General features: G+C 63.4%; 52 protein-coding genes and 1 other RNA gene (1 of these 53 only partly in view). 15 read left to right on the top strand and 38 right to left on the bottom strand.

What is annotated here, in order from left to right; all coding sequences use genetic code 11:
* A protein-coding gene (gene dnaE, locus F7R19_RS03730; RefSeq protein WP_150979405.1) for a DNA polymerase III subunit alpha crosses the window boundary here: on the bottom strand, positions 1 to 1,143 show its 5' portion. It extends 2,361 nt beyond the left edge of the window; only the first 1,143 of its 3,504 coding nucleotides appear in the window; it begins with the start codon at positions 1,141 to 1,143; its stop codon lies off the left edge, out of view.
* A gap of 185 nt (positions 1,144 to 1,328) precedes the next feature.
* Between dnaE and F7R19_RS03735 the strand changes: the two genes are divergently transcribed.
* On the top strand, positions 1,329 to 2,198 hold the full coding sequence (locus tag F7R19_RS03735; protein WP_150979406.1) for a sulfurtransferase: 870 nt from the start codon (positions 1,329 to 1,331) through the stop codon (positions 2,196 to 2,198).
* Positions 2,199 to 2,248: 50 nt separating this feature from the next.
* Here F7R19_RS03735 and F7R19_RS03740 read toward each other — a convergent pair whose 3' ends face one another.
* The 5 genes from F7R19_RS03740 to rpsP form a co-directional block, all read right to left on the bottom strand.
* Entirely contained in the window at positions 2,249 to 2,929 is a 681-nt protein-coding gene (locus tag F7R19_RS03740) for a CoA pyrophosphatase (protein WP_061958785.1), read from the bottom strand.
* Between the two features lie 154 nt (positions 2,930 to 3,083).
* Positions 3,084 to 3,473 (bottom strand): 50S ribosomal protein L19, encoded by a 390-nt coding sequence (gene rplS, locus F7R19_RS03745; RefSeq protein ID WP_061958786.1) that lies wholly within the window; start codon positions 3,471 to 3,473, stop codon positions 3,084 to 3,086.
* A 74-nt stretch (positions 3,474 to 3,547) separates the two neighbouring features.
* Entirely contained in the window at positions 3,548 to 4,330 is a 783-nt protein-coding gene (trmD, locus tag F7R19_RS03750; protein ID WP_061958787.1) for a tRNA (guanosine(37)-N1)-methyltransferase TrmD, read from the bottom strand.
* Positions 4,331 to 4,352: 22 nt separating this feature from the next.
* Positions 4,353 to 5,021, bottom strand: coding sequence for a ribosome maturation factor RimM (rimM, locus tag F7R19_RS03755; RefSeq protein ID WP_150979407.1), 669 nt, complete (start codon positions 5,019 to 5,021; stop codon positions 4,353 to 4,355).
* A 58-nt stretch (positions 5,022 to 5,079) separates the two neighbouring features.
* On the bottom strand, positions 5,080 to 5,331 hold the full coding sequence (gene rpsP / locus F7R19_RS03760; RefSeq protein ID WP_061958789.1) for a 30S ribosomal protein S16: 252 nt from the start codon (positions 5,329 to 5,331) through the stop codon (positions 5,080 to 5,082).
* Between the two features lie 415 nt (positions 5,332 to 5,746).
* Here rpsP and F7R19_RS03765 point away from each other — a divergent pair, with 415 nt between their 5' ends.
* From F7R19_RS03765 to F7R19_RS03775, 3 genes are all read left to right on the top strand, one after another.
* Positions 5,747 to 6,157 (top strand): hypothetical protein, encoded by a 411-nt coding sequence (locus F7R19_RS03765; RefSeq protein ID WP_061958790.1) that lies wholly within the window; start codon positions 5,747 to 5,749, stop codon positions 6,155 to 6,157.
* Positions 6,158 to 6,377: 220 nt separating this feature from the next.
* Positions 6,378 to 6,872 (top strand): NINE protein, encoded by a 495-nt coding sequence (locus F7R19_RS03770; RefSeq protein ID WP_150979408.1) that lies wholly within the window; start codon positions 6,378 to 6,380, stop codon positions 6,870 to 6,872.
* A gap of 16 nt (positions 6,873 to 6,888) precedes the next feature.
* Complete coding sequence (locus F7R19_RS03775) at positions 6,889 to 7,827, top strand: LysR family transcriptional regulator (RefSeq protein WP_150979409.1); 939 nt, start codon at positions 6,889 to 6,891, stop codon at positions 7,825 to 7,827.
* Between the two features lie 259 nt (positions 7,828 to 8,086).
* On the opposite strand, the gene F7R19_RS03780 is transcribed toward F7R19_RS03775, so the two are convergent.
* Both F7R19_RS03780 and F7R19_RS03785 read right to left on the bottom strand, forming a co-directional pair.
* On the bottom strand, positions 8,087 to 9,262 hold the full coding sequence (locus tag F7R19_RS03780) for a PA0069 family radical SAM protein (RefSeq protein WP_150979410.1): 1,176 nt from the start codon (positions 9,260 to 9,262) through the stop codon (positions 8,087 to 8,089).
* A gap of 65 nt (positions 9,263 to 9,327) precedes the next feature.
* On the bottom strand, positions 9,328 to 9,843 hold the full coding sequence (locus F7R19_RS03785; RefSeq protein ID WP_150979411.1) for an Lrp/AsnC ligand binding domain-containing protein: 516 nt from the start codon (positions 9,841 to 9,843) through the stop codon (positions 9,328 to 9,330).
* Between the two features lie 108 nt (positions 9,844 to 9,951).
* Here F7R19_RS03785 and F7R19_RS03790 point away from each other — a divergent pair, with 108 nt between their 5' ends.
* Positions 9,952 to 11,256 carry a D-amino acid dehydrogenase gene (locus tag F7R19_RS03790; protein WP_150979412.1) on the top strand — a complete coding sequence of 435 codons (1,305 nt, stop codon included), beginning with the start codon at positions 9,952 to 9,954 and terminating at the stop codon, positions 11,254 to 11,256.
* A 94-nt stretch (positions 11,257 to 11,350) separates the two neighbouring features.
* Here the strand turns inward: F7R19_RS03790 and F7R19_RS03795 are convergent, their stop codons facing one another.
* From F7R19_RS03795 to F7R19_RS03825, 7 genes are all read right to left on the bottom strand, one after another.
* Entirely contained in the window at positions 11,351 to 13,135 is a 1,785-nt protein-coding gene (locus tag F7R19_RS03795; protein ID WP_150979413.1) for an acyl-CoA dehydrogenase, read from the bottom strand.
* A 110-nt stretch (positions 13,136 to 13,245) separates the two neighbouring features.
* On the bottom strand, positions 13,246 to 14,181 hold the full coding sequence (locus F7R19_RS03800) for an electron transfer flavoprotein subunit alpha/FixB family protein (protein ID WP_061957597.1): 936 nt from the start codon (positions 14,179 to 14,181) through the stop codon (positions 13,246 to 13,248).
* A 17-nt stretch (positions 14,182 to 14,198) separates the two neighbouring features.
* Positions 14,199 to 14,948: an electron transfer flavoprotein subunit beta/FixA family protein gene (locus F7R19_RS03805; RefSeq protein WP_061957596.1), complete on the bottom strand. Its 750-nt coding sequence runs from the start codon at positions 14,946 to 14,948 to the stop codon at positions 14,199 to 14,201.
* 207 nt (positions 14,949 to 15,155) lie between these two features.
* Positions 15,156 to 15,950, bottom strand: coding sequence for a MetQ/NlpA family ABC transporter substrate-binding protein (locus F7R19_RS03810; RefSeq protein WP_150979414.1), 795 nt, complete (start codon positions 15,948 to 15,950; stop codon positions 15,156 to 15,158).
* A 55-nt stretch (positions 15,951 to 16,005) separates the two neighbouring features.
* Positions 16,006 to 16,659: a methionine ABC transporter permease gene (locus F7R19_RS03815; RefSeq protein ID WP_061957594.1), complete on the bottom strand. Its 654-nt coding sequence runs from the start codon at positions 16,657 to 16,659 to the stop codon at positions 16,006 to 16,008.
* Positions 16,649 to 17,683, bottom strand: coding sequence for a methionine ABC transporter ATP-binding protein (locus F7R19_RS03820; RefSeq protein ID WP_061957593.1), 1,035 nt, complete (start codon positions 17,681 to 17,683; stop codon positions 16,649 to 16,651). The genes F7R19_RS03815 and F7R19_RS03820 overlap by 11 nt, the downstream gene beginning before the upstream one ends.
* Before the next feature lie 172 nt (positions 17,684 to 17,855).
* Positions 17,856 to 18,779, bottom strand: a complete 924-nt coding sequence (locus F7R19_RS03825; protein ID WP_150979415.1) for a histone deacetylase family protein — start codon at positions 18,777 to 18,779, stop codon at positions 17,856 to 17,858.
* Positions 18,780 to 18,928: 149 nt separating this feature from the next.
* Between F7R19_RS03825 and mltB the strand changes: the two genes are divergently transcribed.
* On the top strand, positions 18,929 to 20,035 hold the full coding sequence (mltB, locus tag F7R19_RS03830; protein WP_150979416.1) for a lytic murein transglycosylase B: 1,107 nt from the start codon (positions 18,929 to 18,931) through the stop codon (positions 20,033 to 20,035).
* A gap of 71 nt (positions 20,036 to 20,106) precedes the next feature.
* Here the strand turns inward: mltB and cysM are convergent, their stop codons facing one another.
* The 11 genes from cysM to cmk all read right to left on the bottom strand — a co-directional run bounded on the left by cysM (position 20,107) and on the right by cmk (position 31,390).
* Positions 20,107 to 21,009 (bottom strand): cysteine synthase CysM, encoded by a 903-nt coding sequence (gene cysM / locus F7R19_RS03835; protein WP_061957591.1) that lies wholly within the window; start codon positions 21,007 to 21,009, stop codon positions 20,107 to 20,109.
* Positions 21,010 to 21,118: 109 nt separating this feature from the next.
* Positions 21,119 to 22,444, bottom strand: coding sequence for a solute carrier family 23 protein (locus F7R19_RS03840; RefSeq protein ID WP_061957590.1), 1,326 nt, complete (start codon positions 22,442 to 22,444; stop codon positions 21,119 to 21,121).
* A gap of 198 nt (positions 22,445 to 22,642) precedes the next feature.
* A complete protein-coding gene (locus F7R19_RS03845; RefSeq protein ID WP_061957589.1) occupies positions 22,643 to 23,035 on the bottom strand; it encodes a ComEA family DNA-binding protein in 393 nt (130 codons plus the stop codon).
* Between the two features lie 212 nt (positions 23,036 to 23,247).
* Positions 23,248 to 24,240 carry an ADP-glyceromanno-heptose 6-epimerase gene (gene rfaD / locus F7R19_RS03850; protein WP_061957588.1) on the bottom strand — a complete coding sequence of 331 codons (993 nt, stop codon included), beginning with the start codon at positions 24,238 to 24,240 and terminating at the stop codon, positions 23,248 to 23,250.
* Between the two features lie 26 nt (positions 24,241 to 24,266).
* Positions 24,267 to 25,211: a D-glycero-beta-D-manno-heptose-7-phosphate kinase gene (gene rfaE1 / locus F7R19_RS03855; protein WP_150979417.1), complete on the bottom strand. Its 945-nt coding sequence runs from the start codon at positions 25,209 to 25,211 to the stop codon at positions 24,267 to 24,269.
* A 69-nt stretch (positions 25,212 to 25,280) separates the two neighbouring features.
* Positions 25,281 to 26,654: a UDP-glucose dehydrogenase family protein gene (locus F7R19_RS03860; RefSeq protein WP_150979418.1), complete on the bottom strand. Its 1,374-nt coding sequence runs from the start codon at positions 26,652 to 26,654 to the stop codon at positions 25,281 to 25,283.
* A gap of 39 nt (positions 26,655 to 26,693) precedes the next feature.
* Positions 26,694 to 27,890, bottom strand: coding sequence for a lipopolysaccharide assembly protein LapB (gene lapB / locus F7R19_RS03865; RefSeq protein WP_150979419.1), 1,197 nt, complete (start codon positions 27,888 to 27,890; stop codon positions 26,694 to 26,696).
* Positions 27,891 to 27,893: 3 nt separating this feature from the next.
* Positions 27,894 to 28,217 carry a LapA family protein gene (locus F7R19_RS03870; RefSeq protein ID WP_061957584.1) on the bottom strand — a complete coding sequence of 108 codons (324 nt, stop codon included), beginning with the start codon at positions 28,215 to 28,217 and terminating at the stop codon, positions 27,894 to 27,896.
* Positions 28,218 to 28,443: 226 nt separating this feature from the next.
* Positions 28,444 to 28,854: an integration host factor subunit beta gene (locus F7R19_RS03875; protein ID WP_061957583.1), complete on the bottom strand. Its 411-nt coding sequence runs from the start codon at positions 28,852 to 28,854 to the stop codon at positions 28,444 to 28,446.
* Positions 28,855 to 28,891: 37 nt separating this feature from the next.
* A complete protein-coding gene (rpsA, locus tag F7R19_RS03880; protein ID WP_061957582.1) occupies positions 28,892 to 30,586 on the bottom strand; it encodes a 30S ribosomal protein S1 in 1,695 nt (564 codons plus the stop codon).
* Positions 30,587 to 30,730: 144 nt separating this feature from the next.
* Entirely contained in the window at positions 30,731 to 31,390 is a 660-nt protein-coding gene (gene cmk / locus F7R19_RS03885) for a (d)CMP kinase (protein ID WP_061957581.1), read from the bottom strand.
* Between the two features lie 145 nt (positions 31,391 to 31,535).
* On the opposite strand from cmk, the gene F7R19_RS03890 reads away from it, so the two are divergent.
* Entirely contained in the window at positions 31,536 to 31,778 is a 243-nt protein-coding gene (locus tag F7R19_RS03890; RefSeq protein ID WP_150979495.1) for a DUF2061 domain-containing protein, read from the top strand.
* 34 nt (positions 31,779 to 31,812) lie between these two features.
* Here the strand turns inward: F7R19_RS03890 and aroA are convergent, their stop codons facing one another.
* The 7 genes from aroA to gyrA all read right to left on the bottom strand — a co-directional run bounded on the left by aroA (position 31,813) and on the right by gyrA (position 41,120).
* On the bottom strand, positions 31,813 to 33,126 hold the full coding sequence (aroA, locus tag F7R19_RS03895; protein WP_150979420.1) for a 3-phosphoshikimate 1-carboxyvinyltransferase: 1,314 nt from the start codon (positions 33,124 to 33,126) through the stop codon (positions 31,813 to 31,815).
* Positions 33,127 to 33,169: 43 nt separating this feature from the next.
* Positions 33,170 to 34,093, bottom strand: coding sequence for a prephenate dehydrogenase (locus F7R19_RS03900; protein ID WP_061957580.1), 924 nt, complete (start codon positions 34,091 to 34,093; stop codon positions 33,170 to 33,172).
* The gene (hisC, locus tag F7R19_RS03905; protein WP_150979421.1) at positions 34,090 to 35,214 is read right to left on the bottom strand and encodes a histidinol-phosphate transaminase; all 1,125 of its coding nucleotides are present in this window, start codon (positions 35,212 to 35,214) and stop codon (positions 34,090 to 34,092) included. Before hisC ends, F7R19_RS03900 begins: the two co-directional genes overlap by 4 nt.
* A gap of 15 nt (positions 35,215 to 35,229) precedes the next feature.
* Positions 35,230 to 36,381, bottom strand: coding sequence for a prephenate dehydratase (gene pheA, locus F7R19_RS03910; RefSeq protein ID WP_061957578.1), 1,152 nt, complete (start codon positions 36,379 to 36,381; stop codon positions 35,230 to 35,232).
* Positions 36,382 to 36,478: 97 nt separating this feature from the next.
* The gene (serC, locus tag F7R19_RS03915; RefSeq protein ID WP_061957577.1) at positions 36,479 to 37,642 is read right to left on the bottom strand and encodes a 3-phosphoserine/phosphohydroxythreonine transaminase; all 1,164 of its coding nucleotides are present in this window, start codon (positions 37,640 to 37,642) and stop codon (positions 36,479 to 36,481) included.
* 145 nt (positions 37,643 to 37,787) lie between these two features.
* Positions 37,788 to 38,354 carry a DUF2059 domain-containing protein gene (locus F7R19_RS03920; protein WP_061957576.1) on the bottom strand — a complete coding sequence of 189 codons (567 nt, stop codon included), beginning with the start codon at positions 38,352 to 38,354 and terminating at the stop codon, positions 37,788 to 37,790.
* Between the two features lie 81 nt (positions 38,355 to 38,435).
* Entirely contained in the window at positions 38,436 to 41,120 is a 2,685-nt protein-coding gene (gyrA, locus tag F7R19_RS03925; protein WP_061957575.1) for a DNA gyrase subunit A, read from the bottom strand.
* Between the two features lie 446 nt (positions 41,121 to 41,566).
* Here gyrA and ompA point away from each other — a divergent pair, with 446 nt between their 5' ends.
* From ompA to ssrA, 4 genes are all read left to right on the top strand, one after another.
* Positions 41,567 to 42,223, top strand: coding sequence for an outer membrane protein OmpA (gene ompA / locus F7R19_RS03930; RefSeq protein ID WP_061957574.1), 657 nt, complete (start codon positions 41,567 to 41,569; stop codon positions 42,221 to 42,223).
* A gap of 163 nt (positions 42,224 to 42,386) precedes the next feature.
* Entirely contained in the window at positions 42,387 to 43,136 is a 750-nt protein-coding gene (ubiG, locus tag F7R19_RS03935) for a bifunctional 2-polyprenyl-6-hydroxyphenol methylase/3-demethylubiquinol 3-O-methyltransferase UbiG (protein WP_061957573.1), read from the top strand.
* Positions 43,136 to 43,795, top strand: a complete 660-nt coding sequence (gene gph / locus F7R19_RS03940) for a phosphoglycolate phosphatase (RefSeq protein WP_061957572.1) — start codon at positions 43,136 to 43,138, stop codon at positions 43,793 to 43,795. Before ubiG ends, gph begins: the two co-directional genes overlap by 1 nt.
* An 89-nt stretch (positions 43,796 to 43,884) precedes the next feature.
* Positions 43,885 to 44,244: a transfer-messenger RNA gene (gene ssrA, locus F7R19_RS03945) on the top strand.
* Positions 44,245 to 44,308: 64 nt separating this feature from the next.
* Here the strand turns inward: ssrA and F7R19_RS03950 are convergent.
* Complete coding sequence (locus F7R19_RS03950) at positions 44,309 to 44,680, bottom strand: hypothetical protein (protein WP_061957571.1); 372 nt, start codon at positions 44,678 to 44,680, stop codon at positions 44,309 to 44,311.
* 338 nt (positions 44,681 to 45,018) lie between these two features.
* On the opposite strand from F7R19_RS03950, the gene F7R19_RS03955 reads away from it, so the two are divergent.
* Complete coding sequence (locus tag F7R19_RS03955; RefSeq protein ID WP_061957570.1) at positions 45,019 to 45,426, top strand: hypothetical protein; 408 nt, start codon at positions 45,019 to 45,021, stop codon at positions 45,424 to 45,426.
* A gap of 144 nt (positions 45,427 to 45,570) precedes the next feature.
* Here the strand turns inward: F7R19_RS03955 and F7R19_RS03960 are convergent, their stop codons facing one another.
* Positions 45,571 to 46,041, bottom strand: a complete 471-nt coding sequence (locus tag F7R19_RS03960; protein WP_150979422.1) for a cyanophycin metabolism-associated DUF1854 family protein — start codon at positions 46,039 to 46,041, stop codon at positions 45,571 to 45,573.
* A 22-nt stretch (positions 46,042 to 46,063) separates the two neighbouring features.
* A complete protein-coding gene (locus F7R19_RS03965) occupies positions 46,064 to 48,370 on the bottom strand; it encodes a cyanophycin metabolism-associated ABC transporter (protein WP_150979423.1) in 2,307 nt (768 codons plus the stop codon).
* Positions 48,371 to 48,643: 273 nt separating this feature from the next.
* Between F7R19_RS03965 and cphA (F7R19_RS03970) the strand changes: the two genes are divergently transcribed.
* The 3 genes from cphA (F7R19_RS03970) to F7R19_RS03980 all read left to right on the top strand — a co-directional run bounded on the left by cphA (F7R19_RS03970) (position 48,644) and on the right by F7R19_RS03980 (position 54,595).
* Positions 48,644 to 51,295 carry a cyanophycin synthetase gene (gene cphA / locus F7R19_RS03970; protein WP_150979424.1) on the top strand — a complete coding sequence of 884 codons (2,652 nt, stop codon included), beginning with the start codon at positions 48,644 to 48,646 and terminating at the stop codon, positions 51,293 to 51,295.
* Positions 51,296 to 51,337: 42 nt separating this feature from the next.
* On the top strand, positions 51,338 to 53,905 hold the full coding sequence (gene cphA / locus F7R19_RS03975) for a cyanophycin synthetase (RefSeq protein WP_150979425.1): 2,568 nt from the start codon (positions 51,338 to 51,340) through the stop codon (positions 53,903 to 53,905).
* A 204-nt stretch (positions 53,906 to 54,109) separates the two neighbouring features.
* The gene (locus tag F7R19_RS03980; RefSeq protein WP_150979426.1) at positions 54,110 to 54,595 is read left to right on the top strand and encodes an SRPBCC family protein; all 486 of its coding nucleotides are present in this window, start codon (positions 54,110 to 54,112) and stop codon (positions 54,593 to 54,595) included.
* Here F7R19_RS03980 and F7R19_RS03985 read toward each other — a convergent pair whose 3' ends face one another.
* The gene (locus F7R19_RS03985; protein WP_061957565.1) at positions 54,596 to 55,255 is read right to left on the bottom strand and encodes an amino acid ABC transporter permease; all 660 of its coding nucleotides are present in this window, start codon (positions 55,253 to 55,255) and stop codon (positions 54,596 to 54,598) included. It lies immediately after the preceding gene.
* Between the two features lie 190 nt (positions 55,256 to 55,445).
* Entirely contained in the window at positions 55,446 to 56,258 is an 813-nt protein-coding gene (locus F7R19_RS03990; RefSeq protein ID WP_061957564.1) for a transporter substrate-binding domain-containing protein, read from the bottom strand.
* Positions 56,259 to 56,480: the final 222 nt, after the last annotated feature.

A 56,480-nucleotide genomic window follows, 5' to 3' on the forward strand; every position in this document is an offset into this window, starting at 1 on the left:
GGCATAGGCCACCAGCGAGCCCGCGCCCGAGCCGCGGCCCGGCCCCACCGGCACGCCATTGTTCTTGGCCCAGTTGATAAAGTCCGCCACGATCAGGAAGTAGCCCGGGAATCCCATCTTGATGATGGTGCCGGTCTCGAACTGGAGCCGGTCATAGTATTCGGGCCGTTTGCGTTCCCGCTCGGCTTCATCGGGAAACAGCACCGCCAGGCGCTTTTCCAGGCCGTCCTTGGCCATGAAGACCAGGTAGTCGTCCAGCGACATGCCATCGGGCGTGGGAAACAGCGGCAGCCGCGGCTTGCCAAGTTCCAGCGTCAGGTTGCAGCGCTTGGCAATCTCGACCGTGTTCTGCAGCGCGGACGGGATGTCGGCGAACAGCTCGCACATCTCGTCCTGGGTCTTGAAATACTGGTCGGTGGTGAATTTGCGCGTGCGGCGCGGATTGGCCAGCAATTCGCCTTCGGCGATACACACGCGCGCCTCATGCGCGGTGAAGTCATCCGGCGTCATGAACTGGACCGGATGCGTGGCGACGACCGGCAACTGCAGCGCGGCGGCCAGCTGCACCGCCTGTTGGACATATGCCTCGGTGCCCGGATGCCCCGCGCGCTGCAATTCGATATAGAAGCGCTGCGGAAAAACGCGCGCCCAGTGCTGTGCGGCGCGGCGCGCGCCGTCGGCGTTGCCGTTGGCCAAAGCCTGGCCGACATCGCCGCCCATTGCGCCGGACAGCGCGATCAGGCCCGTTGCCAGGGGCAGGCCTTCCTCGCCCGGCTCTTCGAACCAGGCCGGTTCGAATTCGGCGCGGCCACGGTGCTGATTGCCCAGCCAGGCGCGCGACAGCAGCGCGCAGAGATTGAGATAGCCAATGCGGTCCTGGACAAGCAGCAGCATGCGTGCGGGCTTGTCGCGATCGTCGGCGTTGGTCAGCCAGACGTCAGCGCCCACTATGGGCTTGACGCCGCCGCCGCGCGCTTCCTTGTAGAAGCGGATAAGGCCGAAGGCGTTGGCGAGATCGGTCAGCGCGAGCGCGCCCATGCCGTCTTTGGCGGCGGCCTTGACCGCGTCATCGAGGCGGACGATGCCGTCCACGACCGAATATTCGGAATGCAGGCGAAGGTGTACGAAGCGGGGTTCAGACATAGGGCGCCATTGTACCGGCTCCCTTTGCGCGGCACGCTGAGAGAATTCGTAAAGTGATGTGCCGGCGCGCACCGCCGTGCCAGCGCGCCGGCGGGTATCGGCACGGCCGCCAAGCGGCTATAATTTCGCCTTTCCAATCAGGCAGTTATCGAGCGCGCTCACGCACTCGACACGCGGCACCGGCCATGCAGATCGTCAATATTTCAGCTTACAAGTTTGTCACTCTCGAAGACATCGAGACGCTGCGCCCCGCCATGCGCGAACGCTGCGAGGCCGCGGGGCTGAAAGGCACGATCCTGCTTGCGCCGGAGGGCATCAACATGTTCCTGGCCGGCACCCGGGCGCAAATTGATGAATTCATGACGTGGCTGCACGCGGACGCGCGCTTTGCCGATATCGCACCCAAGGAGAGCCTGTCCGAGAACCAGCCGTTCAAGCGGATGCTGGTGCGCGCCAAGAAGGAAATCATCACCATGAAGATGCCGCTGATCCGACCGGAGGCCGGCCGCGCGCCGTCAGTCCGGCCGGCGGATCTGAAGCGCTGGCTCGACCAGGGGCACGACGACGACGGCCGTCCCGTGGTGATGCTGGATACGCGCAATGCGTTCGAAGTGGCGGTCGGCACGTTCGAGAACGCCGTCGAGTACAACATCGACAAGTTCAGCGATTTCCCGCCGGCCGTGGCCGAGAACCGTGCAACGCTTGAGGGCAAGACCGTGGTCTCGTTCTGCACGGGCGGCATTCGCTGCGAAAAGGCCGCGATCCACATGCAGGAAGTCGGGATCGAGCGCGTCTATCAGCTTGAGGGCGGCATTCTCAAGTATTTCGAGGAAGTCGGCGGCAGTCACTATCGCGGCGACTGTTTCGTGTTCGACTACCGAACCGCGCTGAATCCCAATCTGGAGCCCGCCGGTCCGGTACAGTGCTTCGCTTGCCGCGCAGTGGTGACGCCCGAGGCGCAGCAAGATCCGAAGTATGTGGTCGGCAAGAGCTGCCCGCACTGTGCCGACCAGATGCCCGCGTCGGACGGCAACGACGCGCAGGTCGCGGCCTGAGACATCAGGCGTGTGAGCCGGCTGGCCCGGTCTTCAACGGCGCGCGGGGCTCAGGCGGCAAGCAGGTGATAGAGATTGCGTAGCATGCCGGCCGTGGCGCCCCAGATGAACCAATGGCCGCCATCCTCGCGCGGATACGGCATGGCATAGAACTGGCGCTCGCCCCCGTCCCAGCGGAACAGGCGGCGCTCGTGCCGCGACGGATCCATCAGGAAGGCCAACGGCACTTCGAATACATCGGCCACTTCGCCCGCATCGGGCTGCAAGGTAAATCCGGGACGCACCAACCCGACCACGGGACTGACGTGAAATCCGGTTCCGGTGATGTAGTCGGGCAACGACCCGAGCACCTCGATGTGGTCGCGATCCAGCCCGATTTCTTCGCGTGTCTCGCGCAATGCCGTGGCAATCCGGTCGGCGTCGTAGGTTTCCCGGCTGCCGCCCGGGAAGCTGATCTGCCCCGCATGCGCCGTGAGGTTGGCATTGCGCTCGGTCAGCAGCACGGTCAAGCCGTCCGGACGATCGACCAGCGGCACCAGCACGGCGGCTTCGCGCAGGCCGCGCGACTTGTCATAGACTCGCGATTCATCGGTCAGCTCCGGCTTCCATGCCGGGGGCGAGAGCAATCTGTGCCGGATGAAATCGGGTCGCATGCGCGGCGCGGAAAGCGGCGCGCGACGGTGATCGGTCTCGATGACCGGTAACGCTTGGGGATCGAATATGGGGCGCATAACGCCGTCAAGTATGACAGAACGGCGTATTGCCGCACTGCAGCACAATACCGTGACGACATCGGCGCAACATCGGCACAGAACGCAAAAAGGACACCCGAGGGTGTCCTTCGCAATCCGGCAGGGCGCCGTTGCCGGCGCCTGACCAGGAAGCTTACTGGGCGGCGGCGGCCTTCGAGGCCTTCGTCACCAGCTTTTCCTTGATACGTGCCGACTTGCCCGAGCGCTCGCGCAGGTAGTACAGCTTCGCGCGACGGACGTCACCGCGACGCTTCACTTCGATGCCGGCGATCAGCGGCGAGTACAGCTGGAACGTACGCTCCACGCCTTCACCCGACGAGATCTTGCGCACGATGAAGGAGCTGTTCAGGCCACGGTTACGCTTGGCGATCACCACGCCTTCATAGGCCTGCACGCGCTTGCGGTTACCTTCCACCACGTTCACGTTGACGATAACGGTATCGCCAGGTGCGAATGCGGGGATGGTCTTGTTCGCCGTCAGACGCGCGATTTCTTCCTTCTCGATTTGCTCGAGGATGTTCATCGTTTTCTCCTTAACCATCGTGCCGGCGTTGTATGCCCCAGAACCTTGCTGGGCCCCGGCAGAGGATGGGGTTTTCACTTGGCGGAAGCGAACTCCCGCCCTGCTTTCGTCGCCCACTCCGACAAGAACTTCTCATCGGCCTTGGACAACAATCCTTGCTCGCGCGCCGCCACGATCAGATCGGGACGCTTGCGAGCCGTATTGGACAACGCCTGCTGGCGCCGCCATTTTTCGATTTCGGCGTGATGGCCCCCCAGCAGTACATCGGGGACCCGCACGCCTTCGTATTCTTCCGGCCGCGTGTAGTGCGGACAATCAAGCAGGCCGTTGACGAAACTGTCCTGCACCGCCGACTGCGCATCGCCCAGCACGCCGGGCAGATGCCGCACCACCGCGTCGATCAGCGCCATCGCGGGAAGCTCTCCACCCGACAGCACGAAATCTCCAAGGCTGATTTCCTCGTCCACGCGACGATCGATCAGACGCTGGTCGATGGCTTCATAGCGCCCACACAGCAACACCAGGCCGGGCCGCCGCGACAGCGACATGACCTTCTCGTGCGTCAGTGTGGCGCCTTGCGGCGACATCAGTACAACGTGAGGCTTGTCGACACCGGCCTGCGATTGCGCCGAGCTTGCGGCATCGATCGCGTCTTCCAGCGGCTTGGCCAGCATAACCATGCCGGGGCCGCCGCCATAGGGACGATCATCGATCGTCCGGTAGTTGTCGACAGTAAAATCGCGCGGATTCCAGGTCCGCAAGGCGTAGCGGTCCTGCTTGGCTGCACGGCTGGTAATGCCCCAGTCGGTCAGCGCGCGAAACATCTCGGGAAACAGCGTGATTACGTCGAACTGCATCCGCGCCTCCCTAGACGGAACTTCAGTAGTCGAGCCCCCAGTCCACGACAATGCGCCTGGCCGATGTATCGACCGTGCGCAAGTATGCGTCGACAAACGGAATCAGCCGCTCCGCGGCCTTTCCATCTGGCAGCGTGAAAGCCACCTGAAGGATCTGATGGGCGCCGTTGTCGATCAGGCCGGTCACTTCGCCGAGCGCTTCGCCCTGCTCGTTGACCACGGCGCAACCGATGAGGTCGACCCAGTAGAATTCACCTTCTTCCGGCGCGGGAAAATCCTCACGCCGGATCCAGACGCGACGGCCCTTAAGCATTTCAGCCACATTGCGATCCGAAACGCCGGCGGCTTGCGCCACCACGGTACCGCTATGCTCGCGCGACTGGGCAATCTTGACGCTCACCGCTTCGGCGGACTGCGCCGGCGCGGTCATCACGCCTGCCGGCGGCGCACGCAGCAGCCACCAGCGACGGGCATGCAGCAATGCGGAGGCGTCGTCCGCATGCGGATGGACCTTGATCCAGCCACGGATGCCATATGCCGCACCCACATAGCCGACCTCGATCAGATCGTCAGGAAGGCTATTTGTGTCCAGCAGTGCGGCAGGCAGCTTCGCCTCGCGGGCAGCGGCGCCAGATTGCACGGCAGCACCCGAAAGATTCAGCGGCTTACGGCCGGTGGCGTTGCCAGTCACGTTGCAGAGAGCGTCAGTTATGCATCAAGCGCACCCGAACCGGTACGCCTTAAAGCTATCAGGCAGCAGCCTTGCCAGCTTGCTTGACCAGACGAGCAACGGTCGGCGACAGCTGGGCGCCAACGCCTTGCCAGTAGGCCAGACGGTCTTGCACCAGGCGCAGGCCTTCTTCCTTGTCGGAAGCCAGCGGGTTGTAGAAGCCAACGCGCTCGATGAAACGGCCATCGCGACGGTTGCGCGAATCGGTAGCAACGATGTTGAAGAACGGGCGCTTCTTGCTGCCGCCGCGAGCCAGACGGATTACGACCATGTTAATTCCTCGAAAAAACGGGGTGTGCGAACACGAAACGCAAGAGTATAGCCCACTTCGGGACCCCGAACAAACTCTTAGGGCTTTTCGCTATCTCCTCGGCCGCCGGTGCGCCGCCAGCGCAACATCGACGCAAGCCCGCCGTGGCGAAAATGGTGACAGTGCTTGGCTCATGCAACGAATACGACACATCGAGTCGCGCATCGTCGCAGGCGCCCCCACGCATGGCAGGGCGTCAGTAGTATGCGGCAGAGCCTAAGTGCCCGACGCCGGCGGCAGACGCATCAAAGTTGGCAAAAATGACGAAACAATCCGTTACACCGGTAACGCGATTCGAATAGGCCATCCCAGGCTGCCTGCGTACCATGAATCCAACGCCTGACTCATCACCTGCTACAGGACATTGGAAATCCACATGCTTACCCGCCCCCACCTGCGCTGTCTGGTGGCTGGTACCGTGGCCGTCATCGGCCTGGTTGGCTCCATCGCCACCAGCCACGCACAAATCGCGTTCTGGCACCATGCGCGCGCCGACAACTCGGTGCGCATGGGACGGGGCGGCGGCTGGGACATGGCCAGCGTGCGCGCGGAAAACCGCGACCACGTCCAGGCTCAGATCGACCGGATGGAACAGCGCGCGCGCAACGACGACCGGCTGAGCGGACGCCCGCAAGGCCCTGGCGGGCGAGACGACGACCGCTTCGCGCGCCAACCCGGCGGCGTCGATCGCAACAGCCCCGGCGATGCTTCGTTGCGCGGCACGGAGGTCCGCCCGTCCGGCGTCGGCCCCGGCTGGCAGGCGCGCGGTCGCGACGGCGGCCGCTAGTCCGTCGCTTATCGCCTACTAGTTAGCTCTCTGGTTTGCCTCTGAAAGTGGCCGGAATCCCGGCCATTTCTGCATTCCGATTCTCAAAGCTGCTGCGTTGCACCCGTATGCGCGCGCCGGGCCTTCGTGGCCGTGAGACATGCTGCCCCCGCATGGCGCCAGCGTACAATGTGCGCCGATGCCGTCGGCATCCACGCGATTCCGAGATTGCCTGCCTACGATGCCTGCCGCCAGCCAAGCCCCCACCGTTGCCCGCACCACCGCCCATCGCTCGGGCAGCAAGTCAAAATTGATCACCGTCGCACTGGCGTTCCTGCTCGGCAGCCTCGGGGCGCATCGGTTCTATCTGCGCGGGCTTGGCGACAAGTTTGGCTGGGCGCATCTGCTCGCGACGCTGGCCGGTGTGATCGGCATTGCTTCGCTGGTTCTTGGCACCGGCAGCGCGGCATTGAACTGGACCTTCGCGGTAGCCGGCGGCGCGTCGATGATCGCTGCATTCCTGACTGCCATCGTGTTCGGCCTGCGCCCCGACGATCAATGGGACGCGCGTTACAACCCTGAAGGACGGCCCACACGCTCGGGCTGGCCGGTCGTGATTCTTGTGATTCTCTCGTTGATGATCGGCACAGGGCTGTTGATGGCCGGCCTTGCCATCAGCTTCCAGACTTTTTTCGAATCCCAGGTAGAAGCCGCCAAGGCGCTGTCGCAGGAATAACGGGCGCGGCTCGCCGATGCATTTCGACCTGCTCGACATTGCGGTGTTTGTACGCGCCGCCGCACTGGGCAACCTGTCCGCCGCGGCCCGCGACCTGGCGTTGTCGACATCGACGGCAAGCGCCAGATTGCAGCGCCTCGAAGAACAACTGGGTGCGCGGTTGCTCCATCGCACCACGCGCCGGCTGTCGCTGACCGGCGATGGCGAGCGATTTCTCGTGCATGCCGAACAGTTGCTGGTGATATCCGAGGCGGCCGCCCAATCGGTGGGCCGGGGCGCCGAAGCCCCACGCGGCCCGCTGCGCGTCACCGCCCCGGCATCGTTCGGCCGCCAGCACGTATCGCCCGCGATTCCCGCTTTTCTGAAGGCATACCCCGACATCACGCTGGACCTGCGCCTGACCGACCAGATCGTGGGACTTGTCGATGCCGGCATCGACGTCGCATTGCGCATGGGCGCGCTGCCAGATTCGTCGCTGGTTGCGCGGCCGCTGGCGCCAAGCCGGCGTGTAATCTGTGCATCGCCCGACTATCTTGGCCGCCACGGCACGCCGCGGCATCCCGAAGACCTGCGCAAGCACAACTGCCTGGTGCTGGGCGATCAATCTACATGGCGATTCGACACCCCGGTCGGCGAACACGCGGTAGCGGTGCATGGGAATCTGCGCGTCGACAACGGCGAAGTGATACGCGACGCGATTCTTGCAGGCATGGGGATCGCGCTGAAATCGACTTGGGATGTCGCGCCCTATCTGCAACGTGGCGACTTGGTCAGTTTGCTGGACGAGTATCCGGTGCTGCCGGCCGTTTCGATCTGGGCCGTCTATCCCAGCCGACACCTCGTGCCGGCCAAGACGCGCGCTTTTGTCGACTTCTTCGCCGACTGGTTTGGCTCCCCACCCTATTGGGACCGCGGCCATCCTTCCACGCCGCCGCAAATCGCCCATACTGCTTAGGTTCCCGCAACCCGTAACATGCGGCTCCGCCCTCGGGCAGCGCTGCGAAGGAGCTGCAGATGGATCATCCGGCTTACGAAGAAGGACGCCTTGCGGCCATCGCCGTGAGGCTGGCGATGTCGTCGGGATTGGCACCCGCCAACGCACGCGCCGCGTTGGAGCTGGCGTGTCGCATGATCGACGACGCTCAGGCACAACCGGACGGCGCGGCGGCATCGTCCCGTCCATCCCACCTATCACATGCACCCCTCGCACCCGCTCAGAAAAGCGAGCCTTGCCCGACGTCAGCCGCGCGCGACCGCGTGGGCCTCGGTGGCGGGCGGAATTGCGAGGTATCGAGCTCGAAACGGTTGTAGCGGAAACCGAGCCGATCCGCCGTTTTATAGAAACGCTGGCGGATCAAGTCCGCCCAGATTCCCGTGCCGCGCATGCGCGAAGCGAAATCGGCGTCGTAATCCTTACCGCCACGCATTTCGCGTACGCGGTTCATGACCCGCTCGGCACGGTCCGGAAAATGCGCCTGCAGCCATTCCTGGAACAGCGGGCGCACCTCCCACGGTAATCGCAACACGATGTAGTTGGCATACACCGCGCCCGCCTCGCGAGCGGCCTCGAGGATCCGTTCGAGATCAGGCTCCGTAATGAACGGGATGAGCGGCGCCACGCTGACGCCAACCGGCACACCCGCGTCGGTCAATTCGCGGATCGTGCGCAAGCGGCGTGCGGGCGTCGCGGCACGCGGTTCCAAGGTGCGTGCGATGTCGGCATCGAGCGTGGTGATCGTGACGGCGGCCACCGCTAGGCGCCGGGCAGCCATTGGCGCAAGCAGGTCGACATCGCGTTCGATCAGCGACGACTTCGTGATAAGCGCAACAGGGTGATCGGTCTCATGCAGAACCTCGAGGACGCTGCGCGTGATGCGTTGCGTACGCTCGATCGGTTGATAGGCGTCGGTATTGACGCCCAGCGCGATGGTCTGACACTGGTAGGACGGCCGCGAGATTTCCTCGCGCAGCCGCTGCGCCGCATTGGCCTTGGCGTACAGTTTCGATTCGAAATCGAGTCCCGGAGACAGATCGAGATACGCATGCGTCGGCCGCGCGAAGCAGTAGATACAGCCATGCTCGCAGCCGCGATACGGATTCAGCGAGACATCGAACGGAATGTCAGGCGACGCATTGCGCGTGAGGATTGACCGCGCCTGCTCGATGGTGACCTGCGTGATCAGTTTCGATGACGACGCCCCGGCCGGCTGTGCCGGACCGTCGACGTGACGGCATCCTTCGCCCGCTTGCAGCGGCTCGGCTTCGGACGTCAGCCAGCCGTCGTCGAACGCTTCGCGCTGGTCGCGCTCGAAGCGTCCCTGGAGGTTGCTGACTGCGCCGCGGCCTTTAGTGGGCGGTCCCTTGGTTGGCGGATGGCGATGGGAAGGCATGGGTTGCCGGTCGATCGAATACTGTATGAATATACAGTATCTGCGATGCGGACCCAAGCCCCATTTCAGGACACTCCGGTCGCGCTGCCTTCCCTGGCGTCGACTGCAATCGCCAGGGTCTCCTTGATCTCCTCCATCACCACATAGCTCTTGGACTGCGCGGCGCCGGGCAGCTGCAGCAGGATGTCGCCCAGCAGGCGCCGGTATTCGCTGATCTCGCGGATGCGCGCCTTGATCAGGTAATCAAAATCGCCGGACACCAGGTGGCATTCGAGCACCTCGGGAATGCGCAGCACTTCGCGCCGGAACTGTTCGAACATGTTGCCCGATTTGTTGCCCAGCGAGATTTCCACAAACACCAACAGCGCGCTTCCCAGCAGAGCGGGATTCAAGCGCGCGTAGTAACCCATGATGACGCCATCGCGCTCGAGCCGTTTCACGCGCTCGATGCACGGCGTGATCGTCAATCCCACCGCCTCGGCGAGGTCCTTCATCGAAATCCGCCCGTCGGCCTGCAGCACCGCAAGAATCTTCCGATCCAGCCTGTCCAGCGCCCGTACCGGCGAACGGCTCGTCCTCATGATTTTTTCCTGTTTTTCTGAAAATTTCGGTAACTATGACCAGATCGAAGTCAATAGTATAGAAGCGAATCCTTCAATAGGCTGATCTGGCAGTCTGGAGCCCCCGAAATGCGCGTTCTTATCCTTGGTAGTGGCGTGATTGGCGTCACCAGTGCGTGGTATCTGGCGCGAGCCGGCCATGAAGTGATCGTGGTCGATCGCGAGAGCGGACCGGCGCTTGGCACCAGCTTTGCCAACGCGGGACAGATCTCGCCCGGATACGCTTCGCCGTGGGCTGCGCCGGGCGTTCCGCTGAAAGCCATCAAGTGGATGTTCCAGGAACACGCACCGCTGTCGATCAAGCCGGACGGCACGCTGTTCCAGTTGCAATGGATGTGGCAAATGCTGCAGAACTGCACCGCCGAGCGCTATGCGATCAACAAGGAGCGCATGGTGCGTCTGGCCGAATACAGCCGCGACTGCATTCGTGCACTTCGCGCGGAAACAGGCATTTCCTACGAAGGTCGCCAGCAAGGCACGCTCCAGGTGTTCCGTAGCGATGCGCAAATGGAAGCCGCGTCGCGCGACATTGCGGTGCTGAAGGAAGCGGGCGTGCCCTACGAATTGCTCTCGCGCGATGAACTCGGCGCGAGCGAACCGGCGCTTGCCGCCGCAGGCCAAAAGCTGGCTGGCGGGTTGCGCCTGCCTAACGACGAAACCGGTGACTGCCAGTTGTTTACCGAACGACTGGCAGCCATGGCAACGTCGCTGGGCGTGCAGTTTCACTACAACCGCTCGATCGACGGTCTGCTGACCGAAGGCGATGCGGTGACCGGTGCCATCGTGGCGGGCCAGCCGATGATGGCCGACGCGGTGGTGGTGGCGCTGGGCAGTTGGTCGACGCCTTTCGTCAGGCATGTGCTGCCGGGCTTGTCGAACCTGCCGGTATATCCGCTCAAAGGCTTCTCGATCACGGTGCCGCTTACCGACGCCGACAAAAGTCCCGTATCGACCGTGCTCGACGAAACCTACAAGGTGGCCATCACGCGCTTCGACGACCGCATCCGCGTGGGCGGCATGGCGCAGATCGTCGGCTTCGATCGCTCGCTGGACCCGAACAAGCGCCGCACGCTCGAGCACGTTGTGACCGATTTGTTTCCGGGCGCTGGCGACGTCAGCCGCGCGACGTTCTGGACCGGTTTGCGCCCGATGACGCCCGATGGCACGCCGGTGGTAGGCCCGGCCGGCATTCGCGGGCTATGGTTGAACACCGGCCACGGCACGCTGGGCTGGACCATGGCGTGCGGTTCCGGTCAGTTGCTGTCGGATCTGGTGTCCGGCACGCGTCCGGCGATTCGCGCCGACGATCTGTCGGTGGATCGTTATCGCAAACCGGCGCGCACGCATCATGTGCCGCGTCCCGTGCCCGCCTGACCTCAGCCGGCCGAAGCAAAAAGGGCGACCATTGCGGTCGCCCTTTTTGCTTCCCGATGCGGCGCCGCTTGATGCGGCGTCGATCGGCAACGGATCAGAACTGATCCGGGCTCAGCGCGGTCGTGGGCGCGCCGCCATCCACGATCGCCGCGCGCAACGAAGCCGACTGCGAAAGGATGTGTTGGGCGAAGAAATGCGCCGTCGCGATCTTGGCATCGTAAAACGACGGGTCGTCGGCGCGTTTGGCTTGCGCGACAAGCATCGCGCGGCCGAGTTGCCAGCCCGAGAACACAATGCCGCACAGCTTCAGGTATGGCACGCTGCCCGCAAACACGGCGTTGGGATCCGTCTTAGCGTTCTCGACCACAAACTTCACAACGGCTTCCAGCGCCTCGCGCCCCTGCCGGAGTTGCGCCTGCACGGCCGCGCATGCCGCATCGCCCTGCGCACCGAGCGCGGCTTCCGTCTCGGCAATTTGCGAGCAGATCGCTCGTGCAACGGCGCCGCCGTCGCGCACGGTCTTGCGGCCGACCAGATCGTTGGCCTGGATCGCCGTGGTGCCCTCGTAGATCGGCAAGATGCGCGCATCGCGATAATGCTGCGCCGCGCCGGTTTCCTCGATAAAGCCCATCCCGCCGTGGACCTGCACGCCCAGGCTGGTGACGTCGATCGACAGCTCGGTGCTCCAGCCCTTCACGACCGGCACGAGGAATTCGTACAGCGCCATGTTTTGCTTGCGCACTGCCTCGTCCGGATGCTGGTGCGCAATGTCGCTAGCAGCCGCCGCCACGTAGGCGACGCTGCGCGCGCCTTCGATCAGCGCCCGCATCGTCATCAGCATGCGCTTGACGTCGGGATGATGGATGATCGTCACTGCCTCGCGCGCGGAGCCGTCCACCGGGCGGCTTTGCACACGTTCCCGCGCGAAAGCCACGGCCTGCTGATAGGCGCGTTCCGATACCGCGATGCCCTGCATGCCGACCGAGAAGCGCGCCGAGTTCATCATGATGAACATGTACTCGAGCCCGCGATTCTCTTCACCCACCAGCGTACCGATGGCGCCACCGTGGTCGCCAAACTGCAGCACCGCGGTCGGGCTCGCCTTGATGCCGAGCTTGTGTTCGATCGACACGCAATGCGCGTCGTTGCGCTCGCCCAGCGATCCGTCCGCGTTGACCAGGAACTTCGGCACGATGAACAGCGAAATGCCCTTGACGCCCTCGGGCGCATTTGGCGTGCGCGCCAGCACCAGATGGACGATGTTCTTCGCCATGTCGTGCTCGCCGTACGTGATGAAGATCTTCGTGCCGAACAGCTTGTAGGTGCCATCGCCCTGCGGTTCCGCCCGCGTACGCACCGCGGCCAGATCCGATCCGGCTTGCGGCTCGGTCAGGTTCATCGTGCCCGTCCACTCGCCCGAAATCAGCTTCGGCAGGAACGCGGCCTTTTGTGCGTCGGACCCCGCGGTCAGCAGCGCCTCGATGGCGCCGTCGGTCAACAGCGGACACAACGCGAACGACAGGTTCGCCGAGTTCAGCATCTCGTTGCAGGGCGTGGCCACCAGCTTGGGCAGCCCCTGGCCGCCGAAGTCCGCCGGATGCAGCACACCTTGCCAGCCGCCTTCGCCAAACTGGCGGAACGCATCCTTGAAGCCCGGAGTGGTGGTCACCACGCCATCCTTCCAACTGCTGGGATCGATGTCGCCAGCGCGGTTCAGCGGCGCCACCACTTGTTCGTTGAACTTGGCCGCCTCTTCGAGAACGGCCTGCGCGACATCGGCAGTGGCGTCCTCATAGCCAGGCAGTTGGCTGATCTGTTCGAGACCTGCCAGTTCGTTCATCGCGAACAGCATGTCCTTGAGCGGTGCACGGTAGGTCATCTTGTCTCCATCGTCTGTAAAAAAGCCGCTCGCGGGATTCACCCGGAACGGCTTTTATTCTTCTGCGCGATTGGCCGGTCATCGAGATGCGAACCGGCCATCGGAGTGCCTTAGCCCAATGCGGCCACCAGTTCCGGCACCACGGTGTTCAGATCGCCAACCAGGCCGTAATCCGCCACCGAGAAGATCGGGGCTTCGGCGTCCTTGTTGATCGCCACGATCACCTTGGAATCCTTCATGCCGGCCAGATGCTGGATCGCGCCCGAGATACCGACGGCGATGTACAGCTGCGGCGCGACGATCTTGCCGGTCTGGCCAACCTGATAGTCGTTCGGCACGAAGCCGGCGTCCACTGCCGCGCGCGATGCGCCCAGCGCAGCGCCCAGCTTGTCAGCCAGCGGCGTCAGCACCTTGGTGTAGTTCTCGCCCGAACCCACGCCGCGGCCACCCGAGACGATGATCTTGGCGGCGGTCAGTTCCGGACGGTCGCTCTTGGTCAGCTCGCGCGACACAAATTGCGACAGACCCGCGTCGGCCACCGCCGGCAGCGTTTCCACGCTGGCCGAGCCACCCTCGGGCGCGGCCTGGTCGAACGCCGTGCCGCGCACGGTGATCACCTTGATCTTGTCGGCCGACTTGACCGTGGCGATCGCGTTGCCGGCGTAAATCGGACGCTCGAACGTGTCGGGCGAATCGACCTTGGTGATGTCCGACAGTTGCGCCACGTCCAGCTTGGCGGCCACGCGCGGCAGGATGTTCTTGCCCGAGGCCGTGGCCGGCGCAACGATATGCGAGTAGTCGCTGGCGATGGCCAGGATCTGCTCGGCGACGTTCTCGGCCAGACCGTCGGCAAAGTACGGCGCGTCGGCCAGCAGCACCTTCGCCACGCCTGCGATCTTCGCGGCGGCGTCGGCTGCGGCCTTGGCGTTCGAGCCGGCCACCAGCACGTGGACGTCGCCGCCGCATTGGGCGGCTGCCGTCACGGCGTTCAGCGTGGCGGCCTTGATCGATTGATTGTCGTGTTCAGCAATGACAAGTGCAGTCATGTTCTATCTCCCCGCGCTCAGATAACCTTGGCTTCAGACTTCAGCTTTTGCACCAGCGTGGCAACGTCCGGCACCATCACGCCGGCGCTGCGCTTGGCAGGCTCGACTACCTTGACGGTGGACAGGCGCGGCTTCACGTCGACACCGAGGTCTTCCGGCTTGACGGTTTCCAGCGGCTTCTTCTTGGCCTTCATGATGTTCGGCAGCGTCACGTAGCGCGGCTCGTTCAGGCGCAGGTCGGTGGTCACCACGGCCGGCAGCTTGACCGACACGGTTTCCAGACCGCCATCCACTTCGCGCGTGACCGACGCCTTGCCGTCGGCAACCACCACCTTCGAGGCGAAGGTGGCTTGCGGCAGCCCGGCCAGCGCGGCCACCATCTGGCCGGTCTGGTTCGAGTCGTCGTCGATGGCCTGCTTGCCCAGGATCACCAGGCTCGGCTGCTCCTTGTCGATCAACGCCTTGAGCAGCTTGGCCACGGCCAGCGGCTGCAGGTCTTCTGCGGATTCCACCAGGATGCCGCGGTCGGCGCCGATGGCCATCGCGGTACGCAGGGTTTCCTGGCATTGCGCCACCCCGCAGGACACCGCGATCACCTCGCTGACGACGCCCGCTTCTTTCAGGCGCACGGCCTCTTCCACGGCGATTTCGTCGAACGGGTTCATGCTCATCTTCACGTTGGCCAGGTCGACGCCTGTGCCATCCGATTTCACGCGGACCTTGACGTTGTAGTCCACCACCCGCTTGACTGCGACGAGTACTTTCATGCGCTCACTCCACTGATAGCTGATAGTCCAAAGTTTTGAATCGCTCGCCATTATAACCACCAGGGTGGCGGCGCTTTTGATTTTCGAACGATCGTACTATTTTATAGACAAAGAATTGCCGGGCATAGCCGGCAATCCAAAAAACCCGCCCCGATTGTGCCGCAGGATGCTCTGCGCGCACAGGGTTTGGATGAAAGCTTCGACAAATTACCAGGCGGTAATCACAGAATCCTTGAAAGTAGCCTGGACGTACTGCTTGATTTCAGCCGAATGGTAGGCCTTCACGAGCTTGGCGACCCACGGTTTGTTCTTGTCCGCTTCGCGGATGGCGATCAGGTTGGCGTACGGACCCTTCGGGCCTTCCATGGCGATCGCGTCACGCGTCGGCGACAGGCCGGCGGATTCAGCGTAGTTGCCGTTGATGGCGGCAGCGTCCAGATCGTCAAGCGAACGCGGCAATTGCGCCGCATCGAGTTCCACGATCTTGATCTTGCGCGGGTTTTCGACGATGTCGAGCGGCGTCGCCTTCAGGCCCGCATCGGGGCGCAGCTTGATCAGACCCTTCGCTTGCAGCAGCAACAGGCCGCGGCCGCCATTGGTGGGATCGTTCGGCACGCCCACGCGGGCGCCTTGCTTGAGCTGGTCCAGCGACTTGATCTTCTTCGAATACACGCCCATCGGGAACGTCACCGTATAGGCCACGTGCGCGAACTTGTAGCCGCGGTCCTTGATCTGGGCCTCGAGGTACGGCAAATGCTGGTAGCTGTTGGCGTCGAGATCGCCGGCGGCCAGCGCGGCATTCGGCTGGATGTAGTCGCTGAACTCCACCACCTGGATGTTCAGACCGTCCTTGGCCGCCACTTTCTTGACCTGCTCCATGATCTGCGCATGCGGGCCGCCCGTCACGCCCACCTTGATCGGCTTTTCCTGCGCGATGGCGCCAGCCGACACCACCATACCCAGCGCGACGACGGCGCCCTTGATCACACTTCGACGTTGCATTGCGATGTACCCCTGGTTCTTCTATTGATATTGATGGAATTGGTTTTTCTTCTTATCAGCGATGGCTGATACGGCGAACCAGCCAGTCGCCAAAACTCTGCACGGCCTGCACGAAGACGATCAGGATCACGACCACCGCCACCATGATCTCGGTAATGTAGCGCTGGTAGCCGTAGCGGATGCCGAGATCGCCGAGGCCACCGCCACCGATCGCGCCCGCCATGGCCGAATAGCCAACCAGGCTCACGAACGTGATGGTCAGCCCCGCCACGATGCCGGGCATGGCTTCCGGCAGCAGCACCTTCCAGACGATCTGCCCCGTGGTGGCGCCCATCGACTGGGCGGCTTCCACCAGACCCTTGTCGACTTCGCGCAGCGCGGACTCGACCAGTCGCGCGATGAACGGAATCGCGGCAATCGTCAACGGCACAATGGCCGCCGTGGTGCCGATCGACGACCCCACGATAAAGCGCGTAAACGGAATCACCACCACCAGCAGGATGATGAACGGAATCGAGCGCACCGCGTTCACCACCACGCCGATGGAGCGGTTAAACAGCGGATGCGACAGCACGCCGCCGCGGTTGGTCAGGTGCAGCAGCACGCCCAGCGGCACACCGAGCAACGCCCCCACCACGCCCGAGATCGCCACCATCAGCAACGTCTCGGCGAACGACGACAGGAACAGGTCAAACATTTCAGACCACATGTTCGATCTCCTCCACCACTACGCCTTGTTGTTGCAGATATTCCATCGCGGCGCGCACGTCCGCCGGATCGCCGGTGGCCATGATTGCCAGCGAGCCAAACGCCTGGCCCTGGATTTCGTCGATATGGCCGTGCAGGATGTTGAAGTCCAGGCCATGCTGGCGGATCGCCTGCGCAAGCACCGGCTGATCGACGTTCTCGCCAGTGAACGCCAGTCGGTAGACGTGGTCGCGCCCGTTGCCGAGGCGGCTCTCGACGCGCTTGAGCACGCTGGCAGGCAATTCCTGGGCGATCACATCGCCAATCATCGCGCGCGTGACATCGTGCTGCGGACGCAGGAAGACGTCGATCACGCGGCCCGATTCCACCACCTGTCCGGCTTCGAGCACCGCCACGCGGTCGCATACCTGTTTGATGACTTCCATCTGGTGCGTGATCATGACGATCGTCAGCCCCAGTTCCTTGTTGATCTGCTTGAGCAGTTCGAGGATCGAGCGCGTGGTTTCGGGATCCAGCGCCGACGTGGCCTCGTCGGATAGCAGCACTTTCGGCTTGCTGGCCAGCGCGCGGGCGATACCCACGCGCTGTTTCTGCCCACCGCTGATTTGCGCCGGATAACGGTCACGGAGGTTCGACAGACCCACCAGCGCCAGCAAGGGCTCGACGGTCGCCGCAATCTCCTGCCGCGACTTGCCGGCCAGCTCCAGCGGCAATGCCACGTTGTCGTAGACGGTGCGCGACGACAGCAGGTTGAAATGCTGGAAGATCATGCCGATTTCGCGGCGCGCCTCGCGCAGCGCGCCGTTACCGAGCGCAGTCAGATCCTGACCGTCGACGATCACGCGGCCGCCGGACGGACGGTTCAGCAGATTGATGGCGCGTACCAGCGTACTTTTGCCGGCGCCGCTTCGGCCGATGATGCCGAAAATCTCGCCAGCGGCGATGGATAGGCTGACATCGCGCAGCGCATGCACCTCCCCCGACCCGCCCGGGAAGCGCTGCGAGAGTCCTTGCAGTTCGATCATGGAACGAAAAAAGAAAACGGCAACAGCGCGGGGTCTCCTGCGTTGTTGCCGCACTTATTTTTATGAAGCCCGCATTTTATGCGATTCGCTTCATACCTCAAACGAGATTTTTTCGATGGCTTTATACGCTCCCGTCATAAAGACCACCAAAAAGAGCCGCGAAAAGCTCTTTTCAGGCGTCCATCAGCGCCTTGAGATGGGCGAATACGCTGCGGGCCAGCGCGCTGAGGTTATAGCCGCCCTCGAGACAACTGACGATGCGGCCATGGGCGTGGGCGCGTGCCACGTCCACCAGTTGCTGGGTGATCCAGGTGTAATCCTGCTCTACCAAACCCATCTGGCCGAGATCGTCCTCCCGGTGCGCGTCGAAACCTGCCGAAATAAACAGCATTTCCGGCTTGAACTCGTTCAGGCGCGGCAGCCAGATCGTCTCCACCACTTCGCGCACCGCCAGGCCATTCGTATAAGCGGGGAGCGGGATATTCGACATATTGGTCGCAATATGTTCCGTGCCGCTATAGGGATAGAACGGATGCTGAAAGAAGCTGCACATCATGACCTGGGAGTCATCGCGAAACGCCGCTTCCGTGCCGTTGCCATGGTGCACGTCGAAATCGATAATCGCCACGCGCTGCAGGCCGTGCGCCGCCAGCGCATGACGGGCCGCAATGGCGACGTTATTGAAAAAGCAGAAACCCATCGCCCGGTCCGGTTCGGCGTGGTGACCGGGCGGACGCACGCAGCAGAACGCATTTTCGATTTCGCCGGCCATTACGGCATCGGTCGCCGCCACAGCAGCGCCGGCGGCATGGGTCGCCGCGGTCAGCGTGTGTCGATTCATCGACGTATCGGGATCGATCGGAAAATATCCGGTCGACGGACTGTTGGCGGCCAGCCCCGCGACATAGTCGGGCCGATGCACGCGCTCGATCTGCGCTTCGGTGGCGGCAGGCGCCTCGCGCCGGTCCAGCAGCCCATCGATTCCATGCGAAATCAGATGATCTTCGATGGCCTGCAGCCGTTCCGGGCATTCGGGATGGAAATGTCCCATCTCGTGCAACAGGAACGACGGATGCGTGTAATAGCCCGTTGGCATTTTTGATTGCGGGTCAAGTTTGTCTCCAGCCGTTACGTTAGCACAGGACATGCGCGCGCCCTCGGCCCCGAAACTTCGTAACCAACCGCGCGGATCGGGCGATGCATAAAACACATCCGCTATACTCGGTGCGACTTGCAAAGGACAACATGACAGATCCACAGCGCCCCTTGCGCCGCCCATTGATGGGCGCCGCATTTACCGCTGCCGCACTGGGCCTCTGCGGCATTTCTCCAGGCCTCTTCGCCGCCGGCAAGCGCCGCGTGAGCGTGCGTGAAGAAGAAATCGACCCGGGCCGCTATCAGAATCATCCGCAAGCACGCGCATTCATCGACGACATGGTGGCGCGCAATGGATTTCAGCGCACCGAACTGGAATCGTATTTCGGGCAGGCTGTTTATAGCGCTACCGTAGCGCGGCTGATCATGCCGCCCACCACGCCGGGCAAGAAAAGCTGGCGCGCCTACCGTTCCCGCTTTATCGAGCCGATCCGTATCAACGCCGGCGTCCGCTTCTGGCAACAGAATCGCGAAACGCTGCGCCGAGCGGAAGCCGAATTCGGCGTGCCCGCTTCGGTCATCGTCGGCATTATCGGCGTGGAAACGATTTATGGCCGCGATATGGGTACGTTTCGCGTGATGGACTCACTTTCCACGCTCGCCTTCGATTACCCCGATACGCCGAATCGCGAAGCCCGCACCAAGCTGTTTCGCGATCAGTTGGCCGATTATCTGCTGTGGTGCCGCGACACCAAAACCGATGTGTTTTCGGTGCTTGGCTCTTATGCGGGCGCCATCGGCATTCCGCAGTTCATGCCGACCAGCCTGCGCGAGTATGCGATCGACTACGACGGCGACGGGCATATCGATTTGCGCAACAGCCCCGCCGACGCCATTGGCAGCGTCGGGCGCTTTTTGCAACTGCATGGATGGGAGCAGAATCGTCCCGTGGTCTGGCGCATTGCCGGCGACGCGGGCAGCCAGGGCGTCGCCGTGGCGGCAGCCGACGGCGAGCCGTGGCCCACGCGCACATTGAACCAGCTGACGCGTGCAGGACTGCGCGTGGACGAGCCGATCGATGTGCAGCGCGAAGGCGAAGCGGGGGTGTTGATTGTCGACCTGCCCACGCCGGATCAGCCCACCGAGTACATCATCGGCCTGCGCAACTTCTACGTGCTGACGCGCTACAACCGCAGCTTCTTCTACGCCTTGGCCGTCTATCAGCTTGGCGAGGCAGTAAAGGCCGCGATGAGCTGATCGATCCGTCAGTCCCATAAACAAAAGCCCCGCGTCGACAACCCGCGGGGCCTTTGCTGCGGGACCGACGATCAGGCCGGAAACACTCCAGTCGACAGATAGCGATCGCCGCGGTCGCATACGACGAATACGATCGTGGCGTTCTCGACTTCTTCGGCAACCTTCAGCGCCACGCAGAGCGCGCCCGCCGCCGAGATCCCGCAGAAAATGCCTTCCTCGCGCGCCATCCGGCGCGCCATATGCTCGGCGTCGGCCTGCGTCACCGGCTCTTGCCGATCGACATACTTCGGGTCATAGATCTTTGGCAAGTACGCTTCCGGCCACTTCCGAATGCCCGGAATCCGCGAACCTTCCGCCGGCTGCGCGCCGACGATCTGGATGGCTGGATTCTTTTCCTTGAGGAAACGCGATACGCCAGTAATAGTGCCCGTCGTGCCCATCGCCGACACGAAGTGCGTGATGCGGCCTTCGGTATCGCGCCACAATTCCGGGCCAGTGGTCTCGTAATGCGACAGCGGGTTATCGGGGTTCGCGAACTGGTCGAGGATCACGCCCTTGCCCTCGCGCTCCATGGCGTCGGCCAGATCGCGCGCGTATTCCATGCCGCCCTTGACCGGGGTGAGGATGATCTCGGCGCCGTAAGCCGCCATGCTTTGGCGACGCTCCAGGCTGAGATCCTCGGGCATGATCAGCACCATGCGGTAGCCGCGAATTGCCGCCGCCATGGCCAACGCGATACCGGTATTGCCGGACGTGGCTTCGATCAGCGTGTCGCCAGGCTTGATACGCCCGCGCTCTTCCGCACGCCGGATCATCGACACCGCAGGGCGATCCTTGACCGAACCGGCAGGATTGTTCCCTTCGAGCTTGCCGAGGATGACATTGCCACGCGCTTCGATAGCAGCACCGGGAATGCGTTGCAGTCGTACCAGCGGCGTGTTGCCGATGGTGTCTTCAATCGTTTTGTAGGCCATGGTGCGGGGGTCAGTCGGTTTTTCGTGGGTCATTGTAATGCAGCAACCTTACCCGCATCGCGGACCGGGGCAATCGACCCGGCCCGCGTCACTCGCGAAACTCGCACGATCAGTGCGTGAGCCCCTGCTCTTCGGCGCGGCCCTTGCCCAGCAGGTGGTAGAGCAGGATCGCCCCGAACGTGGCGGTGCCGATACCGCCCAGCGTCATTCCGCCCAGCTTCAGCGTCAGGTCGCCCGCCGCCACCGTCAGCGTGGCCCCCACGGTGATCAGGTTGCGTGAACTCGAGAAATCGACGTGGTTCTGGACCCAGATACGGCCAGCCGTCGCCGAAATCAGGCCGAACACGACAATGGTCAGCCCACCAATCACCGGTCCCGGAATCGTGAGGATCAGCGCGCCAAACTTGGGTGAAAAGCCAAGCAGGATGGCCACCGCGGCAGCCACCACGAAGATCAGCGTCGAGTAGATCTTGGTGACGGCCATCACGCCCATGTTTTCGGCGTAGGTGGTCACGCCCGTGCCACCACCCGACGCCGACAGCATCGTCGCGACGCCATCGCCGATGAACGCGCGACCGATGTATGGATCGAGATTGCGTCCCGTCATTACGCCGATCGCCTTGATGTGCCCAAGGTTTTCCGCCACGAGCACGATCGCCACCGGCGCAATCAGCAGCATCGCATTGATCTGGAACACGGGCGCGGTGAACTCCGGCATGCCGAACCAGTTGGCTGCCGCCACGCCCGAAAAATCGATGGCCTTGCCCATGCCCATCATGTTGGTGGCCACGAAGTACGCGAGGTATCCTGCCAGCCCACCGAGCAGCACAGGCAGGCGCCCGAGCATACCGGGCGCGCGTACGGCAATGAGCCCCACTGCAAGCACCGTCAGCAGCCCGACCCACGTATCGAGCGGCGCACCGCTGACCGCCTTGACCGCCACGGGCGCCAGGTTCAGGCCGATGGCCGCGACGATCGCGCCTGTCACCACGGGAGGCATCAGCTTTTCGACCCACGCATAACCGACGGCCTGGACGATCAGACCAATCACCGTATAGAGCGCACCCGCGGCGATGATCCCACCGAGCGCCAGCGGGATGTTGGGATTCGGTCCGCTACCCCCGTAGCCGGTTGCGGCGATCACCACGGCAATGAAGGCGAAGCTCGATCCAAGGTAGCTCGGCACGCGACCGCGCACGCATAAGAAGAACAGTAATGTGCCGACGCCCGAGAACAGGATGGCGATATTCGGATGGAAACCCATCAGGATGGGCGCGATGGCCGTGGAGCCGAACATCGCCACCACGTGCTGGATGCCCGCCAGCAAGGTCTGCCCGGCAGGCAGCCGCTCGTCGGGGCCGATCACGCCCGAGGTCTTGAGCCGCCACGTCGGCAGGAAACCCCCGTCGTCAGTACTGCCCTGGCCATTCGCCATGTTTTTCTCTCCCTGTCAGCGGTACGTCTGTAGTTGGATAAGGCCGCTTGCGATGGTGGCGCAGCCACCTGCCGCAACGGCGTTGCGCATGATACCCCGCACCCAGTAGCGTGCAAATTGGCATGGCTGCGGTGTGCGATGTCAGCCAAGCACAACGCATACCAGCCATGCCAGTTGACGCGCGATGGCGCCGCTCCGTCAGCGAGCCGCTGCCGCCTTGGCCGCGGGCTTGGCCGCAGGCTTGGCATCCTTGCGCGCGGTCGTTGCCGCGGCACCGAAGGTCAGCCCTGCTTCCTGCAGATGGGCGACCGACTTCGGTCCCACTCCGGGCACGCGGTCCGACAGGTCGCCGGCGTCCTTGTAGGCGCCGTTTTTGTCGCGCTCTTCGAGAATGCGTTTGGCCGTAGCGGGCCCGATGCCCTTGACGGACATCAGCGCGGCTTCGTCGGCACTGTTGACGTCGACATCGGCATACGCCGGCTGGATGCCGGACAGGGCAAGCAGCAGCGCGAGCGCCATGCCCGCGCGTCGCCAGCCGCGCAGCAGCGCCGCGCCAACATGAGAGAGGGAAATAGCAGACGTCTTGTGCATCAGAAAACTCCTTTCCTTGATTGGGATGCCCGCCGCTTCGTGCAGCGGGGACCGTCAGGATAGAAGTCCGAATCGACGTCAGAAATGGCCGGACACACAAGTTCACATCACCCGCGCGGATATGTGTCCGACCGACTTATCGGCGTTGCATTTCCCGCGGTTCAGCGAAGACTGCGCAAAGCCGTCGTGGTGCGCGCGCGACAGTCACGCCATCAAGCGCGTTCCAGCAGCCACTGGCAATAACGGCTCACGCCTTCCTGCACGGTGAGGAAAGGCGCGTCATAGCCGGCCGCGCGCAGTCGCGAGACATCGGATTGCGTGAAGCACTGGTACTTGCCACGCAGCGCGTCGGGAAACTTCACGTATTCGACCAGGCCTTCCTGGACCATATCGTCCAGCGAAAGCTGCGGCTTGCCCTCGGCCTCGCGCAGTGCATTCACCACCGACACGGCGATGTCGTTGAACGGCTGCGAGCGTCCCGTACCAAGATTGAAGATGCCGGATTTTTCCGGATGATCGAGGAAGTACAGGTTGACCTTGACGACGTCTTCCACCGAAACGAAATCGCGGCTTTGCGTACCCGGCGCATAGCCGTTGTATTCGCCAAACAGCTTCACCGACCCTTCGGCGCGGAACTGGTTGAAGTGGTGGAACGCCACGGACGCCATGCGCCCCTTGTGGAATTCCCGCGGGCCATAAACGTTGAAGTAGCGGAAACCAACGATCTGCGACAGCGCGGACGGCAAGCGTCGACGCACCACCTGATCGAACAGGAATTTCGAGTATCCGTAGACATTGAGCGGCTTCTCGAACTCGCGATCCTCGCGAAACAGCGTGGACGCGCCGTAGGTGGCCGCCGATGATGCATAGAGAAACTGCGTGCCCTGTTCCAGGCACGCTTCCATCAGCGCCAGCGTGTAACGGTAGTTGTTTTCCATCATGTAGCGGCCGTCCGTCTCCATGGTGTCGGAGCAGGCGCCTTCGTGGAATACCGCGCGCACGTTGCCGAAATCGCCGCGCTTGAAGCGCTCGATGAACTGGGTCTTGTCCAGATAGTCGGCAATCTCGCAATCCACGAGGTTGTTGAATTTCTCGGCGCGCGTCAGGTTGTCGACGGCCACGATGTGGGTCTCGCCGCGCTCGTTGAGCCCCTTGACGAGGTTGCTGCCGACAAAGCCGGCAGCGCCGGTCACGATGATGGTCATGGCGGATTCAGGCTTGATGGCGCGCCTCAGGCGGCGCCAAATAACTCGGGATAAGTGACAACGGCGGTACCCAGCTTGCCGACGACGATGGCGCCGGCGCGGTTGGCGTGCTGCACCGCTTCCTTGAGCGGCACGCCTGCGCCAAGCATGGTGGCCAGCGTGGCGATCACGGTGTCGCCGGCCCCCGATACATCATAGACTTCGCGGGCCTGGGCCGAGACATGCAGCACTTCGGCTTCGGTATAGAGCGTCATGCCCTCTTCCGAACGCGTCAGCAACAGCGCCTCGAGCTGCAAGGCGCGCCGCAGGTTCTGCGCGCGAATGGTCAGATCAGCCTCGGTCTTCCAGGCACCGACCACGGCACGCATCTCTGCGCGGTTTGGCGTGATCACCGTGGCGCCGCGATAGCGCGAATAATCGTCGCCCTTCGGATCGATCAGGACGGTGCGGCCGGCCGCGCGGCCGGCCTCCACCATGCGCCCGACGTGGGTCAGGCCGCCCTTGCCGTAATCGGACAGCACCAGGACCTGATAGTCGTGCACCAGCTTATTGAATCGATCCTGTACGGACGACAGCACCTCGCTGGCCGGCGCGTTTTCGAAATCCACGCGCAGCAACTGCTGCTGATGCGCCATGACGCGCAGCTTGATCGTGGTATTCAGGCTGGCATCGCGGTGCAGGTAGGGCTGCACGTGGCTGGCGTTCAGCAATGTTTCGAGCGTACGGCCCGGTTCATCGTCGCCGACCACGCCAAGCATGCCGACCGTTGCACCCAGCGCCGCGGCATTGCGCGCGACGTTGGCGGCGCCGCCCAGGCGCTCGTCGCTGCGCTTGATCTGCACCACGGGCACCGGCGCCTCGGGCGAAATGCGTTCGACATCGCCGAACCAGTAACGGTCCAGCATCATGTCCCCTACCACCAACACTTGCGATTGTTGGATCTGATCCTGCGAAATGGTGTTCTTGCTCATGAACTTCCCTTTGCGGACGTGCGCCGGTCAGGCGTCACGGGCCGGTCTGGATACGCGGATTGGAAAGAATCAGTGCTTCGCGGTGGAGCGCCCGATCGCGTGATATTCGATGCCGGCCGCTGCCATGGCATCGGGTTCATAGAGGTTACGGCCATCGATGATGACTGGCGTCTTGAGCAGCGCGCGGATCTGCGAGAAATCGGGGCTGCGGAAGACCTTCCACTCGGTCACGATCACCAGTGCGTCGGCGTCCTTGAGCACGTCCATCTGCGCTTCGCAGAACTGAACGCGCGCGAGGCCACCCGGAATATCGGCCAGGTCGATCTCGAGCACGCGTCGCGCCTCTTCCATCGCGACCGGGTCATGCACGCGCAACGACGCGCCGCGCGACACCAGCTCCCGCGCCAGCACACGCGACGGCGCTTCGCGCATGTCGTCGGTGTTGGGCTTGAACGCAAGGCCCCAGATCCCGAAGGTCTTGCCGCTCAGGTCTTCGCCGAATCGCTTGATGACCTTGCGCCCAAGCACCTGCTTCTGCGCATCGTTGACCGATTCCACGGCTTCCAGCACACGCATCGGCTTGCCATAGGCGCTGGCCGTGCGCATCAGCGCCTGGACGTCCTTCGGGAAACACGATCCGCCGTAACCCGCGCCAGCGTACAGGAAACTGTAGCCGATGCGCGGATCGGAGCCGATGCCCATGCGCACCAGCTCGATGTCGGCGCCCACTTCGTCGGCCAGATTCGCCAGCTCGTTCATGAACGAAATGCGCGTCGCGAGCATCGAGTTGGCCGCGTACTTCGTGAACTCGGCCGAGCGGACATCCATGTAGAACGTGCGCTCGTGGTTGCGGTTGAACGGCGAATACAGCTGGCGCATGATCGCCTGCGCGTGGCGGCCGGCGACATCTGGCGCGCAGCCCAGCACGATGCGGTCGGGGCGCATGAAATCCTCGACGGCCGCGCCCTCCTTGAGAAACTCGGGATTGGACACCACCGAGAACTGCAGGTCCTCCAGGCCGCGCGACGCGAGTTCTTCGCGGATCACGGCGCTGACGCGGTCGCCCGTGCCGACCGGCACCGTCGACTTGTCCACCACCACCTTGAATCCGGTCATGTGACGGCCGATGTTGCGCGCCGCGGCCAGCACGTACTGCAGGTCGGCTGAACCGTCTTCGTCGGGCGGCGTGCCGACGGCGATGAACTGCACGTCCGCATGCTCGACACTGGCCGCGACATCGGTGGAAAACGTCAGGCGACCGGCCGCGCGATTGCGGTCGATCAGTTCCTTGAGACCTGGCTCGTAGATCGGCACGCCGCCCGCGTTGAGCAGCGCGATCTTCTTTTCATCGACATCGAGGCAGAACACGGAATTGCCGAGTTCGGCGAGGCAGGCACCGGTCACGAGACCAACATAACCGCTGCCAATAATGGTGACTTTCATTGCGGAAGCTCCAAAATGATGTGGGCCGCTTGATATGACTTAGCCAAGCGCTTCGGAGCGGCGCGGCGCATAGGTTTCCCAGCGGTTGCAGCCGGGGCATTGCCAATAGAACAAGCGGGCGCGAAAGCCGCATTCGCGGCAGGTATAGCGCGCCAGATTTCGGGTACGCAGTTGCAGCAGATCGCGAATGGCGGCGGTTTCGCTGGCGCCTTCGTCCGCCACGGCATCACTGGCAGACGCTGCGGCTTCGGCCTGCGCGGCCTGCGCCTCGAAATAGCGCGTGAGCGCCAGCAGCGACGGTTGCCGGCGCAGCTGGTCGCGCATCAGGGCCGTGGCCGCCTCCGGACCGTTGACTTCGAGTTCGGTGCGATAGGCGGTGTCCAGCAGTTCGGGTGCGAGATTGCCTTTCAGCAGGCCGCGCAGCCATTCGACAGCCTTGCCTTGCTCGCCCAACGTGGCATATGCCTTGACCACGCGGTCCGCCACCAGCGGCACGTAGGCCGCGTCCTGCGTTTCGATGCCGAGCCAGTGCTTCAGCGCACCGGGCATGTCGCCGGCTGCGGCAGCAACGTCGCCCAGCAGGATCGGCGCGCGCACGTTGGCCGGGTTCTCGGCTTTCGCACGGTCCAGCCATGCGATGGCGTCCTCGGGCTTTTTCTTTTGCAGCGCGTCCTGGGCGAGTTCGCAGCAGAACTGGGCAATCTGCATGCGATAGTCCTTCTGGTCCAGCGTTTGCAACTCGCGCGCGGCGTCGATCGCCTTCGACCATTCCTTCTCGACTTCGTACAGTTCCAGCAGCACGCGCTTTGCCGACGCGGCATAGGGCCCGGACATCAGGCGACGCAGCGATTCTTCGGCGCGATCCAGCAGCCCCGCGCGCAGGAAATCTTGCCCCAGCTCATACAGCGCGTGCTCGCGCTCCGGCTCCGGCAGATCGGGCCGTGTCGCCAGATTCTGGTGCACGCGGATCGCGCGCTCGGTTTCGCCCCGACGGCGGAACAGCGCGCCCAGCGCGAAATGCAGCTCGGTGGTTTCGGGGTCGAGGCGCGCCACTTCGACAAACGCGTCGATCGCCTGATCCGGCTGCTCGTTAAGCAGGAAATTCAGGCCCTTGAAGTACGAACGCGGCAACGCTCCCTGTTCGCTCATCAACTGGCGCAGGTCGAAGCGGGCGGCCATCCAGCCAAGGCCAAAGACAAGTGGCAGCGCGAGCAACCACCAGGTTTCAAACATCATGGATCAGACTTTCGGGCCGACTACGTTATAGGAGACGCCTGGCTTTGCCTCGGGCGGCACAACATCGACCGGCGACGCCCTGCGCGCTTCACCCAGCGCACGGCGCAAGCGCGCGGCCTCCATGCGCTGGCGCATCAGGCCGGGCGCAACCGCTGCCAGGGCCGCCAGGATCCCCAGGCCAAACGCCGCCAGCAGAATCAGAATCAGCGGGGCATGCCACACAGCGCCGAAAAAAAGTTGCAAGTCAGCATCGCCCGTGTTGCGCAGGGCCAGCACGAACAACAGGACGAACAGGACAATACGAAAGATCCAGGCGACGAGTTTCATGCGGTGTGAGACAACGTAACGGGGTTGGGCATCCGGCCAAGTAACTCGCGGCCAGGCGCGCGGGCGACGGATTCCCGGCATTGTAACGGAATCACTTATCGCAAACGGTAACGAATGGTGGAGTCACGGGGCGCCGGCGCGGCCCGGGCCGGAAACCGTTCGACCCAACAAAAAGCGCTCCCGAGGGAGCGCTTTCCGAAAGACTTGCCAGTATGGCGAGCGAGCATCAGGAACGGACCAGATTGAGCTGGGCGTCCTCGCGCAATCCGCCTTGGGCCGACTGCGTCGTGGACAGGCCCTGTCCGGCACCGTGCCCCGACTGGCCGTTGGCGGCGATAACACCGCCCTGCGGCGACGCGGGACGATCCACACGCTCGCGCAATTCCTTGCCCGCCTTGAAATGTGGCACCCGTTTTTCGGGCACCAGCACTCGTTCACCGGACTTGGGATTGCGCCCCACGCGCGGCGGCCGCCGATTCAGACCGAAGCTGCCGAAGCCGCGGATCTCGATGCGATGGCCATCGGCCAGGGCTTCGGACATCGCGTCGAGAATCGTTTTCACCGAGATGTCCGCATCCCGCAGCAGCAACTGCGGGAAACGGGCAGCCAGTTTTTCGACGAGCTCGGACTTGGTCATGGGCGGTTTCGCTTGCGCGCAGCGCTCTCGCGTGAAATTACTGGTTGTCCTGGCCCAGCTTGGCCTTCAGCAGTGCGCCGAGGTTGGTCGTGCCAGCCGCGCCGGTGTCAGCCTGGAACTTCTGCATCGCTTCCTGCTGCTCTGCGCTGTCCTTGGCCTTGATCGACAGGTTGATGTTGCGCGACTTGCGGTCGACGTTCACCACCAGGGCGGTGATCTGTTCGCCTTCCTTCAGCACGTTGCGGGCGTCTTCCACGCGGTCGGCGGAGATTTCCGAAGCGCGCAGGTAGCCTTCCACGTCGTCGGCCAGTTGCACCACGGCGCCCTTGGCATCAACAGCCTTGATCGTGCCGTTGACGAGCGAACCCTTGTCGTTGGCCGAGATGAAGTTGTTGAACGGATCGCCCGACAGCTGCTTGATGCCCAGCGAGATGCGTTCCTTGTCGACGTCGATGCCCAGGACGACAGCTTCCACTTCGTCGCCCTTCTTGTACTTGCGCACGGCTTCTTCGCCCGTCTCTTGCCACGACAGGTCCGACAGGTGCACCAGGCCGTCGATGCCGCCAGGCAGACCGATGAACACGCCGAAGTCGGTGATCGACTTGATCTGGCCGGTCAGCTTGTCGCCCTTCTTGTGGTTGCGGCTGAAATCGTCCCACGGATTGGCCTTGCACTGCTTCATGCCCAGGCTGATACGACGCTTGTCTTCGTCGATATCCAGAACCATGACTTCGACTTCGTCGCCCAGCTGGACAACCTTCGACGGGGCCACGTTCTTGTTGGTCCAGTCCATTTCCGACACGTGGACCAGGCCTTCGATACCGGCTTCGATTTCCACGAATGCGCCGTAGTCGGTCAGGTTCGTGACCTTGCCGAACAGACGCGTGCCTTGCGGGTAACGACGCGAGATGCCCACCCACGGATCTTCGCCCAGTTGCTTCACGCCCAGCGAGACGCGGTTCTTTTCCTGGTCGAACTTGAGGATCTTGGCGGTGATTTCCTGGCCAACCGACAGCACTTCGCTCGGGTGACGCACACGACGCCATGCCAGGTCGGTGATGTGCAGCAGGCCGTCGATGCCACCGAGGTCCACAAACGCGCCGTAGTCGGTGATGTTCTTGACGATACCGTTGACGATCGCGCCTTCCTTCAGCGTTTCCATCAGCTTCTGACGCTCTTCGCCCAGCGTGGCTTCCACCACGGCGCGACGCGACAGCACGACGTTGTTGCGCTTGCGATCGAGCTTGATCACCTTGAATTCAAGGGTCTTGCCTTCGTACGGCGTGGTGTCCTTGATGGGACGCACGTCGACCAGCGAGCCGGGCAGGAATGCGCGGATGCCGTTGACCATCACCGTCAGGCCGCCCTTGACCTTGCCGGTCACGGTACCCGAGATGATTTCGCCGTCTTCCAGCGCCTTCTCGAGGTTCAGCCACGATGCCAGGCGCTTGGCCTTGTCGCGGGACAGAATGGTGTCGCCATAGCCGTTCTCGAGCGCGTCGATGGCCACGGAGACGTAGTCGCCGGCCTGCACTTCGAGTTCGCCCTGGTCGTTCAGGAACTCCTCCACCGGCACAAATGCTTCGGACTTGAGGCCGGCGTTGACGACCACGAAATTGTGGTCGATGCGCACGACTTCAGCGGAAATCACTTCGCCAGCCTTCATATTGGAGCGGGCGATCGATTCCTCGAACAGTGCGGCAAAGGATTCGTTAGTTTGCAGGTCGGACATAAACGTAAGTTAGCAATCCGCAGTACGCTGGCCGGCGCGCCTATCGCGCTCAGTCTGCCATCGCAGCGGGGTTGGGTTGAGAACGTCTGGCGGCGGCAAAGCCCGCACCAGACTCCTGTTGCACCGGGGCGGCGACGCCCACCGTTATCGCACGGCGGCGAACCACTCCAGCACCTGCGTCACCGCCTCGTCGACCGTCATTTCGGACGTATCGAGGCGCTGCGCGTCTTCAGCGGGACGCAGCGGGGCGGCGGCACGGGAGCGATCCCGCGCGTCGCGCGCCTCGAGGTCACGCAAAAGGTCTTCGATATTAGCAGAAATTCCCTTATCAATCAATTGTTTATAGCGCCTGCGGGCGCGCGCCTCGACACTTGCGGTCAAGAACACCTTGAGCCGGGCCTCGGGAAAGATCACCGTGCCCATGTCGCGGCCGTCCGCCACCAGCCCGGGAAGTTTGCGAAACCCGCGTTGCAGCGCCGTCAACGCGTCGCGCACCGGCTGATGCACGGCCAGCGCGGAGGCCCGGTTGCCGATCGCCTCGTGGCGGATCAGCTGACTGACCTCCTCGCCCGCCAGCCATACTCGGTCCGGTCCGAATTTCACATCCAGGTGCAAGGCGATCCTTGCCAGCGCGTCGACGTCCTGGACGTCCACATCGGCCCGATCGCTGGCCAGCGCGACAAGCCGATAGAGCGCGCCGCTGTCCAGCAGATGGAAGCCAAGGGCATCTGCCACCTTGTGGGCCACGGTCCCCTTTCCGGACGCGGTGGGCCCATCTATGGTGATGACGTCGATGATAGTCATTATCAATTGATTGGTTTGAAACTATTGATTTCCGATCTCAATTGAGAATCGTTATCATGAAATCCATGGTTGCGTGGCAGCAGCGCCACGGTTCCTCACAAAAGTGCTGCGCAACCATCCTGAATTCATTCGCGAGGCAGCCACCATGGCCAAAACACTTTCCTTCGGCATCATGCACCTGGGCATCGCTTTCAGCGTGACCTACGCGTTGACTGGCAATCTGGCCGTCAGCGGCGCCGTGACCTTCGTCGAACCAGCGGTGAACATGGTGGCGCACTACTTCTTCGACAAGTATTGGGCCCGCCGCGAGCGCCGAGCCGCCGCAGACGCCCGCACCGGGAACACGGCGTCGGCCACCGCTGTGCCACGCCGGCTCGCCATGACGTGATCGCCACCAAGGCGGCACCGCGTGAAGTGACCGCTTACCGCGCTATCTTGCCGAACACCTCGAAATACTCGGGAAAAGTCTTGGCCACGCATCCCGGATCGTTGATCCGTACCGGCAAAGGACCAAATGCGGCCAGCGAGAAACACATCGCCATCCGATGGTCATCATAGGTGCCAATGCCATCGGACGGGGTGCGCCATAGCTCATCCGATGCTGGTGGCGTCACTTTCAGGTAGTCGGCACCCTCTTCCACCTGTGCGCCGAGCTTGCGTAGCTCGGTGGCCATGGCGGCAATCCGGTCGGTTTCCTTGACGCGCCAGCTGGCAATGTTTGTCAGCGTGGTCGTGCCTTCTGCAAACAATGCCGCGACAGCCAGCGTCATGGCCGCATCGGGAATATGGTTGCAATCGAGTTCGATGCCATTGAGCCGGCCGTCGTCGCGCTCCGTGCCACGCACCTCGATCCAGTTATCCCCGGCCATCACGTTGGCGCCCATGCGGTTCAGCGCATCGGCAAACCGTACGTCGCCCTGGATGCTCGACAATCCGACGCCTTCCACGCGCACCGGCCCGCCGCCGATCGCCCCGGCCGCCAGAAAGTACGACGCCGTGGAAGCATCGCCCTCGACGTAGATCTCGCCAGGCGATGTGTACGCGGCGTTGGCGGGCAGCACAAAGCGCTCCCAGCCGTGGCGCTCGACCGCGATGCCGAAGCGCGCCAGCAGGTTCAGCGTGATTTCGATGTATGGCTTCGAGATCAGTTCGCCGACCACCTCGATTTCAATGCGGCCGCTTGGCGCCGACGCCATCGGCAGCGTCATCAGCAGCGCCGTCAGAAACTGGCTCGATACGTCGCCGCGCACGCGAATCGGCGCATCGATGCGGATCTGTGCCGGACCGATCTGCAAGGGGGGATAGCCGGGCGTTCCCAGATAGTCGATCGACGCGCCAACCTGCAGCAGGCCGTCGACCAGATCGCCGATGGGACGCTCGTGCATGCGCGCCACGCCGCTCACCTTGTAGGTGCCGCCCTGCAAGGCGAGCGCCGCGGTCAGCGGACGAATCGCGGTGCCGGCGTTCCCCATGAACAGGTCCGCGGACTTGTTCGGAAATTTCCCGCCGACACCGGTCACGATGCAGTCGCCGCCGTCGCGGCGCCACGCCACGCCGAGCACCTTGAGCGCCTCCAGCATGACGCGCGTATCGTCCGAATCGAGCAGGTCGCGCACGCGCGTCTCGCCGGTGGCAAGCGCCGCCAGCAGCAGCACGCGGTTGGAGATGCTTTTGGAGCCGGGCAGGCGAACCGTGCCCGAAGCACGGGTCAGAGGGCCGAGGGTCAGATGTTCCATGGTCTTTGCAGCCAGGCCGCCGCGCATCAGGCGCGTGGCGGCCTCAGGGTTCTACGTTATGGGCGGCCGCGCGTGCGGCGCCCCATTTCAGGCGCGTGTCGCTGGCGCGCGCAAACACGCGCTCGAGCGCCGCGCCGTCGCCCGCCTTGATCTGCGCCTTGAGGTGGCCGAGCACCGCCTCATACGTATCGATCTCGCGCAGCAGCGCCTCCTTGTTGGCGATACAGATGTCGCGCCACATCTCCGGCGAAGACGCGGCAATGCGCGTGAAGTCGCGGAAACCGCCGCCGGCAAAATCGAGCTTCAGCGCGGCGTCCTCGGCGTTGCCGATCTGCGCGACGAGCGCATACGACAACAGATGCGGCAGATGGCTAACCGCGGCGAAGACGGCGTCATGCTGCACGGCCGACATCACATGGCAATCGGCGCCCGCCGCTTCCCACATCGCGCGCACCGCCGCCACGTCGGCACGGCTGTTTTCCTGCAGCGGACACAGTACGACCTTCTTGCCACGATACAGATCGTTCAGCGCCGCCTCGACACCGTTCAGCTCGCGCCCGGCAATCGGATGCGCGGGTACGAACTGCGCAACCTTGTCGCCAAGGGCGGTCTTGGCCGCCATGATCACATCGGATTTGGTGCTGCCCGCATCGGTGACAATCGTGCCCGGCTGCAGATGCGGCTCCAGCGCGTGCAACAGCGCGAAGTTCTGCGCGACCGGCGCGCACAGTACGATCAGGCTGGCGCCGCGCGCGGCATCGGCGAGCGATTCGGCGATCTCGTCGATCACGCCGAGCGCCTTGGCCTTTTCGAGCGATGCCGCCGAACGCCCCACCCCGATCACCGTGTCGACCACGCCAGCGCGTTTCAGCGATAACGCCAGCGATCCGCCGATCAGGCCGACCCCAACAATCACGACACGGGAAAAATGCAACGCTCGCACGGATTCAATCTCAGTGGAATTCATTTCAGCGCCTGCTCCAGCGCTGTGATCAACGTGGCATTCTCCTCGGGTAGGCCGATCGTGATGCGCAACCATTGCGGCAAGCCATAGTTGGCCACCGGTCGCACGATCACGCCTTGCTTGAGCAGCGCCAGATTGACGCGCGCACCGGCGCCGTCATCGCTGCCGACGCGGACCATGACGAAATTGCCCGACGAGTTCACGTATTCCAGGCCCATCCGCTCGAATGCGGCGACCAACTGCGCCTTGCCAGCACGATTGAGCTCGGCGCTGCGATGGAGAAAATCCGTATCGCCCAGCGCCGCCACAGCAGCGGCCTGCGCCAGGCTGTTGACGTTGAACGGCTGGCGCACACGATTGAGCAGATCGGTCAGCGGAGGTTGCGCCACGCCATGGCCGACGCGCAGCCCGGCCAGGCCATACGCCTTCGAGAAGGTGCGCGACACCATCAGGTTCGGATACTTGCGCACCCAGGCGACGGACTCGTACTGCTGCGCGGGATCGAGATATTCGTTGTACGCCTCGTCCAGCACCACCACGACATGCTGCGGCACCTTGGCCAGGAACGCCTCGATCTCGGCAGCGGCCACAAACGTGCCGGTCGGATTGTTCGGATTGGCGATGAAGACGAGCTTGGTGTCCGGCGCAATGGCCGCGGCCATCGCATCGAGATCATGCCCATAGTCGCGCGCCTTCACCTCGATGGCGCGGGCGCCCACTTCCTGAGTGGCCAGTGCATAGACGGCAAACGAATACTCGGCGTAGACGATCGACTCGCCCGGACGCACGAGCGCATGCGCGGCAAGTTCGAGGATGTCGTTGCTGCCGTTGCCGAGCGTGAGCCATTCGGCCGGCACGTCGAACTTCGCGGCAAGCTTCGCTTTCAGCTCGAAGCCGTTGCTGTCCGGATAGCGGCCGAGTTCGCCCATCGCCGCGGCGATGGCGTGCTTGGCCGACTCTGGCATGCCCAGTGGATTCTCGTTCGAAGCCAGCTTGACGATGCGCGCCTCGTCGAGTCCGAACTCGCGCGCAACTTCCGAAATCGGCTTGCCGGCGATGTAGGGCGAGATCTTTCGCACGTACGACGGGCCGAAGTAGTCGGCTGCGTTGCCCTGTTCTGACATGGTGTTACCTCGCTGTTATCGGCTCGACGGATAGGAACCGAGCACCTTCAGATACGCGGCGTTGGCGCGCAACATCTCGATCGCACGCGCCACGGCGGGGTCATGCTGGTGCCCTTCGACGTCGACGTAAAAGTAGTATTCCCACGCGCCGCTGCGCGCGGGACGCGATTCGAAGCGGCACATCGACACGCCGTTTTCCGCCAGTGGCGCCAGCAGCTGGTACACGGCGCCGGCCTTGTTCGGCACGGACAGGATCATCGACGTCTGGTCGCTGCCCGACGGTTCGGTTTCGTATCGGCCGATCACCGCGAAGCGCGTGCGATTGTGCGGATCGTCCTGGATGTGCGACCGGACGATATGCAGGTGATAGCGGTTGGCGGCCGACTCGCCGGCAATCGCCGCCACGGTTGGATCTTCGCTGGCCATGCGCGCCGCCTCCGCGTTGCTCGACACCGCCTGGCGCTCGAGGTTCGGATAGTTGGCGGTCAGCCAGTGCTGGCATTGCGCCAGGGCCTGCGCGTGCGCGCGCACGACCTTGACGCCCTGCATGTCCGGCGTCGACGCCATGAGGTTGTGATGCACCTTCAGGGCGATTTCACCGCTGATCTTCAGCGAGGTTTGCAGGAACAGGTCGAGCGTGCGCGATACCGCGCCTTCGGTGGAATTCTCGACCGGCACCACGCCATATTCGACGGTGCCCGCCTCGACTGCCCGAAACACCTCGTCGATACTCGGGCACGGCACGCCGGACACTTCATGACCGAAGTGCGCGTAAAGCGCCTGTTCGGAAAACGTTCCCGCGGGCCCCAGAAAGGCAATTTCCAGCGGCTTTTCCAGTCCGCGGCAGGCCGACATCACCTCGCGCCAGATCGACGCCACGCTTTCGTCGAGCAGGGGCCCGGGATTGGCGCCCTGCACCTTGCGGATGACCTGCAATTCGCGCTCGGGACGAAACACCGGCGCGCCATACTTCTTCTTGACCTCGCCGACATCGAGCGCGAGCTGCGCACGGCGGTTCAGCAACGTCAGCAGTTCGCGGTCGACGGCATCGATCTGGTTGCGCAGCGGCGCCAGGTCCGCGGACAACGCCTGCTCTTGCGGGCTGGGGCCGCCATTGTCATTGCGCGTCGCGTCCGCGCCGGCGCTCGGCTTGTCTTGCTCTGTCATATCAAGGCCTGTGGGCCGCGTGTGGCACGGCCTCTCGAAAAGTCTGGGCAACGCCGCCCCCCCCCACCAGGCAGGAAGCGCGGCAGATGCACCGCCGTCAGGCGGCGGTGCGCTCGAATTCGCGCATGAAGTCGATCAGCGCGGTAACACCTTCGAGTGGCATCGCGTTGTAGATGCTTGCGCGCATGCCGCCCACGGACTTGTGGCCCTTGAGCTGTACCAGGCCATTCGCGCGCGCCTGGGTCAGGAACGCTTCGTTGCGCGATTCATCGCGCAGGAAGAACGGTACGTTCATGCGCGAGCGGCAGCTGGGGTCGATTTCGTTACGGTAGTAGTCGCTCTGGTCCAGGAAGTCGTACAGCGCGGTCGCCTTGGCGATGTTGCGCTGCTCGATCGCGGCAACGCCGCCCTGCGCCTTGAGCCATTGGAACACCAGCCCGGCGATATAGATCGCATAGGTCGGCGGGGTGTTGTACATCGAATCGTGTTCGGCCACGATGCGCCAGTTGAACGCCGAAGGGCACAGCGGATGCGCGAATCCGACCAGGTCTTCGCGCACGATGACGATCGTCACGCCAGCCGGGCCGATGTTCTTCTGCGCGCCGCCGTAGACCACCTGCACGCGCGACCAGTCGATCGGACGCGACAGGATATGGCTCGACGCATCAGCAACGACGATGCGTCCCTTGTCATGCGTGCCGGTCTGACCGATATCGGGAATTTCCTGGAATTCGACGCCGACAATGGTTTCGTTGGTGCACAGGTGCACGTACGCGGCATCGTCCGACAGCTTCCACTCGGCGGCATCGGGAATCTTGTGCCACTTCTGGTCCTTGCTGGACGCGGCGATGTTGACTTCGCTGTAGCGTCGCGCTTCCTGCTCGGTCTTGACCGACCACGTGCCGGTCACCACGAAATCGGTCTTCGGCTTTGCTGCGCTGACGCGATTGGCCAGGTTCAACGGCACGATGCCGTTTTCGCCGATCGCGCCGCCTTGCAGAAACAGGATCTTGAAGTTCGGGGGAATATGCAGCAGATCGCGCAGGTCGGCGAGCGCCTGTTGATGGATGCTCTCGAATTCCTTGCTGCGATGGCTCATCTCCATCACCGACACCCCAGTGCCGCGCCACGACAGCATTTCCTCGGCCGCCTGTTGCAGGACTTCGGCCGGCAACGCGGCCGGACCCGGCGAGAAATTGAAGACGCGCTCGGCCAGGGAACGTTGCAGGCCGTGGAGGGCGGGATTCTGGGGATCGTTCATGGAGGGAAAAAGAAAAATGGCTGCCGGATTGAACCAGGCAGCCATTATCCCTCAAACCCGCGACGCTGGGACACCGGTGTATCCGCGTGCGTCTGAAGCCGTTGGCCCCGGCCGGCCGCGAAGCCATGCCGAGGCCAGCCGTCGATCACTTCGAAGCGGCGGTAATTTCCTTTTCGGCGGCGTCGCGCATCGACTTGCCAACCTGCGGACCGTACTTCTGCATCATCGAACCCCAGATTTCCTGCGTGGCCTTGCCCTGGTTCTGCATGAACTTCTGGCCGGTCGGCGACTTCAGGAACGTGGTCAGGTCCTTGATTTCCTGCGTCGAGTAGTACTTGCCGAAGGCGTCGTAGTGAGCCTTGATCGCATCCTGCTTGAAGCTATCGGTCGTGAACGCCGTGCCCGCGCCATCGACCATGCGTTGCACCGCGCCGTTCTTCTTCAGCTTCTCGACCGCAGCCTGCTTTTGCTTGTCGTTCAGCGTCTTGTTTTCGACCAGAACCTGCTCCAGCACCAGCGGCGCTTCCTGCTTGGCGCCTTGCTGCCAGTTATCGGCCTGGCCCTTGACGGCCTGATCAGCCTGCATGACGGTCAGCAGTTCCTTGATGGCGGCAGTCTTGTCCTTGTCTTCCTGAGCGTGCGCGGCTTGCGCGAGCATCATCATCGGGGCGAAAGCAGCCAGAACAGCGATACGTCGATAGGTTTTGAGCATTATGACTCCCTGTAAATACGTCCGATTTAGTCCGGTCGGCCTTCTGGCGAGTTCCGGCCGCCGTCCCATTGTTGCAACAATTTACGAATTCGCGTCCGCGTCGGTGGCACCCGCATCGGTGGCGCCCGAGCTGTCGTCCGCGGCCTCGCCGTCATCAGCGCTGCCGCTGTCGTCATCCGATTCGACGATTCGCTGCAGACCCGACAGTTTCGTGCCCTCGTCGACATTGATCAGCGTGACGCCCTGCGTGGCGCGGCCCATCTCGCGGATTTCAGCCACCCGCGTGCGGATAAGCACGCCGCCGGTCGTGATCAGCATGATTTCGTCTTCCGGCGAAACCAGCGCCGCGGCCACCACGCGGCCATTGCGCTCGCTCGTCTGGATCGCAATCATGCCTTTGGTGCCACGGCCGTGTCGAGTGTATTCGGAGATCGGCGTACGCTTGCCATAGCCGTTCTCCGTGGCGGTCAGCACGCTGCCTACCGGCATGGCTTCACCCTCTGCCGGATCGACCTCTGCGCTTTCAGCCGGCGCAACCAGCATGGCGATCACGGCCTGGCCCTCGTCTAGGTTCATGCCGCGCACGCCGCGCGCCTGGCGACCCATCGGCCGCACGTCGTTTTCGTCGAAACGCACGGCCTTGCCGGCGTCCGAGAACAGCATCACGTCGTGTTGACCGTCGGTCACGGCAGCGCCGATGAGGAAGTCGCCTTCGTCGAGGTCCACTGCAATGATGCCGGCCTTGCGCGGATTCGAGAATTCGGTCAGCGCGGTCTTCTTGACTGTGCCGCGCGCCGTGGCCATGAAGATGAAATGCTCGGCATCAAACTGGCGCACCGGCAGGATCACGTTGATCTTCTCCCCGTCGGCCAGCGGGAACATGTTCACGATCGGACGGCCGCGCGAATTGCGCGAACCCTGCGGCACCTCATAAACCTTGAGCCAGTAAAGGCGGCCGCGATTCGAGAAGCACAGGATGTAGTCGTGCGTATTCGCCACGAACAACGTGTCGATCCAGTCGTCTTCCTTCGTCGTGGTCGCCTGCTTGCCGCGACCGCCGCGCTTCTGCGCACGGTATTCGGAAATCGGCTGGCTCTTCATGTAGCCCGAGTGCGACAGCGTGACCACCATGTCTTGCGGCGTGATCAGGTCTTCGGTGTCGAGTTCGGTTGCGTTCAACTCGATCTGCGAGCGCCGCGCGTCACCGAATTCGGCACGGATCGCGCCCAGTTCTTCGGTGATGATGGTGGTGATGCGCTCGGGGCGCGCCAGGATATCGAGCAGATCGGCGATGATGCCCATCACTTCGCGATATTCCTGGACGATCTTGTCCTGCTCCAGGCCCGTGAGGCGCTGCAGTCGCATCTGCAGGATTTCTTGCGCCTGACCATCGGAGAGGCGGTACAGGCCGTCGGGTTGCATGCCGAACACAGCGGGCAGGCCGTCCGGCCGATAGGACTCGCGGCCGCCAGCAGTGTCGCTTTCAGCACGCGCCAGCATCTCGCGGACCAGGCTGGAATCCCATGCGGTGGCCATCAGTTCCTGCTTGGCCACAGGCGGCGTGGGCGCGGCCTTGATGATCGCGATGAACTGGTCGATGTTGGCCAGCGCCACCGCCAGGCCTTCCAGCACATGACCGCGTTCGCGCGCCTTGCGCAGTTCGAACACGGTGCGCCGGGTCACCACTTCGCGGCGATGCGACAGGAAGGCGTCCAGCATCTGCTTCAGATTGAGCAGGCGCGGCTGGCCGTCGACGAGCGCGACCATGTTCATGCCGAAGGTGTCCTGCAGCTGGGTGTTCTTATATAGGTTGTTCAGCACAACCTCGGGCACCTCGTTGCGCTTGAGTTCGATCACCACGCGCATGCCTGACTTGTCAGATTCATCGCGGATGTCGGAAATGCCCTCGACCTTTTTCTCGGTAACCAGTTCGGCGATTCGCTCGAGCAGCGTCCGCTTGTTCACCTGGTACGGCAGTTCGTCGACGATGATCGCCTGGCGCTGGCCGCGATCAATGTCCTCGAAGTGCGTGCGGGCGCGCATGACGACGCGCCCGCGGCCGGTACGGTAGCCCTCCCGCACGCCCTGAATACCGTAAATAATGCCGGCGGTCGGAAAATCGGGCGCCGGCACAAGTTCAATCAGTTCGTCGATCGTGGCATTCGGATTGCGCAGCAGATGCAGGCAGGCGTCGACAACCTCGTTGAGGTTATGCGGCGGGATATTGGTGGCCATGCCGACCGCGATACCCGACGAACCATTGATAAGCAAATTCGGAATACGCGCCGGCAAAATACCGGGCTCTTTCTCCGAACCGTCATAGTTAGGCTCGAAATCGACAGTTTCCTTGTCGATATCGTGCAGCATTTCATGGGCAATTTTGGCCAGGCGGATTTCGGTATAACGCATCGCCGCGGCGTTATCCCCGTCCACGGAGCCGAAGTTGCCCTGGCCATCGACCAGCATATAGCGCAGGGAAAAATTCTGCGCCATACGGACAATGGTGTCATAAACTGCGGTATCGCCGTGCGGGTGATACTTACCAATCACATCGCCGACGATACGGGCCGATTTCTTGTACGGCCGGTTCCAATCGTTGTTGAGCTCGTGCATCGCATAGAGCACGCGCCGGTGTACCGGTTTCAGGCCGTCCCGTACATCAGGCAGCGCGCGCCCCACGATAACGCTCATCGCGTAATCGAGATATGAGCGGCGCATTTCCTCTTCGAGCGAGACCGGAAGGGTTTCTTTGGCGAATTGATCCATTGCGGCGTGGTTTATGCGGCGGGTTTAAGCGAATGAAGCCTGCGAATCCGGCGGCCAAAAAAGCGCCTGCCGGGTCGAGGCCAACATGGCATTCTATCATGCGCGCAACCCCTGCCCGACCTTGCCGGAACCCCTGCCCAGAACCCCTCCACCACGCCCGACCGGCACCGGGTCGATGCCTCGCAAGCCAGACGGGACAAGGGTTTGCAGGCACCGCAAGATCGATGTTGCACAAACACCACAGGCCCAAAACCACGTGGTTGAATCGAATATATTTACTTCTTAGGAAACGAGCCTTGTGGCACAATTCCCCAGCGAAGAGCCAGACATTGTTCGAAGTGGAGCATCTACCACATCGAGAATGTTATACTCCGAAGAATGTATGACTTGTTTTCGTCCATTTGCTCGCAGTAACCCTGCGGTGATCTCATCCTGAGAGGAGAAATATGAAAAAATTTGCCAAGCTCGCGCTCGTTGCAGCTACCGCAGTAATGGCTGCATCCGCTCAAGCCCAGTCCGTCCCCTACGAAAAGAAGGCAGTGAACGATAACTGGGGCAACGGTACGAGCGAGTACGTGTGGAAGAATGGCACGAACGAGCTCTGCTGGCGCGATAGCTCCTGGACCCCGGCAACCGCCAATGCTCAGTGCGATGGCGCGCTGGCTCCGGCTGCTGCTCCGGCTCCGGCCCCGACCCCGGTGGCTCCGCCGGCTGTGTCGAGCGAAAAGGTCACTTTCGCTGCTGACACCCTGTTCGACTTTGACAAGGCTGTTCTGAAGCCCGAAGGCAAGGCCAAGCTGGACGACCTGGTCTCGAAGCTGCAAGGCATCACGCTGGAAGTCATCATCGCCGTTGGCCACACCGACTCGTTCGGTTCGGACAAGTACAACGATCGCCTGTCGATCCGTCGTGCTGAATCGGTCAAGGCTTACCTGGTAAGCAAGGGCGTTGAAGCCAACCGCGTGTACACCGAAGGCAAGGGCAAGCGTCAGCTGAAGGTTGATCCGAAGTCGTGCAAGGGCAACCGCACCGCTCAGATCGCCTGCCAGCAACCGAACCGTCGCGTGGAAGTCGAAGTGGTCGGCACCCGCAGCGCACGTTAATCGGATCCTCTCCGATGAAGAAAAGCCCAGCGCAAGCTGGGCTTTTTTTTCGCCCCGATTTTGCCGCGGCAAATATGCCATTTCCGAGATTCGGCTCGGCTCCGATTTTTTGGTAAAGTTGGCGCAGCTTTCCCACGAGAATTGCCGCCTCGCGGCACACACGATGTCGCAAACGACTACCCTGAACTCCTCCGCCACTTCCCCCGCCACCAACCGCAATGCCGATCCAAAGGAGATCGACAAGTTCAGCGAGCTGGCCCATCGTTGGTGGGACCCCAACAGCGAATTCAAACCGCTGCACGATCTCAATCCACTTCGCCTGGGGTGGATTGACAGCATCGCGCATCTCGCCGGCAAGCAAGTGATCGATGTCGGCTGCGGCGGCGGCATTCTTTCCGAAAGCATGGCGCGCCTCGGCGCGACGGTGCGCGGCATCGACCTCTCCAGCAAGGCGCTGAAGGTAGCCGATCTGCACAGCCTGGAATCGGGCGTTGCGGTGACTTACGAGGAGATCGCCGTAGAAGAGCTGGCAGCGCGCGCGCCTGCCAGCGTGGATGTCGTCACATGCATGGAAATGCTTGAACATGTGCCGGATCCACAGTCGATCGTCCGCGCATGCACGAAGCTGGTCAAACCCGGCGGCTACGTGTTTTTCTCGACCATCAACCGCAATCTCAAAGCGTATTTATTGGCAATCGTCGGTGCGGAATACGTGCTGAACATGCTGCCGCGCGGTACGCACGATTACGAGAAATTCATTACACCGTCCGAATTGGCGCGATACGCCCGCAATGTCGGTCTTGACATGATCGAAATGCGGGGCATGACCTATAACCCGCTGACACAGATTTACACGCTCGGCCGAGACACCGACGTCAATTACATGGTGGCGTTCCGCAAGGTGGCTCAATAATGGCCGGCGCTTTCGACGCAATCTTTTTTGATCTCGATGGCACGCTGGCAGATACCGCGCCTGACCTGGCCGCCGCGGCCAATCGGCTGGTGGTGGAGCACGGCATGGCGCCAGTACCGTACGAGAAACTCCGGCCGGTGGCGTCGCATGGCGCGCGCGGGCTGATTGGCGCGGCCTTTGGAAAGCGCCCGGAAGACCCCGAATTCCCGGCGCTGCGCGATACGTTCCTCGACTATTACGAAGCTGATATCGCGGTTCATACGCGCCTGTTCGACGGGATGGAGGAGGTGCTGGCCAGGCTGGAAGCAGACGGCATCGTATGGGGCATCGTCACGAACAAGATTGCGCGTTTCACCGTCCCGCTCGTTGCAGCCATCGGGCTGGCGCCACGCGCCGCGGCGGTGGTCAGCGGCGACACGACAGCGCACGCCAAGCCCCACCCTGCCCCGCTGTTGCACGCGGCCGCGGTCAGTGGCGTCGCACCGGAGCGCTGCATGTACGTGGGCGACGACCTGCGCGACATCCAGGCCGGCAAGGCGGCGGGCATGGCGACAGTATCGGCCGCCTACGGATATTGCGGTGACGCCGAGCCTCCGGAATCTTGGGGCGCCGACTTCCTGATCCGTCACCCGTCCGAGCTGCTCAGGCTGCTCGGCTGAACGCCATTACACGCGCACGGAACTGCAACGCACCATTCGCGTCGAAAGCGGGTACAATCCGTTTTCTTTCGCGTTTTACTACGCACATTGGGGCCGACCTGGTTTCGACGTGGGTTGCAAAGCAGTGGAGGGCATACCGAGGACCCGTCACCTCGTTAATCAATGGGAATGCAATAACTGCTAACGACGAACGTTACGCACTGGCAGCCTAAGGGCCGCCGTCCTCGCACTGGCTCGCTGACGGGCTAGGGTTCGCAAGAACCAGCGAGGTCATTTACGTCAGATAAGCTTCGGGAGTGTCACGGGCCCGAGGACGAAAATCTAGTGACTCGCCGTCGTAGAGCGTGTTCGTCCGCGATGCGGCGGTTAAATCAAATGACAGAACTAAGTATGTAGAACTCTCTGTGGAGGGCTTGCGGACGCGGGTTCGATTCCCGCCGGCTCCACCAGTACAAACAGAAAACCCAACCGCCACCGGTTGGGTTTTTTATTTGCGGCGACTGCGCGGCAGTCTCAGTGCATCACGGCGCCGCTCACGGGCAGGCTTTCCAGCCGAGCCATATGGAAACGCTCAAGCGGGAGTGTCACGCCCAGCTGGGCAAACATCTGCCCCGCGTGATCGACCGATTGCAGCATGCCGGGCATCCAGAGCCGCTGCAGCCGCGATAGCGGTTCCCCGGAATGTTCGGCAAACGCGTCGATGCCAAATTCCTGGATGGCCTTGAAGAGGACCAATCCCACCAGATACATATCGCCCGTATCGAGCGCGATTTCCGCCTGGGCGGTCCAGCGCGCTGCACGATCCTTAATTTTTTCCGCTTCGGCAAACCGTTCCGTGATGGTTGGCATGAACGCGTCGCCGGGCGGCAGAAAGGTAAAACTCATCAGACGGCTCCTGTCCCCGTATCCAAACAATGACGGCATTCTTCGCCAGAAACTGTAGTGGTCGAAAGTAGATATGATCGATCTGTGCAATTTCCGGCAAAAATACAACACTTAGCGATTTGCACGCCACAAGCGCTGAAGGCCCGCAGGGACCGATCGTGCACCGCGCCGCCATATTGAGCGTTGTTAGCGCGCAAGGCGCCCGGGCCCGGCGCAGGTTTCAGATCAGATGAATTGCGATCCGATTGATCGCAACATGCAGCGGGAAGTGCAGTTGATGCCGGTATGCCGGCGTGCGGGCGCTACAATAGCCGGTCGCCGCTTCCTGTCCTCCACTCATGTCCGACCATCCCCGCTTTACCGTCAACCGATCCATGATCACGCTGCTGCCCGAGCAGCCGTTCCTGGACTGGATTCAGGCCGTCGATCCCGACCCTGTCCCCACGCTGACGCTGGACGACGTGCGCGACGACGCCAGCGTCTTCCTGCTTCCCGGCGAACTTGCCGACACACAGGAAAATGCCTTGCACTGGGTGGAAAAGCGCTGGCGCCACTTTTTCGAATTCATGCTGGGCGAATGGTTCGACGATTCCGTCTGGCCCGAAACCCTATCCCTGGCGATGTTCCGCGAATGGTTCACCATCCGCTTTCACTCGATGGTGTGGGACATGGCGCCCGAGGCACCGATCGAGCACGAGGACTGGGAAGGCGAGGACGACGACGACATGCCAACCATCCTCCACTGACCGGACGCGATATTCGTCCCCTGGCATTCGAACGCGCTATGCAAGTGCGCTACAGGCGCACGATGTCGCGCGCACAAATCGCCACGCAGCGCCCAACAAAAAACGGCACGCCATGGCGTGCCGTTTCGCATCGACATGCGCGCCTCAGAGAAAGCGGTCCAGGATCTTGCGGCTTGCCTTGTCCAGTGCCGCCTGATCGCGAATCAGATAATTGATGCCATGGCTATCCGAAATCAGCAGCGTGGTGCCGGTCAGCCGCCGGATATCCTCTTCTCCGCGTAGCACCAAGTCGGTCTGACCACGATCGGTCCGGACCGTCCAGACACTCGGCGTGGCGTAGGTCGATACGCTCACGATCGCCTCGATCTCGGGCATGAATTCGCGCCCGGCCAGCTCGGCCTCGATCAGCTCGCGCGTGGCGCAGGGCAATGCGTCGAGACGCGGAATCCACACCAGCTCACGGCCATCGGTGCTCATCATGCCGAGGCCGTCGTCGGCTGCCGAGATCGGAAACGCCCGCACCGGCACCACGCCTTCATGCGCCGTACCATCGGCCGTCGTCAGCACGAGCTTGCCAAAGCTGTTGCGGGTCAAAGTGAAATCTGGCGTTTGCATCGGGGGTTGCTCGAAAGAATGGTCACTGCGCACTGATTGGCTCCACGGCTTCTGCACGCGGCGCGGCGTCGCCGGTCTCTTCACCGGCTTCCGCATCGACATTGCGGGCCTGCGCCTGGTAGAGCTTGTAGTACGCCCCTTCGCGCGCCAGCAGTTCGTCGTGACTGCCCACTTCCACTATCTGGCCGCGATCCATCACCACCAGCCGATCCGCCTTGCGTAGCGTCGACAGGCGGTGCGCGATCGCGATCGTGGTGCGTCCTTGCACGAGATTGTCGAGCGCCTTCTGGATTTCCTTCTCAGTGGTCGTGTCCACCGACGACGTAGCCTCGTCCATGATCAGGATGCGTGGATCGATCAGCAGCGCGCGCGCAATGGAAATGCGTTGGCGTTCGCCGCCGGACAGCGCCTGGCCGCGTTCGCCCACCAGCGAATCGTAGCCATGCGGCAGGCGCAGGATGAATTCGTGCGCATGCGCGGCGCGCGCCGCGGCGATGATTTCCTCGCGCGTGGCATCGGGCTTGCCGTAAGAAATATTGTCGGCAATCGTGCCGAAGAACAGGAACGGCTCCTGCAGCACCAACCCGATATTGCGGCGGAATTCCGACACCGGCAGCGAGCGGATGTCGACGCCGTCGACGCGGATCGCGCCTTCGGAAACATCGTAGAAACGGCAAATCAGGTTCACCAGCGTGCTCTTGCCCGATCCGCTATGCCCGACCAGACCGATCATCTCGCCGGGTCGGATGGTCAGGTTCAGGCCACGGATCACGGCGCGATTGCCGTAGCGGAAGCCCAGGTCGCGCAGTTCGATCGCGCCCTGCACATTGGCAAGATGCACGGGCTTCTGCGGCTCGGGCACGCTGGACACGTGGTCGAGAATATCGAAGATCCGCTTGGCGCCCGCCGCGGCCTTCTGCGTCACCGATACGATGCGGCTCATCGAATCGAGCCGGGTATAGAACCGGCTGATATACGTGAGGAAGGCGACCAGCACGCCCACGGTGATGGCGTCGTGGCTGACCTGCCAAATGCCGAAGATCCACACCACCAGCAGGCCCACTTCGGTCAGCAGCGTCACGGTCGGCGTGAACAGCGACCACACGGCGTTCACGCGATCGTTGATCGCCAGATTGTGCTTGTTGGCTTCACGAAAACGCGACACCTCCCGCTTTTCCTGCGCGAATGCCTTAACCACGCGGATGCCCGGAATCGTATCGGCCAGCACATTGGTGATTTCGGACCAGATCCGGTCGATCTTCTCGAAACCGTGACGCAGGCGATCGCGCACCAGATGAATCATCCACGCGATGAACGGCAGCGGCACCAGTGTGACCAGCGCCAGCCACGGGTTGATCGACACCAGGATCACCGCGGTCATCGCGATCATCAGCACGTCGGTGGCAAAGTCGAGCAAATGCAACGACAGGAACACGCTAATGCGATCGCTTTCCGATCCGATACGCGCCATCAGGTCGCCGGTGCGCTTGCCGCCGAAGTATTCGAGCGAAAGCTTGAGCAGGTGTTCGTAAGTTGTTGTGCGCAGATCCGCGCTGATGCGCTCCGACACGCGCGCCAGCAGATAGGTGCGCGCCCAGCCCAGGCTCCACGCCACCAGCGCCGCGCCGAGCAGCCCCGCCAGGTAGAGCTTGACCAGGTCGCGGTCGATCGGCACGCCGTTCTGGTACGGAATCAGCACCTTGTCCATCAGCGGCATGGTCAGGTACGGCGGCACCAGCGTGGCGGCAGTCCCGAGCAGCAGCAGCACAAAACCGCCCAGCAGTTCCCAGCGATAGGGTCGCGCAAAGCGCCACAGGCGCAACAGCGCCCAGGTGGAAGGCGGCGTTTCCAGCTCGCGGCTGCATTGCGGGCATTGCTCTTCGCCGGGCGGAATCGGCGCTTTGCAGGTCGGGCAGACGTCGGCCTCGACGCTGGCGGCTCGGCCGGTGGCCAGCGTGTCGCGACGAGCGTCGAACTGGTCGGCCAGGCGCAATGCGTCGGGATTGTAACCAAGCGTGTAGCGCCAGGTGGCCAGACGGACCTGTCCGTCGGCAAGTTCCAGCGTGCCGACGCCTGCGTGGTCGCCATGCGACAGGCTGAGGCCGGCGGCGATGTCCCAGCTGCGGAGGTCTTTTTCACCCGGGGCGCGCGAGATCAGACGACGATCCGTCACAACCAGCCACCCTTGGGTAAAATGCAGTCTCGCGTCCAGGTCCAGCGTCAGCCCGGCCAGGACGGATTCCCCGGGCAACAGGGTCGTGCCGAGTTCGGCTGCCCAGGGACCTTGCGGGCCGGGGTGGGTGGAAGCAGACGGGGAGGACTGGGTCATTGTTGGCGCAAGAAGCATTAAAAGCGCGTCCGCAGGCCCAAAAATGGATCAAATACGGACATAACTTGAAACAATTTAAGCGGGGCGCCGGCTGGCGGCCCGCAATTTTGCCCGCAAGTATACATAACGCAAACAAACGGGCGCCCGGTGCACGCACAACGCTCGGTGGTCGGTTCAGGGTAGCTGAGGGGTCAACCCCGCGACTGCTGCAACGTTACTGAAAGGTTAGGCTTCCATTTCCCGGGCATTCGCCCACTGCCTCAAGCTAAATCAATGAAAAAGAAGGACATTGAGATTTTCGATGTCATGTCGCTGCGCGGCCCGAATATGTGGACATATCGGCCGGTGCTGGAGGCATGGGTCGACATCGGCGAACTGGAGGATTTCCCCTCCAACAAGATTCCGGGGTTTTACGAGCGCCTGTCGACATGGCTGCCGACGCTGATCGAACACCGCTGTAGCCCCGGCGTGCGCGGCGGCTTCCTGATGCGACTGAAGGAAGGTACATGGCCGGGCCACATCCTTGAGCACGTCACGCTGGAGTTGCAGAACCTGGCCGGCATGCCCGGAGGATTCGGCAAGGCGCGCGAGACGCCGGTACGCGGCGTCTACAAGGTCATCGTGCGCGCATGGCATGAAGAAGTGACGCGTGCGGCGCTGTTCACGGCGCGCGACCTGGTCATGGCCGCGATCGAGGATCGTCCCTTCGACGTCCCCGCCGCGGTGGACAACCTGCGCCGGCTGGTCGACGAACACTGTCTGGGCCCGAGTACGGCCTGCATCGTCGACGCCGCCGACGATCGCGATATCCCGTCGATCCGACTGTCCGACGGCAATCTGGTGCAGCTTGGTTACGGTGTGCGCCAGCGCCGCATCTGGACGGCCGAGACCGACCGCACCAGCGCCATCGCCGAATCGATTTCGCGTGACAAGGACCTGACCAAGAGCCTGCTCGAATCGTGCGGCGTGCCGGTGCCGGAAGGCCGCATGGTCGACAGCCCCGCCGACGCCTGGGATGCCGCCGAGAGCATCGGCGTGCCCGTGGTGGTCAAGCCCTACGACGGCAATCACGGCCGCGGCGTCTTCACCAACCTGATGACGCGCGAGGAAGTCGAAACCGCCTACGGCGTGGCCATCGAGGAAGGCAACGGCGTGATCGTCGAACGTTTCATTCCCGGCAACGAGCACCGCCTGCTGATCGTCGGCGGCCGCATGGTGGCCTGCGCGATGGGCGAAACGGCGTCGGTGGTGGGCGACGGCAAGCACACCATCGACGAGCTGATCGAATCGCAGATCAATTCCGATCCGCGTCGCGGCAGCACCGAGGATCATCCGCTGAACCGCGTGCGCCTGGATTCGGCCGCCCGCCTGGAGCTGAAGCGCCAGGGCTATGCCGACGGCAGCGCCGTGCCGGCAGAGGGCCGCACCGTGCTGATCCAGCGCAACGGCAATGTTGCATTCGACGTCACCGATCGGGTACACCCCAGCGTGGCCGCGCACGCCGCGCTGGCGGCCCGCGTGGTCGGCCTGGACATCGCCGGCGTCGACCTGGTGGCCGAAGACATCTCGCGCCCGCTGGCCGAGCAACGCGGCGCCGTGGTTGAAGTCAATGCGGGTCCCGGCCTGCTGATGCACATCAAGCCGGCCGCCGGCGAGCCGCGCCCCGTGGGCCCCGCCATCGTCGATCACCTGTTTGCAAACCGCAACGGCGTGGAGGACGACGGCCGCATTCCCGTGGTCGGCATCACGGGCACCAACGGCAAGACCGTGGTCGCCAAGCTGGTGGCGCGCCTGCTGCAGCTTTCCGGCAAGCATACGGGGCTGGCGTGCAGCGACGGCCTGTTCCTCGACCGCCGTCAGGTGGAACCGGGCGGCCGCGGCGAAAAGGCCAGTTGGGAAGCCGGCCATCGCATCCTGATGAACCGCGCCGTGGAAGCGGCCGTGTTCGAGAACGACAGCGGCATGATCCTGTCGCAAGGCCTGCCCTACGACCGCTGCCAGGTGGGCGTGGTGACCAACTTCGGCCAGCCCGATCATCTCGGCGACTACTACGTCGAGGATGAAGACCGCATGTACAACGTGCTGCGCACCCAGGTCGACGTGGTGCTGAAGACCGGCACGGCCGTGCTCAATGCCGCCGATGCGCGTCTGGTCGAAATGGCCGAACTGTGCGACGGCGACGTGATCTTCTTCAGCCTGTCCGCCGACCTGCCGGCCATCGCCGCGCATCGCGCCGCAGGCAAGCGCGCCGTGTTCGTGCGCGACGGCAAGGTCGTGCTGGCCACCGGGGCAAGCGAAACCGCGCTGACCGACGTCTCGGCGATTCCGCTCACATACGCGGGCCGCGTTGCGTTCCAGATCGAAAACGTGCTGGCCGCCGTGGCGACCGGCTGGGCGCTGGGCATCTCCAATGACCTGATCCGCGCCGGCATCGTCACGTTCGACGTGGGACAGGTGGACGTGCCGGGCCGCTTCACGCTGTTCGAGCGCCAGGGTGCCACGGTGATCGTCGACGACGCGCATAACGCGCCGGCGCTGGAGGCCCTGGCCGCCGCGCTGGACCGGTTCCCGTCCGAGCGCCGCATGCTGGTGTTCGGCGCAGGCGTGCAACGCCGTGACGAAGACCTGATCCAGCAAGGCAAGATCATCGGCAAGTCGTTCGACCGCGTGTTCCTGTGCGAAGACCACAGCGTGCGCCGCGACCTGCCCGACGCCGAGGCGCGCGCGCTGCTCAAGAAGGGGCTGTACGAAGGCCGCCGCGTCACCAAGATCATCGACGAAGGCGCGCGCCGCGCTGCGGTCGAGGCGGCGCTGTCGCAACTGGTGGCCGGCGATCTCCTGGTGCTGCAATGCGACGAAGGGTCGCCCGAGGGCACCGTCGAGCAAGTGCACCAGTGGATGGGACGCAGCGGGCGCCGGGCGTAAGTCCGCACCCGCCAGCGCGAAGAACAACGGAAAACAGATTCTATGGAAGTCTCCCGTATCCGGGCCCTGCGCGGCCCGAATCTCTGGTGCCGGCACACCGCCATCGAAGCCATCGTGGCGTGCTCGGACCAATCCCATCTGCTGGCCGAGCTGCCGGGCTTCGAGGATCGCCTGCGCGCGCGCTTCGCGGCCATCGGCCCGATGCGCCCCGACGACGAAGCCGGTTCGCCGTCGATGGCGCACGCCTTGGAAGCCGCCGCGCTGGGCCTGCAGGCCGCAGCCGGCTGCCCGGTCACCTTCAGCAATACCTCCCCGACGCTGGAGCCCGGCACCTATCAGGTGGTGGTGCAGTACAGCGAAGAGGAAGTCGGCCGCCTGGCCTTCGAGCTGGCGGAAAAGCTGTGCCTCGCCGCGCGCGACGACCAGCCGTTCGATCTCGACGACGCGCTCCATCGGCTGCGCGAACTCGACGAAGACGTGCGCCTGGGCCCGAGCACGGGGTCGATCGTCTACGCCGCCGTGGCGCGCGGCATTCCGTATCGCCGCCTGACGCAGGGCTCGATGGTGCAATTCGGCTGGGGCAGCAAGCAACGTCGCATCCAGGCCGCCGAAACCGATATGACCAGCGCTGTGGCCGAATCGATCGCGCAGGACAAGGACTTGACCAAGACGCTGCTGCACGCGGCCGGCGTGCCGGTGCCGATGGGCCGCTCCGTCAGCAGCGCGGAACAGGCATGGGCCGCCGCGCAGGAAATCAACGGTCCGGTGGTGGTCAAGCCGCGCGACGGCAACCAGGGCAAGGGCGTGGCCGTGCGCATCCGCACGCGCGAAGAGGTGATGACGGCGTATGAAGTGGCCGCCGACATTTCTTCCGACGTGATCGTCGAGCGCTACATTCCCGGTCACGATTTCCGCCTGCTGGTGGTTGGCAAGCATCTGGTGGCCGCCGCCCGTCGCGATCCGCCGCAGGTGATCGGCGACGGCACGCATACAGTGCGCCAACTGGTCGACGAAGTGAACCGCGATCCGCGTCGCGGCGAAGGCCATGCCACGTCGCTCACCAAGATCCGCTTCGACGACATCGCCCTGGCCACGCTGGCCAAGCAAGGGCTGACCGCGGATGCCGTGCCGGCCAAGGGCACGCGCGTGGTGTTGCGCAACAACGCCAACCTGTCCACCGGGGGCAGCGCCACCGATGTCACCGACGATGTGCATCCCGATATCGCTGCGCGCGCAGTGGCCGCCGCGCAAATGGTCGGGCTCGACATCTGCGGCGTCGACGCGGTCTGCGAGACCATGCTCAAGCCGTTCGAGGAACAGGCTGGCGGCATCGTCGAGGTAAACGCTGCGCCCGGACTGCGCATGCACTTGCAGCCGTCTTACGGCAAGGGCCGCGCCGTGGGCGAGGCGATCATCTCGACGATGTTCTCGGATGGCGACGATGGCCGCATTCCTGTGGTCGCGGTGTCGGGCACCAACGGCAAGACCACGACGGTGCGCCTGATCACCCATATCCTCGCCTCCAGCGGCCTGCGCATGGGCATGACTGGCACCGATGGCGTGTACATCCAGGGCCAGCGCATCGATACCGGCGACTGCAGCGGTCCGCGCAGCGCGCGCAACGTGCTGCTGCATCCCGATGTCGATGCCGCCGTGTTCGAAACCGCGCGCGGCGGCCTGCTGCGCGAAGGCCTGGCGTTCGATCGCTGCGACGTGGCGGTGGTCACCAATGTCGGCGAAGGCGACCATCTGGGCCTGTCGTACATCAGCACTGTCGAGGATCTGGCCGTGCTCAAGAGCGTGATCGTGCAGAACGTGGCGCCGCACGGCATGGCCGTGCTCAACGCCGCCGATCCGATGGTGGCGCGCATGGCCGACGCCTGCCCCGGATCGGTCGCGTTCTTCGCCCAGGACGCAGGACTGCCGACCATGGCGCTGCATCGCGCGCAGGGCAAGCGCGTGGTGTTTGTCGACGGCGCCGACATCGTCGCCACCGAAGGCGACACCAGCGTGCGCTTCGCACTGGCCGACATCCCGCTCACGCGCAATGGCTCGATCGGCTTCCAGGTAGAGAACGCGATGTCGTCGATCGCGGCCGCATGGGCGCTCGGCATCGACTGGAACGTGATCCGGCGCGCGCTGGCGACGTTCGTCAACGACCCGGCCAACGCACCGGGCCGCTTCAACGTCTTCGACTACAACGATGCCACGCTGATTGCCGACTACGGTCACAATCCCGACGCCATCCAGGCGCTGTGCAACGCCGTGCAGACCATGCCGTCGAACAAGCGCGTGGTCGTGATCAGCGGTGCGGGCGACCGTCGCGACGAGGACATCCGCAAGCAGACGCAGATCCTGGGCGGCGTGTTCGACGAGGTCGTGCTATATCAGGACCAATGCCAGCGTGGCCGTGAAGACGGCGAAGTCCTCGCGCTGCTGCGCGAAGGTCTGGTCGGCGCGCAACGCACGCAGTACACCGAAGAAGTGCGCGGCGAATTCCTGGCCATCGACACGGCGCTGGCGCGCCTGCAGCCGGGCGACCTGTGCCTGATCCTGATCGATCAGGTGGAAGAAGCGCTCGATCACATCGCCCGGCGCGTAGCCGGCTAAGCATCACGCCTTGTCGGGCCCCTTTGCTGCACACCGGTAAAGGGGCCCGCACAGCACGCCTGTCCGCCTCGCCCCGGCGGCCCGGCATCCCCCTTCCCCCTTCCCCGCTTGCCGTCCACCGCGATTCGGTGCGACAGTACCCCCTCGACGCTCCCATCCCCATTCCGACGGCGCCTGCCTTGTCCGTCGACGAGGAGAATGCGCATGACCGCCCCGCAGACCGTAGTCGTCACCTATATCGCCGCCACGGCAGACCAGGTGTGGCAAGCGCTGACCGATCCGGCGCTGAGTGTGAAGTATTTTTTCGGGCGACGTGTTGAGTCCGACTGGCAGGTAGGCAGCCCTTTCGTGCTGCGCATGGAAGACGGCAAGGTCGATTCGCAGGGCATGGTGCTGCTGGCCGAGCCGCCGTACCGGTTGTCGGTGACATGGCGCGTGGAGTGGCTCGAAGCGTTTCGGCAACTGCCCGAAGTCGTCGTCACCTGGCAGATCGATGCGCTGGGCGACAAGGCCGTGCGCGTGACAGTCAGCGAGGTTCACCAGGAGCCGGTGGACGAGCAGATCCTGCAGGGCGGACGCAACGGCTGGCCATTGATCCTGGCTGGCCTGAAGACGCTGATCGAAACCGGCCGGCCGCTCGATGTCGAAACGCCCAAGCCGCCGCCGGCGCCCACGGCCGGCGCATTGTGATCAGTGACGGCCCGGTAGCGCGAGGCGGCGTTCCAGCACATGCTGCAGCGCGGACAGGGCCGTGCTGAGAATCCAGTAGATCGCGGCGGCGGCCAGATACAGCGGCAGCGGCTGATATGTGGCCGCGATGATTTCCTGGGACGTCCGCAGCAATTCCGTGACGGTGATGACAGACACCAACGAGGTGTCCTTGATCAGGCTGATCAGGCTGTTCGACAGGCTCGGCACGGCAAGCCGCAATGCCTGCGGCCCCACCACGTAGCGCAATGTCTGCAAAGGCGCCATGCCAAGGCTGTAGGCGGCCAGCCACTGTCCGCGCGGCACGCCAAGGATCGCCCCGCGCATGCTTTCCGACAGATACGCGCCGACGTTCAGGCTCAACGTCAGCACGCCGGCCGGCGTGGGCTCCAGCGCGATGCCGATACCCGGCAATCCATAGTAGACGACGAAGATCTGCACCAGCAGCGGCGTGCCGCGCATGATGCTGACGTAGACACGTGCGATCGCTTTGAGAATCGGCTGATGGCCAATGCCCATCAATGCCACCACAATGCCGATCAGCAGGCCGAACACCATCGACAGCACGGCGAACTTCAGCGTGAGCAGCGTGCCCTGCAGCAGGACAGGCAGTGAATCAATGACAAGCTGGAGCGCGGACATGGCAGGGCGGGAATCGATCAAAGGCCGAAATGCCGCGATCATACGTGATCGCGGCACAGGACGGCGCAGGCAGGCGGATCGGGGGATTCCCGCCGCCTGTCATGGCCTGCATGAAGGCCTCGGCCGGGCGCGGCGGCCCGTGCCGAGGTCGCCGCGCGCGCACTCGGCCTTCGCGCGTGCCGGCAAGCGGTTACTTCACGGGCTTGGTCACATCCGATCCAAACCACTTGTTCGACAGCTTGGCCAGCGTGCCGTCCTTGCGCAGGTCGTCGAGCGCCTTATCGATCGCGGCAGCGAACTTAGGATTGTCCTTACGGAACGGAATCGCAACCTCGCTGGTGGCGCCGGGCAGCACCGCGCCAGGGCGCAGCGGCAGATTGGCCTGCTTGATCAGGTAATTGGCCATCAGGCGGTCGTTCAGCGCGGCGTCCACGCGCTGGGCGGCCAGGTCGCGCAGATATTCGGGCGCGCCGGGATAAGTCTTTACCTCGATGCCGGGCACCGACTTGGCCAGGTCGTTGTAGTTGCTGCCCAGGCTCACGCCGAGCTTGTGCCCCTTCAGCGATTCCAGCGTGGTGAACTCGCGCTTGTCATCCTTGCGCTGAATAAGCTGCGCCGCCGAATAGACGTAAGGTGTCGAGAAATCGAGCACCTGTTTGCGCTGCGGCGTCACCGAAACCTGATTGACGATGATGTCGAATTTGCCCGCTTGCAAGCCCGCGATAATCGCACTCCATTCCGTGGTCACAAACTCGGGTTTCACGCCGAGTTTGCCGGCCACGGCGCGCGCCACGTCGACATCGAATCCATCGAGTTCATTATTTGCAGCGCGATATCCGAACGGCGGATAGGTTCCTTCCAGGCCCACCTTGAGTACGCCTGCCTGCTTTACGGTATCCAGCAGATCCGCGGCCTGGGCGGCGGTGGCCGAAAGACCGGCAGCGCTGGCGACCAGCGCAGTGGCCAGCAGTGATTTGAACCAACCCGATCGAATCGTTCGCATATGTTCTCCATTGGAATGCGTTGACGTTGCCGGGCGTCATTTACGAGGGCATCCGGCGGCTCTATGAGCCTATAACGGGCTCAACGGTATCGCAAACACTATCAATGAAGAAATAACGATTCATTATGGCTATATAACCAGCCGTCGCGGCTAGCCACTGAATACGGAAAAACAGAGCGCAAGTCGCGCCTTTCGCCCACGCACACACGTATCGAATGCAAA

It is taken from the genome of Cupriavidus pauculus (assembly GCF_008801835.1).
Classification (GTDB): Bacteria; Pseudomonadota; Gammaproteobacteria; order Burkholderiales; family Burkholderiaceae; genus Cupriavidus; species Cupriavidus pauculus.

Excerpts from the sequence above, each read along its gene's own strand:
- F7R19_RS03735 (WP_150979406.1), top strand. The coding sequence starts at position 1,329 with ATGCAGATCGTCAATATTTCAGCTTACAAGTTTGTCACTCTCGAAGAC.
- F7R19_RS03740 (WP_061958785.1), bottom strand. The coding sequence starts at position 2,929 with ATGCGCCCCATATTCGATCCCCAAGCGTTACCGGTCATCGAGACCGAT.
- rplS (WP_061958786.1), bottom strand. The coding sequence starts at position 3,473 with ATGAACATCCTCGAGCAAATCGAGAAGGAAGAAATCGCGCGTCTGACG.
- trmD (WP_061958787.1), bottom strand. The coding sequence starts at position 4,330 with ATGCAGTTCGACGTAATCACGCTGTTTCCCGAGATGTTTCGCGCGCTG.
- rpsP (WP_061958789.1), bottom strand. The coding sequence starts at position 5,331 with ATGGTCGTAATCCGTCTGGCTCGCGGCGGCAGCAAGAAGCGCCCGTTC.
- F7R19_RS03765 (WP_061958790.1), top strand. The coding sequence starts at position 5,747 with ATGCTTACCCGCCCCCACCTGCGCTGTCTGGTGGCTGGTACCGTGGCC.
- F7R19_RS03770 (WP_150979408.1), top strand. The coding sequence starts at position 6,378 with ATGCCTGCCGCCAGCCAAGCCCCCACCGTTGCCCGCACCACCGCCCAT.
- F7R19_RS03775 (WP_150979409.1), top strand. The coding sequence starts at position 6,889 with ATGCATTTCGACCTGCTCGACATTGCGGTGTTTGTACGCGCCGCCGCA.
- F7R19_RS03780 (WP_150979410.1), bottom strand. The coding sequence starts at position 9,262 with ATGCCTTCCCATCGCCATCCGCCAACCAAGGGACCGCCCACTAAAGGC.
- F7R19_RS03785 (WP_150979411.1), bottom strand. The coding sequence starts at position 9,843 with ATGAGGACGAGCCGTTCGCCGGTACGGGCGCTGGACAGGCTGGATCGG.
- F7R19_RS03790 (WP_150979412.1), top strand. The coding sequence starts at position 9,952 with ATGCGCGTTCTTATCCTTGGTAGTGGCGTGATTGGCGTCACCAGTGCG.
- F7R19_RS03795 (WP_150979413.1), bottom strand. The coding sequence starts at position 13,135 with ATGACCTACCGTGCACCGCTCAAGGACATGCTGTTCGCGATGAACGAA.
- F7R19_RS03800 (WP_061957597.1), bottom strand. The coding sequence starts at position 14,181 with ATGACTGCACTTGTCATTGCTGAACACGACAATCAATCGATCAAGGCC.
- F7R19_RS03805 (WP_061957596.1), bottom strand. The coding sequence starts at position 14,948 with ATGAAAGTACTCGTCGCAGTCAAGCGGGTGGTGGACTACAACGTCAAG.
- F7R19_RS03810 (WP_150979414.1), bottom strand. The coding sequence starts at position 15,950 with ATGCAACGTCGAAGTGTGATCAAGGGCGCCGTCGTCGCGCTGGGTATG.
- F7R19_RS03815 (WP_061957594.1), bottom strand. The coding sequence starts at position 16,659 with ATGTGGTCTGAAATGTTTGACCTGTTCCTGTCGTCGTTCGCCGAGACG.
- F7R19_RS03820 (WP_061957593.1), bottom strand. The coding sequence starts at position 17,683 with ATGATCGAACTGCAAGGACTCTCGCAGCGCTTCCCGGGCGGGTCGGGG.
- F7R19_RS03825 (WP_150979415.1), bottom strand. The coding sequence starts at position 18,779 with ATGCCAACGGGCTATTACACGCATCCGTCGTTCCTGTTGCACGAGATG.
- mltB (WP_150979416.1), top strand. The coding sequence starts at position 18,929 with ATGACAGATCCACAGCGCCCCTTGCGCCGCCCATTGATGGGCGCCGCA.
- cysM (WP_061957591.1), bottom strand. The coding sequence starts at position 21,009 with ATGGCCTACAAAACGATTGAAGACACCATCGGCAACACGCCGCTGGTA.
- F7R19_RS03840 (WP_061957590.1), bottom strand. The coding sequence starts at position 22,444 with ATGGCGAATGGCCAGGGCAGTACTGACGACGGGGGTTTCCTGCCGACG.
- F7R19_RS03845 (WP_061957589.1), bottom strand. The coding sequence starts at position 23,035 with ATGCACAAGACGTCTGCTATTTCCCTCTCTCATGTTGGCGCGGCGCTG.
- rfaD (WP_061957588.1), bottom strand. The coding sequence starts at position 24,240 with ATGACCATCATCGTGACCGGCGCTGCCGGCTTTGTCGGCAGCAACCTC.
- rfaE1 (WP_150979417.1), bottom strand. The coding sequence starts at position 25,211 with ATGAGCAAGAACACCATTTCGCAGGATCAGATCCAACAATCGCAAGTG.
- F7R19_RS03860 (WP_150979418.1), bottom strand. The coding sequence starts at position 26,654 with ATGAAAGTCACCATTATTGGCAGCGGTTATGTTGGTCTCGTGACCGGT.
- lapB (WP_150979419.1), bottom strand. The coding sequence starts at position 27,890 with ATGATGTTTGAAACCTGGTGGTTGCTCGCGCTGCCACTTGTCTTTGGC.
- F7R19_RS03870 (WP_061957584.1), bottom strand. The coding sequence starts at position 28,217 with ATGAAACTCGTCGCCTGGATCTTTCGTATTGTCCTGTTCGTCCTGTTG.
- F7R19_RS03875 (WP_061957583.1), bottom strand. The coding sequence starts at position 28,854 with ATGACCAAGTCCGAGCTCGTCGAAAAACTGGCTGCCCGTTTCCCGCAG.
- rpsA (WP_061957582.1), bottom strand. The coding sequence starts at position 30,586 with ATGTCCGACCTGCAAACTAACGAATCCTTTGCCGCACTGTTCGAGGAA.
- cmk (WP_061957581.1), bottom strand. The coding sequence starts at position 31,390 with ATGACTATCATCGACGTCATCACCATAGATGGGCCCACCGCGTCCGGA.
- F7R19_RS03890 (WP_150979495.1), top strand. The coding sequence starts at position 31,536 with ATGGCCAAAACACTTTCCTTCGGCATCATGCACCTGGGCATCGCTTTC.
- aroA (WP_150979420.1), bottom strand. The coding sequence starts at position 33,126 with ATGGAACATCTGACCCTCGGCCCTCTGACCCGTGCTTCGGGCACGGTT.
- F7R19_RS03900 (WP_061957580.1), bottom strand. The coding sequence starts at position 34,093 with ATGAATTCCACTGAGATTGAATCCGTGCGAGCGTTGCATTTTTCCCGT.
- hisC (WP_150979421.1), bottom strand. The coding sequence starts at position 35,214 with ATGTCAGAACAGGGCAACGCAGCCGACTACTTCGGCCCGTCGTACGTG.
- pheA (WP_061957578.1), bottom strand. The coding sequence starts at position 36,381 with ATGACAGAGCAAGACAAGCCGAGCGCCGGCGCGGACGCGACGCGCAAT.
- serC (WP_061957577.1), bottom strand. The coding sequence starts at position 37,642 with ATGAACGATCCCCAGAATCCCGCCCTCCACGGCCTGCAACGTTCCCTG.
- F7R19_RS03920 (WP_061957576.1), bottom strand. The coding sequence starts at position 38,354 with ATGCTCAAAACCTATCGACGTATCGCTGTTCTGGCTGCTTTCGCCCCG.
- gyrA (WP_061957575.1), bottom strand. The coding sequence starts at position 41,120 with ATGGATCAATTCGCCAAAGAAACCCTTCCGGTCTCGCTCGAAGAGGAA.
- ompA (WP_061957574.1), top strand. The coding sequence starts at position 41,567 with ATGAAAAAATTTGCCAAGCTCGCGCTCGTTGCAGCTACCGCAGTAATG.
- ubiG (WP_061957573.1), top strand. The coding sequence starts at position 42,387 with ATGTCGCAAACGACTACCCTGAACTCCTCCGCCACTTCCCCCGCCACC.
- gph (WP_061957572.1), top strand. The coding sequence starts at position 43,136 with ATGGCCGGCGCTTTCGACGCAATCTTTTTTGATCTCGATGGCACGCTG.
- F7R19_RS03950 (WP_061957571.1), bottom strand. The coding sequence starts at position 44,680 with ATGAGTTTTACCTTTCTGCCGCCCGGCGACGCGTTCATGCCAACCATC.
- F7R19_RS03955 (WP_061957570.1), top strand. The coding sequence starts at position 45,019 with ATGTCCGACCATCCCCGCTTTACCGTCAACCGATCCATGATCACGCTG.
- F7R19_RS03960 (WP_150979422.1), bottom strand. The coding sequence starts at position 46,041 with ATGCAAACGCCAGATTTCACTTTGACCCGCAACAGCTTTGGCAAGCTC.
- F7R19_RS03965 (WP_150979423.1), bottom strand. The coding sequence starts at position 48,370 with ATGACCCAGTCCTCCCCGTCTGCTTCCACCCACCCCGGCCCGCAAGGT.
- cphA (WP_150979424.1), top strand. The coding sequence starts at position 48,644 with ATGAAAAAGAAGGACATTGAGATTTTCGATGTCATGTCGCTGCGCGGC.
- cphA (WP_150979425.1), top strand. The coding sequence starts at position 51,338 with ATGGAAGTCTCCCGTATCCGGGCCCTGCGCGGCCCGAATCTCTGGTGC.
- F7R19_RS03980 (WP_150979426.1), top strand. The coding sequence starts at position 54,110 with ATGACCGCCCCGCAGACCGTAGTCGTCACCTATATCGCCGCCACGGCA.
- F7R19_RS03985 (WP_061957565.1), bottom strand. The coding sequence starts at position 55,255 with ATGTCCGCGCTCCAGCTTGTCATTGATTCACTGCCTGTCCTGCTGCAG.
- F7R19_RS03990 (WP_061957564.1), bottom strand. The coding sequence starts at position 56,258 with ATGCGAACGATTCGATCGGGTTGGTTCAAATCACTGCTGGCCACTGCG.